The sequence below is a fragment of the Aeromicrobium sp. genome, from assembly GCF_014378035.1.
Classification (GTDB): Bacteria; Actinomycetota; Actinomycetes; order Propionibacteriales; family Nocardioidaceae; genus Aeromicrobium.
The window spans coordinates 1-45616 of sequence record NZ_JACMOM010000247.1 but is presented as its reverse complement, the minus strand read 5'-3'; the positions used below and the strand labels follow the sequence as shown (position 1 = coordinate 45616).

Sequence of the window (45616 nt, the reverse complement as noted above, 5' to 3'; positions counted from 1 at the left end):
TGGTGAGCTCAATACGACTGCTAAGTCTCGACGACGTGCCCGACCTCGTAGATCTCTGTCGCAGCAACCGCGATTTCCTTGCTCCGTGGGAGCCTGATCGAGATGACGACTTCTTTTCGATCGAGGGGCAACTGACAAACGTCCACGATGCGTTGAGACGGCATCAACAACAATCCGCTTACCCTCACGTCATCCTGGACGATTCGGACCAGATCATTGGTCGCATCACCATCGAAAACGTCGTCCGTCGCGCATTCCAGTCCTGCAACGTCGGTTACTGGGTCAGTGAACAGGCCAACGGCAACGGTGTTGCGAGCGCCGCGCTGCAGGAGATCACGAAGCTCGCATTCAACGATCTCGCGTTGCACCGCATTGAAGCGGGCACGTTGACCCACAACATCAGGTCACAACGCGTCCTTGAGAAGAATGGATTCGTCCGATTCGGCCTCGCCCCGGCTTATCTCAGGATCGCAGGCATCTGGCAGGACCACGTCCTCTACCAAGCGCTGAACCCATTGCAGCCTGGCTGACGCAGCAACGTCATCTTGTTTCGTGGGACGTCAGCACGAGGTGAATGTCGTGCATCTCTGATTTGGAGAACGTTTGCACGCTCGTGGCATGCCGCTGGCGAGGTCGAGCCAAAAGGACCACGCGATCGCGCGTGAGAGACAGTTGGGTGGGTACGGGCGACTCATGAAATTGCTAAGAGGTGCGGCCGCTCTGAGCGCCGCCAAGATCGTCTACAGCCAGGCCCGTAAACCAGAGAACCAGGCGAAGCTGAAGTCCGCTGTCGCCAGGGCAAAGGAATCTCGGTCGGGTCGACGCAAGTGACCACCGCCGCAACGTCCTGAACAACTCTTCAGCGGCGGCAGACGGTAGTCCGGCGACGCGCTCTCCACGGCTCAGCCGCCCCGACCGTCACCATGCGGTCAACAGTGCCAATGGTGCCAACACCTCGGAAGCGTCTCGGGGCGTTGGCGTCAGCCGCGGCCCTGGGAGCTCAGCCCCTCAGACGGGCAAAGAGGCTGTGAGCAGCCTCGAGCACGAGCCGGCGATCGTGGGTCAGAACGAATTCGAACTGCAGCTGGGACGTGTTCCGCATCTCGCGTGCGGCCAGTAGCGCTGCGAAGTCGGTCGAGATGACTGCCACGGCCCACTCCCCGGTCAGGGGCTCGTCTTCAGCAAGGTCGACCGCGTGCATGTCCGACAGCGGGTCGATGGCTGAGATTCCCTTCGCCAACACGATGACCAACGCGCCCAACGACGCGAGCTCCCGATAGCGGCGCACCGTGGCAGGCGTCAGGTTGTCGGCATGCTGGATCGCCGACACGATGACCGCAGAGTCCGCGTCGCGCTGGGCCCTCGACTCCAGGAACGTGCTCAGCTCGAGCAACAGCAACTTGTCGGCTATCTTCGGCGCGCGCGCCCTCACGGCGATCTCGTACGGCGTCGCAGATGGTCGTCGCGGAATCGGCGGCGTGCTGAGTGACAACCCGGGCACCGTCGCTATGACTGTGTCCGCCTCGGCCGGAGGTCCGAACAACCAGCCCTGTCCGAGGTCGGCCCCCAGTGCCCTCGCCCGGACTATGTGTTCGGCCGTCTCGATGCCCTCAGCCAGGATCAACGCTCCGGTGGCCTCGGAGTGCGCTGCCACGGCACTCATGATCGTTGCGGCATGTTGGTCTGGCGCATTCTGCACGATGCTCATGTCCAGCTTGATGATGTCTGGGGCGATGAGTGGCAGCAGCGCGAGAGATCGGGTGTTGACGCCGAGGTCGTCGATCGCGAATGCCCAGCCGAGCTCTCGCAACGCGGCGATCGCCCGGATGAGCAGGGCCGGATCGAGGCTCAGCGCCCGTTCGGTGAGTTCCAGGATCGTCGGCGGATGGGGCAGCAGGTCGTTGTTGTCCACCAAGTGGTGCAGTGAATCGGGCTCCACGTTGACGAACAGGCTGTGCGGGGCGACGAGGCCGGCGCGGCGACCTGCTTCGATCGCCCGCACCCGGCAGAGCCGATCCACCTCGTCCAGACGCCCAGCCGCTCGCGCTTTCGCGAGGAGCCGGTCGGGACGCTCCAGTGGACTGCCGTGCGGACCTCGCGCCAGGGCCTCGTACGCAACCGTGTCCCCCGACGAGAGATCAACGATGGGCTGCAGGAGGGACCGGACATCTCCACTGCGGACAATATCGTCAAGCAGCGCGTCTCCCTCATCTACCAGCGGCATGTTTAAATCACACATCCCTCATCCGGCGCAGCCGCCACCAGATCATGATAGCCCGCGCGCGGGTCGTGCACTTGAAACAGTAATCGAACGTTCATCCACGTCTATCAGACTCCCGCTTCTGTCGGCATTGCCAGGGGGCCGGCGACGAAGTCGCCGAATGACATGGGTTTGCCCACCAGATAGCCCTGGGCGAAATCGACTCCCTCGTCACGAACCACCTCGAGGATCTCAGAGCTCGCGACGTATTCCGCCACGGTCTTCTTGCCGAGATCATGGGCGATGCCGACGATCGACCGCAGAATCGTCCTGTCAACTGTGCTGCGATGACAGTTGGCGACGAACTCCCCATCGATCTTCACGTAGTCGAACAACAGGTGTTTGAGGTAGTAGAACGAGCCGAAACCAGCGCCAAAATCGTCAAGCGCGAACCGGCAACCCAGTGCCGACATCCGCTCCGCGAACTGGTGAGCCGACTCGACATCCGCCACGGCAGCAGTCTCGGTAATCTCCAAGATCAGTGCGGATGGGTCGACTTCATGCTCGCGCAGGCACGTGAGGATGAGCTTCTCGATACGCGGGTTTCCGATCGACAACCCTGACACGTTGACCTCGAGGCAGAAGTCCGGCACATACGTTCGAAGTTGTGCAAGGACCGCGATGCTGTTCTCGATGACCCACGCGTCCAACCTGGGCATCAGCCCGGCACGCTCCGCGATGTGGACGAAGCGCTCTGGATGAACAAGCTCGTCGGAGTCGCCCAATCGAAGCAGAACCTCAGCAGAACGGATTCTGCCGGTTGCCAGATCGAGGATCGGCTGCAGGTGAAGGACCATCGCATCGTTCTCGATGGCGCTCTCAAGCCGAGCCTTCCACTCCCAAGGTGCACCTGTGCGTGGTCTACGACGGTCGGTGTCGTCGAACGCGACGCAACAGTCGCGACCAGCGTCCTTGGCGTCGTACATGGTCATGTCTGCCAGGGCGAGGAGGTCCGCGGCCTGTCCGCTGTCGACGCCGATCCCGACGACGCCAATGCTCACCGTCACGTGCCGGCGATGACCTTGGAGAACCGCCGTGTGCTCGCGCACCCGATCAACGATCTTGTGCGCCACTACCTCTGCGCCGGCGAGGTCTGCATCGGTCAGCAGGATCGCGAACTCGTCACCGCCGAGCCGTGCCACCACGTCGGTGTCACGGACACCGCTCCCCAATAGCGCTGCCACTGACACGATCAGCTCATCCCCAGCACCGTGGCCGAGCGCGTCGTTGACATCCTTGAAGTGGTCGAGGACGAGAAGAAGGAGTGCGCCTTTGTAGCCGTATCGCTTCCCATGCGCGAGATGGCGGGTCAGTTCTTCGTCAAACCTGCGACGGTTGACGAGCCCGGTCAGGGCGTCATGGTCTGCAAGGTGGGCGAGCCGTTGCTCAAACCGGTGGCGTTCGGAGACATCCACGACATTGACCAACACGGTGTCGTCGGCCGTGTCGGACTCAGCGAGCACGCGGCTGCTGAGGGCAACATGCACGTCGTGGCCATCGCCGTGACGCAAGGTCCAGTCTGTCTCAGCCCGCTCGTCCCGGTTGGCGAGAACCTCGGCGAGATGGCGATCGAGCCGATCGTCGCCCGGGCTGGCAAGCTCTGACAGCGTGTGTCCCTCGATGCCTCCGGGGATCGGCCCGATGATCGAAGCCATAGCCCCGTTCACGTGCGTGACGACCCCTGATGTCGTGAGGACAGCCACCCCGTGCGGCGCATCGGCGAAGAGCCGCTCCGCCCGCTCCTTCGCCTTCAGCGTCTCGCGGGCTTGGGCACGGTCGCGGCTCACGTCGCGGGCAATCAGCAGGACCCGTCTGCCTTCCGCGTCCGTCGGAAGTGCCGTCACGACGATCTCGTGCTCCGCGCCGGTCGTCGATGCGAGAAGCTCGACCGCCGACTCCTGCCCCTCGAACGCTTTGGCGATCAAGGGGCGACACACCGCCATGTTGCCCACGTTCGACACCGACGACAGCGATCGCCCCTCGACTCCCGCCAAACCCTGCTGCACGGCTCCTGCTCCGGAAACCACCCGGATGACAAGGTCTTCGTCGACCACCATCAACGTGATGTCGGGAAGGTGATCCGCCAGCACCCGCCAGCGCGCCTCAGACAAGGCGAGCGAATGTTCGGCCTCGATTCCGGCAGTGGCATCGATCGCCACGGCCAGGTATCCGGTCAGCACATCGTCCACATCGTGCAACTCAGTCACGACAAGTTGAGCGAAGATTCGACCGCCGTCTGCCCGTACCAAGGTCCAGATCCGACTTGGAGACCCGCGACGCGCCAACTCCTTGAAAACGGCAAATCCAGGTTGCACACCCAGCTCGGCAGCGATCGCTTCTACTTCAGCCGGATCGTGGAACAGGACCAGCCCCTGCTGGCCCACCATGTCGTCAGCCTGGTAATGAAGAAGCTCTGCAGACCCAACTCCGAACGATCGGATGATTCCGCCGGTGTCAGTCGTGATCATGCTGCTGAGGCGAGCGCCACGCATGATCCCGTCAAGCTCGGCGCGAACGGCATGCTCCTTTTGTGACTCCAAAGCGAGTCGGCGGACAATTCGATGGACCGCGGGCCCGATGAAGGCAGCGAACGCCGACCAGAGCAACGCACGACGCCATTCCGTGGGCGGGTACTCCGGCGCGCCAACTGTCAAGATCGGCACGACGAACACCGCCGCCGCGAGCCCCACGCTCACGAACACGTCACGTCGGGTGCCGATGATCGCCAGCCACAGGATGGGTAGCGCGACCAGTGGCCCAAGCCCGGTACCCGCACCGCCGGTGAGGTCGCGAGCGAGAGCGACCGCCAAGAAGACCAGAAAAGGTGAGGCGGGATCGACCCATGATCTGTGGTCACGGCGGATGCTCACGGCGAGAAGCCCTAACGCCACGGCGAACACCGCGACCATGACGAGGGGCTCCAACCCTCCGTCGCGATAAGGCGGAAGGAATACGCTCAGGAGCCCACCAGTGGCAAGGGCGACGAACGGGAACGCCGCCTCCATCGTGGGTCGCGGAGACGAAATGTCACCGCGATCCAACCGCCGTATCGCCATGCTCAGGTTCTCCGTTTCAACATCAGTCTAGGAGTCGCCCCCTCCCCGCGCCCGGATGAGGGCCTCGCGTGAGGCAGCGATGCCGTCAACTGGCTCCATGCTTCTTGGGCGCGGCCCGCACGTGCGCGCGTTCACCCTGTTTGCCGATCAGGCTGAGGAACTCCACCGGTCCTGAGCTGGTCGCTCCGAACCAGTGCGGGGTGCGGGTGTCGAACTCCGCGGCCTCCCCAGGTTCGAGGATGAGGTCGTGCTCGCCGAGGACGAGTCGGAGTCTGCCGTTGAGGACGAAGACCCAGTCGTAGCCTTCGTGGGTGCGAAGGTCGGGTTCAGTGTCGTCGCGTCCGACGGAGAGAACGAACTTGTAGGCCTGGATGCCTCCGGGCCTGCGGGTCAGCGGCAGGATGGTGGAGCCGTCACTGGAGTGGATCGGACGCAGGTTGATGCGTGGGTCGCCGGTCGGCGGTGCGTCGACGAGCTCGTCCAGGGTGACACCGTGCGCACGTGCGAGTGGCAGCAACTGTTCCAGTGTGGGGCGCCGGAGACCGGCCTCGAGCCTGGACAGGGTGCTGATCGAGATGCCGGTCTCATCCGCGAGATCGCTCAAGGTGATGTCGCGGCGCTGTCGCAGGTGCTTGAGTCGCGGCCCCACCGCGTTGATCGTGTGATCCAGGGATTGATCCATGTCGAAAGTTTGCCATTCAGCAAATATCTTTGCAATCAAGCCTGCCGGCGGCCACCATCGAGAGACGCGGGTGTCGAACGGTGACCGGGGTGGACGCGGGCGATATCAACAAAGGAGACATCCGATGACGCATTCGTTCGACAAGGAGTACTGGGACCAGATCTGGCAAGGCGATCGGGCCGTGTCCATGACCACCAGTCAGCCCAACCCGCACCTCATTCGTGAAGTCAGCGATCTGGCGCCCGGGACGGCCCTCGACGCGGGCTGCGGTGCCGGAGCCGAAGCGATCTGGCTCGCCCAGCGAGGTTGGCAGGTCACCGCAGCGGACATCTCCCTCGACGCTCTTGCCCACGCGTCCGAGCGCGCCGCCGACTGCGGCATCGCCGAGCGGCTTCACTGGGTCCAGGCGGACCTGTCCACGTGGGAGCCGGGCGCACAGTACGACCTGGTCACCACGCACTATGCACACCCCGCGATGCCACAGCTGCAGTTCTACGACCGCATCGCGCCGTGGGTAGCCCTCGGTGGCACCCTGTTGATCGTCGGCCATCTCCCCCACAACGACCGCGGGCCGACCGCCGATCACGCGCACGGCGGGGGCGGCGATGGGCCGCCCGCGTCGGCATCGGCGACCGTGGCCGCGATCACGGCGCGCCTCGACCCGGCCGTGTGGGAGATCGCCACCGCCCAGGAGTCGGACCGGACCATGTCCGGTCACGGCGAACACGAAGTCACGCTCCACGACGTTGTCGTCAGGGCCACCCGCCGGTTCTGAGATCAGCCAACCGCCACCATCGCCAGCCCTGAACCTGCCCGCGCCACGTGGAGACACGCTCAGCCAGAGACCCATGGAAACGCAAGAGCCGCCTCGCGTCCGGGGAGGCGAGGCGGCTTTTGGTGGTCTGGGATGTTCAGCGTCCGGCTGCCCGGTCCACCCTGTCGTGGTATCGGTGACCCACCTTGCCGCCCAGGACCGCAGCGACGAGCGTCAACAGCACCACAGCGACCGCGGTGATGCCTGCGCCCATGCCCAACTGCGAACCTGACAACGGAATGTTGGGCAGGTTGACCCGGTCGAGGATGTTGTACTGCGACCCGAAGATTGCTCCGAGCACCAGCGCGACAACCGCGACGACCAAGCCGATGACCCACACCCCTGCGCCTTGACGACCGCCGTCGAAGCGCGACATACGACCGGCGACGTAACCACCGAGGTAGTAGCCCACCAGCAGCACAACCAGCAGGATGATGGCGGACGTGACGCCGATCGTTCCCGCGTCCCTCTGTGCTTGCGATTGAGTCACCTGGGTCGACGCGCTGACAGCGGCCAGGACCGCGCCGACAACGCTGGTCAGGAGTATTGCCACGGCAATGGCGACCAGCCAACCGAAGAATGCACTGCCCCAGTTCAGTCCGCCGAACTTGTCGCGGGCCTCGTCTACCTGCAAGTCGTGATCGACGCGCGCGTCGCGATCGACGCGCGAGTCGCGATCGAGCCGCGAGTCGTGGCGGACAGCTGTCTCGGTCTCCGCATTGTCGCCATCGCGGTGGTGCCTACGCAGCGCCATGTCAGATCCGCCCTGCGGTGGTCGGGGCTTTTGCAGCACTGTGACGGCTGTTGTTGGCATTCATTTCGGTGACTCCTCCGGGTGGTGCGTCAGATCCGGTTTTCCCGTACCCACTACGTCATGACATAAACCTTACGGAACGCGTCACCGGGCTAGCCGCTGGTCTGCGACGCAGACCACGAAGCGACGATTCAGCCGCCACTCCAGAAGCTCCGTTGACGACTCCCGGGTTGCGTGCGACACCACTAAGGTGAGCCATCATGGCGAGCTCTTCTCATACCTTTCAGGCACCTGCCGCACCTGGTCTCGAGCTCGCAACGATTGTCGGTGCCCTTCGCTTCACGTTCGTTGTCGATGTGGGGACCACACGTGTCGTCCGCCGCAATCGGCTCGACACGTTCGACCGTCGGCTGCACGCGGCTGGCCTTGCGCTTGAGCACCGAGCCACTGCCTCGGGGGAACAGCTGGTGCTCAGTCGCCTTGACGGAGCCCTGATCGTGGCTGCCCCCGTGACGAACATGCGCTGGCCATCGCTCGTTGACGCACTGCCGGCCGGCTCGGTCCGCGATGTGATCGCCCCCATCATCGACATTCGTGCACTGACGATGATCGAAGGCGAGACACGGAATGTTCGGGTCCTGAGTCTGCGCAACTCCGACAGGAAGATCGTCGCCCGGCTGGATCTTGACGAACCCGACGAGCGTGACACGGGCCCCGCGACAGCCCGGGTCACGATGCACGTGTTGCGCGGGTACGACCAGCAGGGGGGCTCCGCCATCGGTCTCCTGACCAAGCTCGGTCTTGTACAGATCGAGCGCCCGGAGCCTGAGCTCAGAACTGCCAGAGCAACCGTCCGAACTCGCCGATCGACACCGGCAAGGGAACTTCTGATCACCACGCTGCGCAACCACCTCGCGACGATGAGCAACAACGTTCCCGGCGTGATCGATGACATCGACACCGAGTTCCTGCACGATCTTCGTGTCGCAGTGCGAAGGACCAGAGCGGTGCTCACGCTGGGACGACCCAGCCTTCCCGCGGTAATGCGTGACCGCTGGGAACCGGTGTTCAAAGAGCTGGGCGATCGGACCACGCCGGTGCGGGACCTCGACGTCTACGAGTTGAACCTGCCGATGATGGGAGGCTGGCTGGTGGCGGCGGGACCGGATGACCTGGAGCCGCTGGCGAGGCATCTTCGCCAGCACCGCACAGCCGAGCGTCGCGGCCTGGTTCGCTACCTGAAGTCCGCCACGTTTCAGCAGCTGCTGTCCGAATGGGGCGAGGTGCTGGCTCAGCTGGCGGACCCCCGAGGCGATCAGGAACATCTGACCGCTGGGAACCTGGCAGATCGCAGCATTCGGCGCGCATTTCGGCGGGTGTCACGAGGCGGTGCGGCGATCACCGAGGACTCCCCCGCCCAAGACCTGCACGCCCTCCGGAAGGACTGCAAGAGCCTGCGCTACGCGCTCGAGGCGTTCTCCCCTGTGCTCGCCACGAGTCGGCGCAAACGTGGTGTGAGCGACCTCAAGGGCTTGCAGGACGTTCTGGGCCGCTTCCAGGACTGCGAGGTCGAGCGTCGGGCACTACACGGATTCGCCGAGGACATGATGGCCGCCGGCGCTCCCGCAGGGGCGATACTTGCCATGGGCGAGCTGATCGGTCATCTTGACGGCGAGCAGGACGTGGCTCGCCGTGAGTTCGATGAGGTGTTCACCCATTTCGCGCGACCGTCCAACCAACGGATGATGCGCCGACTCGGAGGCCTGGAATGACGGTATTTGCGACCTACAACATCAAGGGCGGTGTGGGGAAGACCTCCACGGCGGTCAACCTGGCGTATCTCGCCGCCCGCGAGGGCCGACGGACGCTGTTGTGGGACCTCGACCCTCAGGGTGCCGCGTCGTACATGTTTCGTGTGCGACCGCGTGTCAAGGGCGGCGGCCATGCCCTGGTGACCCGCAAACGCCCCATCGAAACGGCCCTGAAGGCCACTGACTTCGACAACCTCGACCTGCTGCCCGCTGACTTCAGCTACCGCAACATGGATCTGGAGCTGGACGACACGAAGAAGCGGACCACCAGGCTGGGTCAGCTGTTGAAAAGCGTCGACGATGACTACGACGTCATCTTCCTCGACTGCCCGCCCAGCATCTCGCTGGTGTCCGAGAATGTCATGCACGCCGCCGACACCCTGCTCGTGCCACTGATCCCCGCGACCCTGTCGTTGCGCACCTTCGACCAGCTGGTCCAGTTCGTGGCCGAATCAAAAGGGAGCCGACCCGAGCTCGTCGCCTTCTTCTCGATGGCCGACCGTCGCAAACGCCTTCATCGCGACGTGATCGAGGCGATCCCCCGCGACGGCACACGCGTGGCCGACACCGTGATCCCGGCGCTCTCGATCATCGAGCAGATGGCCGAGCGCCAGGCACCGGTACCCGCATTCGCTCCCACCAGTCGGGCGGCGCTGTGCTATGAGGAGCTCTGGGCCGAGGTTCGCCCGTCATGAGCTGCTCCACGGCGTTGCCCCGGACGCGGTCGTTCCAGATCGCCTCCTCGACGGGGCTGGTCTCGTTCGCTCACGACGTCGACAGAGATGTCAGCGCCGACTTCTCGGCTGAGTCAGGTGGCCTCAGTCGAGATTCAGCTCGCTGGCCAACGCGTCCTCCATCTGCTGCCGCTTCTCTACGGGTACAGGTTCGTCGCCCTCGGCTGCCTTGTCGACCAGGACCGGGCAGTGCGCGTGGCGCACGACCTGCTCGCTGACCGAACCGAGCCTCAGACCGGCGAATCCCCCGTGCCCACGGCTTCCAACGACGACGAGGTCGACAGAGCCCGACGCATCGATCAGCTTCTCGGCCGGTGCCCCATGGACCACGGCGGTGACGATCTCAACATCCGGGCTCTCGATCCGGACCTTCTGCACGTCAGCGTCCAGCGCCACCAGAGTCGCCGCCTCGAAGTCCTCGAACGGCGGCATGAAGTTGGGTTCCCAGCTGTCGGGACGCGGGGCGGTGCTGACGCTCCACGCACGCACAACAGACACGTGGACTCCGAGCGCCGCCGCCAGCCGAACCGCTGTCCGCAAGGCTCTGTCAGCATCGGCCGACCCGTCATGTGCGACGAGCATGCCGCCTCGCGCTTCGATGGTCCTCGACACAGGCATGCTCCCGACTGTAGCCGGGGTGCTGGGCCTGTCCCCCGCATCGTCGACTCGGCAGCCGCGCACCCACCTTGTCGGTGGTGATCCGACGCACGCACGCACGGCCCGGTACACGTCGCGCACCTCATTCATCCGACGTCCTCAGGATGTGGAGGTGGTTCTAGGATCGTCACGACATGGGACACGACGAGCACGATCACCAGCCCGACCGCGATGGCATGGATGCCGCCGCCTGGGACGCGACGTACGAGGAGAATGCCGCGATGTGGAGCGGCAGGCCCAACGCCCAGCTGGTCGCTGAGGTCGACGGCCTCTCACCCGGTTCGGCGCTCGACATCGGTTGCGGCGAGGGTGCCGATGCGGTCTGGTTGGCCCAGCGTGGCTGGACGGTGACCGCCGTCGACATCTCCGAGGTCGCTCTCGATCGGGCCCGTGGACGTGCGGCGGAGGCTGAGGTCGAGGTGACCTTCGAGCAGCGCGACGTGGTGACCGATCCCCCGTCACCGGCCACGTACGACCTCGTGTCCGCGCAGTTCTTCCACCTTCCTGATCCCCCGCGCAACAGCGCCTTACGCGGTCTCGGCGAGGCTGTCGCCGCCGGCGGGACGCTCCTGGTCGTCGGTCATCAACCCGGAACCCACGGGGGTCCCGGCCACGCAGATCGGCTCTTCGCTCCGCAGGAAATCACCGCCCTCTTCTCCCCCGCCGACTGGGAGGTCATCGTCGCGGAAACCCGCTCGAGAAGGGCCGTGCACCATGGCGAGATGACCGACCTCGTCGATGCGGTGGCGGTGCTGCGACGCCTCGGTACGCTGGAGAGCACGACCTGAAGGGGTGATCGCGATCAGCGGGCGCGACGGCAAGGAGGATGAGTACCGCCTCCGTCTGGAGGCCGAGGCGGAATCTGATGACGATGCCCGCGACGACCCAGCTGGTCCCGCGCAGCGGAGCGAGCAGCAGTCGCTGTGGGTCGACATCCAGCTCCGCCAGGCCATGCGTCGCGGTGACTTCGACAACCTCCCCGGTGCGGGAAAGCCGATCCCGGGCATCGACGGTCCCCACGACCCCGACTGGTGGCTCAAGAGCCTGATCGAGCGCGAACGCATCACCGGCGTGCTGCCACCGGCCCTCGCCCTGCGCACCGAGGACGCCCAGCTCGACGACCTGCTCGACAGGGAGACGACGCCGAACGGGGTACGCCGGATCGTCGACGACTTCAACGCGCGCATCGTCGAAGCGCGGCGCCAGCTGCAGGGCGGGCCACCGGTCATCACTCCGCTGCGCGACGCGGAACGTGAGATCGGCGAGTGGGAGATCCGCCGCCGCACACACGTCGCGCGGCAGAAGGCGCTGCTCGAACAGCTTCGCCGCGAGCAGGAGCCTGCCGTTTCGCCGTCGTGGTGGCGCCGGGTGCTTGGTCGCCTCCTCGACCGCATGGTCCCGTCCCGTCGTCGGCTCATCTGAGGGCTGTCGGTGCGGGCGGGCAGACTGACGGAATGACTCCTTCGTGCGAGACAGCGCTCTCGCGCGAGGTGCGCCTCGAGGTGGCTGTCAACATGCCATTGACACTGGCCCTCATGCGACGTGGTGTCGGCGATCCGACGACCAGAAGAGATGGTCGGCTGCTGTGGCGCACGAGCCGCATGCAGACGGGCCCCGTCACCTACCTTCTCGAGCAACGCACCCCCACCGTCGTGGCCGGAACCGCGTGGGGGCCCGGTGCGGCCGAGCTGCTCGACTCGTTGCCCCGCCTCATCGGCGCCGATGACGACCCCTCCGGCTTCGTGCCGAGGCATCCGGTGCTCACCGATGCATTCCGCCGGTTCCCGGGGCTGCGGGTCCCCCACACCGGCCGGGTCCTCGAGGCGCTGATCGCCGCGGTCATCGAGCAGAAGGTCGTAGGGCTCGATGCCTTCGCCGCCTGGCGGCGCCTGCATCTCACGTTCGGCGAACCGGCACCCGGCCCTGCTCCCGACGGCATGCGGGTGTTCCCCAGTGCTGAGCAGTGGGCCTCCATCCCGTCCTGGGAGTGGCACCTCGCGGGTGTCGACCCGCAGCGAGCGCGAACGGCCCAGGCCTGCGCCCGCGTCGCCGTGCAGGTCGAGCGCCTCGGTGCAGCCATCCCTCTTGATCGGGCCGCGGCATACCGGGGGCTCCGCAGCATCCCGGGGGTCGGCGTGTGGACGGCTGCCGAGGTCGGCTCGCGCGCCCTCGGCGACGCCGATGCCGTGCCTTTCGGCGACTACCACGTGGGCAACGACGTCGGCAGCGCCCTTGTCGGACGCAGGCTCGACGATGATGAGCTCGCCGAGGTGCTCGAGCCGTGGCACGGCCATCGCTTCCGGGTCATACGCTTGATCCACCTCAGCCCTCACACCCGCACCGAGCGACGTGGGCCACGGATGCCGAGGGTCGACCACCGCCATCTCTGAGCCCGCGCGACCCGATCTCGACGGGTTGAATGTCTTGTCGGGATGAAATCCGCGCAGTGGAGGCTTGAACCAGTCATGACGACGACGGTGCAGACCCTCACCCGCAAGCAGATCAGCAACCACGTGCGCGAGGCGCTCGGGCAGGTCTACCTCGCCGCCTACGGCGACGCCTCGCTGCCGGAAAGTCATCTTGATGCCACCAACTTCGCCGAGTCGACACTGACCCGCCACGCGAAGAGGACCGGGTTCCGGCTCGTCGTCTCCACCACGGACGACGTGGTCTCGGGCTATGGCTACGGCTTCACGGGCGGGCATGGTCAGTTCTGGAGCGACTGGTTGGCCGGTGCAGCACCATCGGACATCGTCGAGACCTGGGTGGGCGACCACTTCGAGCTGGTCGACCTCGTCGTCGACCCCGCACACCGCGGGCAGGGCATCGCCGGACAGCTGCACGACCACCTCGTCGTCGATCTGCCACAGGAGCGGGCGCTGCTCGCCACTGCTCCCGACGATGGCGCAGCGGCCCGCCTCTACGAAGGTCGCGGCTGGACAGTGCTGGTGCCGGCGATCGATGGAGCCAAGGCTCTCTACGGGCTCGATCTCACGGCACGATGACCCCGCAGAACTACCATCGATCGTCTCTGTCAGCTGTCGTCACGACGATGTCGTGGGCGACATCTACTGTGTCCACGTGGCAGCGATGAGCAAGTCGGCGTTGATGACTCGGCTCCCGCCCTGGCTCCGGGTCGCGGCAGCGATGTTCGCCGTCGGCTGGGGTGCCAACCAGTTCGCCGCGATGCTGCTGGTCTATCGCCAGGAGGACGGCGCCTCCAGCGAGGCGGTCACAGCCCTCTTCGGGGCGTACGCCCTCGGGCTCATCCCCGCTCTGCTCATCGTCGCACCGATCTCCGACCGCATCGGGCGACGCAGGGTCATGCGCCCGGTGCTGGTGATCTCCGTCGTGGCGACGCTGGTGCTGGTGCTGGGCAGCGACAACCTCACCCTCCTGCTACTTGGCCGGCTCGCTGCCGGCATCGCCTCAGGTGCCGCCTTCGCGCCGGGGACCGCGTGGATCAAGGAGCTCTCGAGCGACGGTCCTGCCGGCACAGGCGCCCGCCGTGCCGCACTGGCGTTGTCGGCCGGGTTCGGGTCCGGTCCCCTCGTCGCCGGCATCTTCGCCCAATGGCTGCCGGCGCCGGCCGTGCTGCCCTACATCCCCCACCTTCTCCTGATGGTGGCTGTCACCGCGATCGCCTGGAATGCACCCGAGCCCTTCACCCAAAGAAGCCACGACGAGTCGTTAAGACGCTCGGAGGTGTGGCAGGCCATCCGCTCCCGCCCGTTCGTGCTGGGCGTGGCACTCACCGCTCCGTGGGTGTTCGGCGTCGCGACGATGAGCTTCGCGACCATCCCCACGTTCGTCGACATCCATGTCGCTCCCATCGCGGTCATCGGTTCGCTGGCCGGGCTGACCCTGTGGACCGGCGTCGCGGTGCAACCCCTCGGCCAGCGGCTGGGCGAGCCCAGCCGCATCATCGTCATCGGGCTGCTCGCCGCGACGGCCGGCCTCCTGGTCGGGCTGCTGCTGGCAGCATCCGGCATCGCCTGGCTCGTCCTCCCGGTCGCAGTGTTGCTCGGAACCGCGTACGGGCTCATCCTCGTCGGCGGGCTCATGACCGTGGAGTCGCTCGCCCACCCCGACGACCTCGGGTCGCTCAACGCGGTGTTCTACAGCCTCACCTACATCGGTTTCGCTGCACCGTTGCTCTGCACGTTGGTGCTGAGGGCGCTGAGCCCCGAGCACCTGATGCTCGCTGGCTCGGCGGTCCTGGTGATGACCATCCCGATAGTCCTCGCCTCCGTCAGCGAGAGGTCCCGCCCCCCGGTCGAGCAATGACCGAGAAGTCCTCGTCGCCCAGACCTGCCTGCACCGCCTCGTGCAGTGAGGAGAGTGCAGCCCTGGTGGCCGGAAGGTCGACGTCCGACGTCCGACGCAGCGAGCATCAGCGCTGCGTCCTTGGCCAGGAGTCCGGCCGAGAACTGCGTGTCGGAGTAGTCGTCCGCGCGCACGAAGTCGGCCTTCAGCCCGCTGATCGTTCCGAGCGCGGTCTTGTCGAGGGCAGCCAGCACGCCATCGGCGTCGATACCCTCGCTCGCACCGAGTCGCAGAGCCTCCACCAGACCTTGCATCGACACAGCAAGCCCGAGGTTCGCGATGAGCTTGGCCGTGGCGGCCTGCGCCGGCGTGTCGAACGTGCGGAGGCGACCGGGATCGGCCCACGCCTCCACGAAGGTGCGCGCCTCAGCGACGTCGCCTGCGGCCCCGCCGAGCAACACACCCAGCGCCCGGTTGCGAGCGGGCAGCAGTGTTCCAACCACGGGCGAGTGGACATATCGGACACCAGCACGTTCGGCCCACTGCGCCACCGAACGGGCATCATCAGGACCAACTGTCGTGATGTCGATCCACAGCGCTCCGCGTGACCACGGAAGGTCCGCCTCGACCAACGTCTCACGCACCGCATCCGGACCGAAGAAGGCGCTGATGACAACCGGCGCCTCAGTGACTGCCTCTGCGACATCGGAGGCGACCCGCACTCCTTCCCTGACGAAGTCGTCGGCAACCGACGAGGTGCGGTTCCAGACCAGCAGTTCGCGCCCGTCGTCGACCAGATGGCCGGCGAGGATGCGGCCCATGCGGCCGAGTCCAAGGAAGGTGACAGTCATGTGTCCATCGTGGCGCAGCGAGTGCCCCGGGTCGACACGGCGTCGCCGATGGCGATCAGCAGACTGCCTCCCGGACGTCGAGTGTGGCCGACAACGCGAGCATGCGCTCACGTGACATCTACTCGAAAGGGGCAGGATCTCCCGCGCCGACCCGCACGATCTCCGCGAATCCGTCGGAGAAGTCGACGACGGTGGTCGGTTCGGCCACGACGTCCGCTCCGGACTCGATCACCGCGTCGACCTGACCGTCGAGCTCCTCGGCGATCTCCCACGCCGTCGTCATGGCCTCGGTACTGTCCGGCAGGATCAGCGTCGTGGAGAGAAGCGGCTCACCGATTGCTGTCAGCAGCGCACTGACGATCTTGCTGTCGGGAATACGTACCCCCACGGTCTTCTTCTTGGCGTGCAACAGGCGGCGAGGCACTTCCCTGGTGGCGGGAAGGATGAACGTGTAGGCGCCGGGTGTCGCTGCCTTGACCGCACGGAAGATCGCGTTGTCGACGTGCACGAACTGCCCGAGCTGCGCAAAGTCCTTGCACACCAGCGTGAAGTGATGCTTGTCATTGAGCTTGCGGATCGTCTTGATGCGCTCGAGTGCGTCCTTGTTGCCCAGCTGTGCCCCGAGAGCGTAGCCCGAGTCGGTCGGGTAGGCGATCAGCCCGCCGTCACGGATCACAGCTGCCGCCTGGTCGACCGCGCGCTGCTGCGGGTTGTCCGGATGGATGTCGATGATTCGCGCCATACCGACGATCGTACGACGCCAGTGCGGACATGACGAAGGGCCGCGCAGCGTGTGCGCAGCCCTTCATCACAGGTTACTGGAAGATGCTGTATCCACCGGGTCCAACGACTGCCGCGACAACCAACAGAACAATGCCAATCAGGATGTCGCCGCGCACGATGCGCAGGATTCCGTAGATCGCAATGGCGGCCGCGATGATGAACAGGATGAAAGCCATGATTGTCCCTCTCTCTTGTCGGTGACTCTGGCCACCGACTAGCCATTACCCCCCTCCGACGACTTCACACACTTCGACGTTTCGCACGCTCAGCGCCGTGTACCACCATGTGGACGGCGCGGCCACATGCTGAAACCGCCTCGTATCGTTGTCGAACAGACGATGTGTCAGAACGTGTGTGGAGGAGGTGGGGGCTCATGAATGCAGAAGCGTTGACGCTGGCTGAGCGCCGCGAGAAACAGCTCGACCATGACCGGGGTCGTACGGCGCACCTCGCTGAGCGCGAGTCGCTGCTGGCCCCCCGCCGCAGCAATGACGAGCTGCGCTCGATCGCAGACGCCGCACAACACCGATTCGCCGAGGCGGACACCACCGAGGTTCTGGACTGGGTCGCCAAGGAGTTCGGCTACCGCACCGCCGTCGCCTGCTCGATGGCCGACGCGGTACTCCCCCACGTCGTCGCAGCACATCTGCCCTGGGTCGACACGCTCTTCCTCGAGACCGGCTACCACTTTGCCGAGACAATCGGCACGCGTGATGCCGTCGAGTCATCGATGCAGCTCAACATCGTCGACGTGAAGCCGCGTCGCAGCGTCGCCGAGCAGGACGCAGAGTTCGGCGAAAAGCTCTACGAGCGCGACCCAGCCCAGTGCTGCGAGATGCGCAAGGTGGAGCCCCTGCACGCAACGCTTCAGGGCTACGAGGCGTGGATCACCGGGGTCCGCCGCGACGAGGCACCCACGCGTGCCAACACGCCGTTCGTCACGTGGGACGACAAGAACGGGCTCGTCAAGATCAACCCGATGGCTGCATGGACGTTCGAGGGACTGCTCGACTACGCCACCGACAACGACGTCATCGTCAATCCCTTGGTCAACGACGGCTACCCCTCGATCGGCTGCGCAACCTGCACGCGGCGCGTCGCCCCGGGCGAGGACCCGCGCGCCGGACGATGGGCCGGTCTCGACAAGACCGAGTGCGGCCTGCACTCCTGAACCCCCTGACCTGACCACACGCAAACCCCCGCACCTGACAAGGCAGCAATGACCCTGACCGAAGAACGACGACCGACCCAGCTCCAGTGGCTGGAGTCCGAAGCGATTCACATCATCCGCGAGGTCGTGGCCGAGTTCGAGAAGCCTGTCCTGCTGTTCTCCGGCGGCAAGGACTCCGTCGTCATGCTGCACCTCGCGGTCAAGGCGTTCTGGCCCTCCCCCGTGCCGTTTCCGGTGCTGCACGTCGACACGGGCCACAACTTCCCGGAGGTGCTGGCCTACCGCGATGCCACCGTCGACAAGCTGGGCCTCCGGCTCGAGGTCGCCAGCGTGCAGGACTACATCGACGACGGGCGGCTGCGCGAACGCAGCGACGGGACGCGCAACCCGCTGCAGACCCAGCCACTTCTCGATGCCATCAGCGATCACACGTTCGACGCCGTCTTCGGCGGCGGACGGCGCGACGAGGAGAAGGCTCGGGCCAAGGAGCGGGTCTTCTCGCTGCGCGACGAGTTCGGTCAGTGGGACCCGCGCAACCAGCGTCCCGAGCTGTGGAACCTCTACAACGGACGACACCGTCCCGGCGAGCACGTGCGCATCATCCCCCTGAGTAACTGGACCGAGCTCGACGTGTGGCAGTACATCGGTCACGAAGACATCGTGCTGCCGGGGCTCTACTACGCCCATCAACGCGAGGTGTTCGAGCGTGATGGCATGCTCCTCTCGGTCGGTGAGTTCGCGCAGCCCCGCGGCGACGAGACCGTCCAGGAGCGGCAGGTGCGCTACCGCACCGTCGGCGACATGTCGTGCACCGGCGCGGTGCTGAGCGACGCAATCACGGTCGACGAGGTCATTGCCGAGGTGGCCGCCACACGGGTCACCGAGCGTGGCGCCACGCGCGCCGACGACCGAATGTCTGAGGCCGCCATGGAGGATCGCAAGAAGGAAGGCTACTTCTGATGACTACTCTGCTCAGGCTTGCCACCGCCGGCTCCGTCGACGACGGCAAGTCGACGCTTGTCGGGCGGCTCCTCTACGACTCCAAGTCGGTGCTCGCCGACCAGTTCGACGCCGTCGAGCGCGTGTCGCTCGACCGTGGTCTCGAGTCGGCCGACCTCGCGCTGCTCACCGACGGGCTCCGTTCCGAGCGCGAGCAGGGCATCACGATCGACGTCGCCTACCGCTACTTCGCGACGGCCAGACGATCGTTCATCCTCGCCGACTGTCCCGGGCACGTGCAGTACACCCGCAACACCGTCACCGGTGCCAGCACCGCCGACGTCGTCGTGCTTCTGGTGGACGTGCGGCACGGCGTGCAGGAGCAGACCCGGCGTCACCTCGCGGTGGCGTCGCTCCTTCGAGTCCCGCACGTCATTGTTGTCGTCAACAAGATCGATCTTGTCGACTTCGACGAGGCCACCTACGTCCAGGTGTCCGGATCGGTGCTCGAGGCGGCCCGCGCGCTGGGTCTGCATGACGTGGCCACCATCCCCGTGTCGGCGCTGGACGGCGACAACGTCGTCGACCCGTCGACGCGCACGCCCTGGTACGACGGCCCGACCCTGCTCGACCATCTCGAACAGCTCTCGCCCGTCGGCGACCCGATCAACGAACCCCTGCGCTTCCCAGTGCAGCTCGTCATCCGTCCGCAGAGCGCCGCGGGACCAGAGTTCCGCGACTACCGCGGCTACGCCGGTCAGATCGCGTCCGGAGTCGTCACCGTCGGTGACCACGTCACGGTGCAGCCGGCCGGCCGGACCACCACCGTCGTTGGCATCGACTTCGCCGGCGAAAAGCTCACCGAAGCCTTCGCCCCTTTGTCGGTCACTCTGCGACTGGCCGACGACCTCGACATCGCTCGCGGAGACCTGATCGTGGCGGCATCGCACGCCCCGAACCTGACCCAGGACATCGACGGCACCGTTGCCTGGCTGGCAGATGCTCCCCTCGTCCCAGGGATCAGGGTGCTGGTGAAGCACGGCACTCGCACCGTGCGGGCGATGGTGCGTTCCATCGGTGGCAAGCTCGACCTTGAGTCCGCAGAGCTCCAGCCAGCCGAGCGGCTCGAGCTGAACGACATCGGTCACGTGACTCTCAGGCTCGCGGCCCCCATACCGGCGGAGCAGTACCTCAGCTCACGCAGCACCGGGGCGTTCCTGGTGGTCGATGCCCAGGATGGCGGCACCCTCGCTGCCGGCATGGTCGGCGATGCCCTGCTCGACACGCGACCGGTCCTCAGCAACTCGACTGCGGCTACAGTTCCCGCATGATTTCGATGGCCCGATGAGCGACTCGGGCAGCTTCCCCCTCACCTTGCGCATGAACGGCCGCAAGGTGGTCGTGATCGGCGGAGGTCTGGTGGCCACCCGCCGCAGCCTGTCGTTGCTCGACTCCGGGGCACGGGTGACGGTCGTCTCACCAACCGTCTCGGAGTCGCTCGGATCGTCGATCGGGCGCGGTGACGTCGACTGGGTGCCTCGCCGCTACCAAGCGGGCGATCTGGACGGTGCCTGGCTCGTGCAGCCCGCCACTGACGACCCCGAGGTCGACGGACAGGTCTGCGACGACGCCACGGCCTCGCAGATCTGGTGCCTCAAGGGCGGCGACCCCGACCACGCCTCCGCCTGGACCCCGGCAGTAGCCCGCGTCGACGACGTCACGATCGCCGTGAGTGGCGGCGGCGACGCACGACGCGCCTCCACCCTGCGCGACGGGGTGGCCGCCGCGTTGCAGGCGGGTGACCTGCCGCTGCGCCACCGCACACATCACCCCGACGGGCTCGTCGCTCTGGTGGGCGGCGGCCCGGGCGACCCGGGGCTCCTCACGACCCGCGGGCGACGCCTGCTCGCCGAGGCAGACGTCGTCGTCATCGACCGGCTCGCTCCACACGGGGTGCTCGCCGAGCTGGCAGGCGACGTCGAGGTCATCGATGTCGGCAAGATGCCTGACCACCACCCGATCCCGCAGGACGAGATCAACGCGATCCTCATCGACCGGGCCAAGCAGGGCAAGATCGTGGTCCGGCTCAAGGGCGGCGACCCCTACGTGTTCGGGCGCGGCGGCGAAGAGCTCATCGCGTGCGAAGGGGCGGGCATCCCCGTCGAGGTGGTGCCCGGGGTGACCAGCGCCATTGCCGTCGCGTCGTCTGCCGGGATACCCGTCACCCACCGCGGCGTCGCCCGGGGTTTCAGCGTGCTCACGGGCCATGCCTCGCTTGCCGAGATGCCCCGCGACCGCGGACACACACTCGTCCTGCTCATGGGTGCCGGCCGGTTGCGCACCCTCACCACGGATCTTGTCGCGGCAGGCCACGACCCCCAGACACCTGTCGCCGTGGTCGAGAACGGCTGCAGCGACGATCAGCGCGTCACGGTCGGCACTCTCGCCACGATCGCCAGCCGGGCCGAGGCCGTCGGAGCGAAGCCACCAGCGGTGACCATCATCGGCGACGTGGTGACGCTCTCCTCCCACTGGCGGAATTGAACCACCGGTCGTCAGCAGGACCTGTTCCGACATTCTCCGTGTCGCTACCCGGGTCGGGTGCCGTACCGCGATTCAATGGTGACGGCCCTACGCGGTATGAGTGCGTAGGGCCTCAGCTTTGCCCCGACGCGGAGGTCCGGCGAAGCCACCACAGCCCCACGAGCGGCAGGACGAGCGGGATGAATCCGTAGCCCTCGCCGAACCCCGACCACACCGTCTGGTCACGAAACAGGCTGTGGTCGATCTGCGAGAGCACACCGGTGGTCACCACGCCGATCAGCTCGATGCTGATCGTGACGAGTGCGAGACGCCGACGACTCTGTGCAAGAGCGACGGTCGCCACGACGTAGACCACCCCCGCCACGGCGGAGAGCGTGTAGGCGAACGGGGCGTCCCCCGCCTTCGTGGCGAGCTGAAAGATCGATCGGGCCGCTGCGGCGAAGGCGAACACGGCATACACGGCGACAAGGACGCGCCCGAAGCCTCGTGAGGTGTCAGACATACGTGCCCTTCCAGATGCCGAGGAGTCGGACACACAGTACGGCCACCGTGATCATGGCGATCACCACCACGCCTGTGCCCCACCGCGACTTCTCGGCGATGCCCCACAGCACGGCGGCCGGCGGGATGACCACGACCGTGACCAGGTAGGACACGAACAACACGCTGTCGACGTCACGCGACGTCGAGCCGAGGGCCACCGATCCACCGATCAGAAGCGCGATCAGCAGGATCTCAAGGATCCCGACCGCGTAGAAGAGCGGGTTCCCGAACGGGAGGCGGCGCACCGTGTGCCAGGCGGCGAAGATCCCGATCGCCATCGCGACGAGAGCGATGCCATAGGCCACGGGGTCAGTCACGCACTGCCTTTGTTCGGGGCCTCCTCGTGCGAGGTGGCAAGGTCGAGGATGTCCTCGAGCGAGTCTTCCACGAAGCGCCGCCACGTCGACACGCGGCGGAGCATGAAGTGTCCGGCGCCCGGCAGCGAGGTCCACGACGCGCTGGCAGCGATGGGCACGCTCCGCTCGACGTACTCCTTGCTGGCTGACGGGGATGTCCACTTGTCGGCGGAGCCGTGAATCACGTGAAGATGCCGGTTGCGAATGGCAAGGTTGGGCTCCCCGGAGGGCAGCCACGGTGCCAGTCCGACAACACCCACCACGGCAGGGTGATCGGCCGCGTGGCACGCTGTCCGGCCCCCCATCGAGTGACCGACCAGGACGACCGGGACGTCAGGATGCTCCGCGGTGATCTGATCGAGCGCCCAACGAGCGTCTCGCACAGGAGCCGGGTCGGTCGGGGAGTTCCAGCCGCGCTGGCGGTACTGCAAGAGCGTCAGGGCAAAGTCGTTGCTCTCGGCAAACGGACGGAGCGAGCGAGACATCGCCGCCATCCGCCACCAGCTGGCGTTCTTGTCCTGCACAGGCTCGGTGCTCTGCTGCTGGCCACCATGCAGCATCAGCACGAGCGCACGGGGCATGGCGGGCGTCGTGTAGCTGTCGAGGCGAGGTCCTGGCACGACATCGATGCTGACACGAGGCCGAGGCGCCCGCACGCCGAAGTCATGCGTCACTCGTCACGCCGCGGGCTCAGCGACCGCCGAACGCGTTCTGTCCGGTGAGCGCTTGGCCGAGCACGAGCGTGTGCATCTCGACAGTGCCCTCGTAGGTCAGCACGGACTCGAGGTTGTTCATGTGCCGGATCACCGGGTACTCCAACGAGATACCGTTCGCACCGAGGATCGTGCGAGCGTTGCGGCAGATGTCGAGCGCCTCCCGGACGTTGTTGAGCTTGCCGAAGCTGACCTGTTCGGCCGACAGCCCGACGGAGTCCTTGCGACGTCCGAGGTGCAGCGCGAGCAGGAGCCCCTTGTGCAGCTCGAGGCACATGTCGGCCAGCTTGGCCTGGGTCAGCTGGAAGCCACCGATCGGACGACCGAACTGCTCACGGGTCATCGAGTACTCGAGCGCCGACTCGAACGAGGATCGCGCGGCTCCCATGCATCCCCAGATGATGCCGTAGCGAGCTTCATTGAGGCACGAGAGCGGGCCACGGAGCCCGCGTACGTCGGGGAACACCGCATCGGCCGGCAGCCGCACGCCCTCGAGGATCAGCTCGGCCGTCGCCGATGCCCGCAACGACATCTTGTGCTCGATGAGCCGTGCCGTGAAACCCGGGGTGTCGGTGGGCACGGCGAACCCGCGGATGCCATCGTCTGTCTGTGCCCAGATCACGGCGACGTCGGCGAAGGTGCCGTTGCTGATCCACATCTTCGTGCCGTCGATGATCCAGTCGTCGCCGTCCCTGCGGGCCCGCGTACGCATGCTTGCTGGGTCAGATCCGTGGTCGGCCTCGGTCAAGCCGAAACAGCCGACAGCCTCACCAGTGCCCATCGCCGGGAGCCAGCGCTGCTTGTGCTCCTCGGAGCCCCACTTCCAGATCGCGTACATCGCGAGTGAGCCCTGCACCGAGACCATCGACCGGATACCGGAGTCGCACGCCTCGAGCTCGACGCACGCCAGCCCGTAGTCGACCGATGACATGCCGGGAAGGCCGTAGCCATCGAGATGCATGCCCAACAGGCCCAGGGCACCGAACTCACGGAAGAGCGCGCGGGGCTCGTGGACCTTGCCGGCCTCGAACCATTCTGCGATGTGTGGCTGAATCTGCTTCGCGAGCATCGTACGGACGCTCTCGCGCACGGCGATCTCGTCGGACGACAGCAGATCGTCGAGGGAGAGTGGATCTGCGGGGTCGAAAATGTGCTTCGGCATGCCCTCACGCTATCTCCCCCGCCGACTGGCCGCCGCTCTAGGATGGAAGCGGGACACACCGCACATTCCTGCCCATGTGACCCATCCCCGACAGAGGTGGCGCCGAATGAATCGTAGGAAGCTTCTAGGAAAGGAGAGCGACGTGGCGCAGTCATCTGCACGTCTCAGGCTCGCGGGCGCACCAGCGCCCGACGCGCCGCCGGAGCTCAGCGACTTGTTGATTCGCGTCGCTCGCGGCGACGAGGCCGCTTTCGGAGCCATTTACGACGCTCTCGGCTCCTCGGTCTATGGTCTGGCCCGACGCGTGATCCGCGACCCGTCCCGTGCCGAGGAGGTCTCCCAGGAGGTCTTCATGCAGGTGTGGCAGTCAGCCTCCCGCTTCGACCCCAACCGGGGCAGCGCCAAGAGCTGGGTGCTCACTCTCGCCCACCGCCGCGCTGTCGACGCCGTTCGTCACGATCAGGCCGCGACCAACCGCGAGAACAAGTACGACTGGTCGAACGGGCCCGACTTCGACGAGGTCGAGGAAACCGTCACGATCAGCCTCGAGCACGAGCAGGTCCGTCGCTGCATGGAAGGGCTTACCGAGCTCCAGCGCGAAGCCGTCAACCTAGCCTTCTTCAAGGGCTACACCTACGCCGAGGTAGCCGAGTCCCTCGGCGCCAACCCGGCCACCGTCAAGACCCGAATGCGAGACGGAATCGTTCGTCTCCGCGATTGCATGGGAGTACAAGCATGAGCATCGACCTTCACTCCCTCATGGCGCCGTACGCGCTCCACGCACTCGAATCGCATGAGCGCGCACGCTTTGAGACCCACCTCGACCAATGTGTCGACTGTCAGGACGAGCTGTCCGGCTTCGTGGCCACCGCTGCGCGGCTCGGGGAGTCCGAGGCGCACATGCCTCCGGCCGCACTGCGCGATCGTCTGATGTCCGCCGTGGCGACCACTCCGCAGGAACGCCCAGTCGTCGTCTCCATCGCTGAGCACGGCATGATCCGTCGCACGCTGCCCCGTCTCGCCATGGCTGCCGCGTTCCTCGTGGGCACCGTCGGCATCGGAGGCTTTGTCACCGAGCACAACCAGGCCACGGAGGCCCGGGCCGCGAACGAGTCGATCACCTCGGTGCTGGCTGCGGCCGACGCCGACACGACCTCGAAGAACTTCAACGGCGGCGGCAACATCCGACTCATCTCGTCCTCGTCCAAGGACGCTGCGGTCATCGTCGCCAACAACTTGCCGGCGCTCAATCACGACAAGGTCTACCAGGTCTGGATGATCACCGGCAGCTCACCGAAGTCGCAGGGTGTCTTCACGGTTGCCGGCTCGATGGTCATGAAGGGTGTCACCAACGCCGATCGGGTGGCGATCACGGTCGAGCCCAAGGGCGGCTCCACCCGGCCGACATCTCCCCCGATCGCGACGCTCGCGGTCTGATCCGACCACTGGAATGACCCCACGCCCATTCCTGGGCGCGGGGTCATTCGTCGTGATGCCATCATGTCGCCATGCGTGCGCCCCTTGTTCTCGTCTCCGCGGCCATGGCGGTGCCGTCCGCCTTCTACCGGCCTCTCGTCTCGGCGTTCGAGGCGAGGGGCTGGGAGGCGAGGGCATTGCCGACACGCGGCTTCGAGCGTGACCGACCGGCCGCATCACGGGAGCACGACTGGAGCTACCGCGACGAGATCATGGCGATCGCCGATGCCGTGGCCGAGGCCCGTCAGGACGATCCGACACGGCCCGTGATCCTGCTCGGACACAGCCTCGGTTCTCAGCTCGGCGCCGGCCACGAGCTGCACCACCCTCCGAGCGACGGTTTTGTGACCGTCGGAGCCTCGGTGCCGCACTTCCGGTCGTACCCGTTCGGCGGCCTCCCCGTGCTGTTCATGGGTGTCGCCGTCCCCGTCGTGACCCGGTTGCGCGGCTTCCTGCCCAAGCCATTCTTCGGCGGGCCGGGAGCCCGCACGTTGATGCGCGAGTGGGCCCGATTCGTCCGCACCGGAAGGCCGCCGTTCGCCGTGCCCGGGCTCATCGCGACACCGTCGCTCGTCGTCCAGCTACAGGGCGATGTCTATGCGGTGTCGCGCTCCAACAAGATGTTCATCGAGACGTTCCTCGATCCTGCCGTCGTGACGAGGTGGGTCTACACCAAGGACGCAGTACCCGAGGGCGGCACGACGGACCACGTCGCCTGGGCCAGGACACCCGGTCCGGTGGTCGACAAGATCATCGAGTGGTGGACCGTGCAAGATCTGACAGGCACAACCGCGGACGACGTGGCTTGACCGGCAGGCTCGTGCCTCTGGGCGACGAGTCGGCGCTGGGCAACATGGTGTGGCGGCTCGGCCAGGTTTGCTGGCGCATCGCCTATTCGGCGAAGGCCTCCACAGGAGGGCATGAGCAGGCCAGGTTGCGATCGCCGTAGGCCTGATCGATACGTCCGACCGGCGGCCAGTACTTGTCGTCGGTCGTACCGGCCGGAAATGCGCCCTCGGCGATGCTGTAGGAGTGCTTCCAGTCGACCAGCTCGCGCATGGTGTGGGGCGCGTGCACCAACGGGTTGTCACCGTCGGCGTATTCGCCCGCGACCACCGCGTCGATCTCGGAACGGATGGCAAGCATGGCGTCGCAGAACCGATCGAGCTCGGCAAGGTCTTCCGATTCCGTAGGCTCGACCATCAGCGTGCCAGCGACCGGGAAGCTCATCGTCGGAGCGTGGAAGCCGTAGTCGATCAGCCGCTTGGCGACATCATCGATGCTGAGCCCCGACGCCTTGGTGAGCGGCCGGACGTCGAGGATGCACTCGTGCGCGACAAGCCCGTCGTCACCCGTGTAGAGCACCGGGAACGCCCCTTCGAGACGCTTGGCGATGTAGTTGGCCGACAGCACCGCGACGGACGTGGCGTCGGTCAGGCCCTCCGCCCCCATCATGGCGATGTACGCGAACGGAATGGGCAGGATGCCGGCGGAACCGTACGGAGCCGCACTGATGGCGCCGATACCCACGCGCTTGCTCTCAACTGGGTGCATCGGGTGCGTCGGCAGGAACGGCACCAGGTGCTCGGCGACGCCGACGGGGCCCACACCAGGTCCGCCTCCACCGTGCGGGATGCAGAAGGTCTTGTGCAGGTTCAGGTGCGACACGTCGCCGCCGAACTTGCCGGGCTGGGCGTGGCCGAGAAGTGCGTTGAGGTTGGCACCGTCGACGTAGACCTGCCCGCCGTGGGAGTGGACGATCTCGCACAGCTCGGTGATGCCGTGCTCGTAGACCCCGTGGGTCGACGGGTAGGTCACCATGATCGCGGCAAGGTCATCGGCGTGTGCGTCGCACTGTGCTCGAAGGTCGTCGAGGTCGACCTCGCCCTGATCGGTCGACTTCACCAGCATGACCCGCATGCCAGCCATGACGGCCGAGGCCGCGTTGGTGCCGTGCGCCGAGCTGGGGATGAGGCACACGTCACGGTGCTCCTCGCCGCGGCTCTGGTGGTAGCCACGTATCGCCAGCAGCCCGGCGAACTCACCCTGCGAGCCGGCATTCGGCTGGATCGACACCGCGGCGTAACCCGTGACCTCGGCGAGCCACGACTCGAGGGTCTCGACGAGCTCGATCATGCCGGCAGCGTCCTCTGCCGGGACGAACGGATGCAGCTCGGCGAAGCCCGGCCAGCTGATCGGCTCCATCTCGGCGGCGGCGTTGAGCTTCATGGTGCACGAACCGAGCGGGATCATGCCGCGGTCGAGCGCGTAGTCGCGGTCGCTGAGCTTCTTGAGGTAGCGCAGCATCTGTGTCTCGCTGTGGTGCTCGTGGAAGACCGGGTGGGTCAGGATCTCCTCGGTGCGCAGAAGTGCATCCGGCAGCGAGCTTGTCGAAGCGAGCCGCCCAGAGTCTGAGGCGACACCGAAGGCGTTCCAGACGATGTCGAGATGGTCAGCAGTGGTGGCCTCGTTGATGCTGATGCCGACGTGGTCCTCGTCCACGATGCGCAGGTGCACTCCGCTCTCGCGGGCCTTGGCGACGATGCCGGCCGCTGCTGACGGCACCTCGGCCACGACAGTGTCGAAGAAGTGGTCGCCAGCGATCGCGATGCCCCCCGCGCGCAAGCCGGCGGCGAGCATCACCGCTTTGCGGTTGACCTCCGAGGCGATCTCACGCAGCCCGTCGGGGCCGTGGTAGACGGCATACATCGACGCCACGACGGCCAACAGCACCTGCGCGGTGCAGATGTTCGACGTCGCCTTCTCACGGCGGATGTGCTGCTCGCGGGTCTGCAAGGCGAGCCGGTACGCCGGTCTGCCGGCGGCGTCGATGGACACCCCGACCAGCCGACCGGGAAGGTGGCGCTCAAGACCCTTGCGGACCGCCATGAATGCAGCGTGCGGCCCGCCGTAGAACATCGGCACACCAAATCGCTGGGTCGAGCCGACAACGACATCGGCACCCAGCGAGCCCGGCGAGGCCAGCAGGACGAGCGCGAGCGGGTCGGCCACGACGACGGCGAGACCACCTGCGACGTGAGCGGCGTCGATGTGTGGCTGCGGGTCGACGATCTGACCGTCTGCGCGCGGGTAGGCGATGATCGTGCCGGCCGCCTCGAGGTCGGGCACGCCCGCGCTGAGGTCAACCTCAACCAGGTCGATGCCCAGTGCCTCAGCCCGCGTATGAGTGACGGCGAGGGTCTGGGGCAGCAGCCCGGAGTCGATGATGATCGGGAGCGCGTCCTTGCCCTTCGTGGCGCGCCTGATCAGCGTCATCGCTTCAGCGACGGCGGTGCCTTCGTCGAGCAACGAGGAGTTGGCCGTCGTCAGCCCCGTGAGGTCCGCGATCAAGGTCTGGAAGTTGATCAGGGCCTCCAGACGTCCCTGCGAGATCTCGGGCTGGTATGGCGTGTAGGCGGTGTACCAGGACGGGTCCTCCAGAACATTGCGCCTGATCACGGCGGGCGTGATCGTGGGGTGGTAACCCAGCCCGATCATCGCGACACCGGGGTTGTTGCGTTCCGCCAACCCCCGCAGGGTCGCCAACGCCTCGGTCTCTGACTGCGCCGGCGGGAGCCCCAAGGCTTCAGCGCTACGGATACCGGCGGGGACGGCAGCCGCCATGAGAGCGTCGAGGGAGTCGTAGCCGACCCGGCGAACCATCGCGTCCTGGTCGGACGGGCTCGGACCGATGTGGCGGCTGGCGAAGGACTGTGACACGCGGAGGCTCCCGGGGTAGAGGCGTCGTCAGATAACGCCTCCCCTTCTGTCACGTCGACCGCATGCGGCTGAAGCTCCAGAATTGCCTAGGTCGCGTGGTCCTTGGTGCCTGAGAGGTTCCGGGGAGGAATTGCCCCTTCGGCGCCGCCTGGGCGATCTCTCCCACGCGCGATGAACAGCATCATGAGTCTACCAAGGCGGTCCGACGTCGGTGAGGTGGACACGTCGCGTGGCCTCTATGAGACGCACCACAGGGGCACGACAAACCAGGTTGGTCGGGGCTACGACGTCAGTCGCGCACGGCGACGGGCCGACAGCTCGTCGTCGGTGGCGGCCACCTCGACTGCGCGTTCGCTCGGCAGCGTGTGCAGCGAGCCCTCGATCTCTTTCCAGACACCGCCGATGGCGATGCCGAACACGCCCTGGCCACCCTGCAGAAGATCGATGACCTCATTGGCCGACCGGCACTCGTAGACGCTGGCGCCGTCGCTCATGAGCGTGACGTTGGTGAGGTCGTCGGTTCCACGCTCACGAAGGTGGTCGATGGCGACGCGAATCTGTTGCAACGAGACGCCTGCGTCAAGCAACCGCTTGATGATCTTGAGGAGCAGGATGTCCTTGAACGAGTAGAGCCGTTGAGTGCCCGAGCCGGTGGCCGAACGAACCGTGGGTTCGACAAGCTTGGTGCGTGCCCAGTAATCGAGCTGGCGATACGTGATGCCTGCGGCGCTGCACGCGGTCGGACCGCGGAACCCTGCGTTCTGAGGCAGCGGAGAGAGGTCGTCGGTGAACAGCAGCCCCTGGTCGCCGGCCTTCGCAACCGCCTCAGTGGCGGACGTGGCGTCTTCGCGTGACTCGATCATCGAGATTGCCTTCCGATGCTGGTATGTGGGAAGACTACCGCCACGAAACTACATCCGTGTACATCCGGCAGCAGTCTCAAGGTAGAGGTGAGGGTTTGCCGGGTCAACGACCCAGCGTGACTCTCGGCGTGTCGCGGCAACAAAACTCTCTACCGGCCGTCGAGGGTTGAGCCGTCAGCCCTCAAAGTCCTCGGGCTGGACGTCGTCGAGGAACTCCCTGAACTTCTCGACCTCCTCGTCCTCGTCAGTCGTCGACTCGATGCCGGCCTCGTCGAGGACGTCCTCCGTGCACACGATCCTCGCGCCCGAGCGGAGGGCCAGCGCGATCGAGTCGGAGGGCCTGGCCTCGACCTCGGCCCCCGAAGCGAAGATCAGGGACGCGAAGAACACTCCGTCGCGCACGTCGATGATGCGCACCTCGGCGAGCTCGTCGCCAAGGGCCTCGATGACATGCTGCATGAGCTCGTGGGTCGGGGGACGAGTGGTCGCGGTGCCCTGCTGGGCGTAGGCGATGGCCGACGCCTCGACGGCACCGATCCAGATCGGCAGGTAGCGTCCGCCGTCGGTCTCCCGCAGGAGCACCAATGGCTGGTTGGTCGGCATCTCGACGCGGACCCCGACGACCTCGACCTCACGCACGACTCAGCCCCGCAATCGACTTCTGACCAGAACCGTGTGAAGGCGGATTGACAGAGCTGCCAGCGCCGCCACCGCCTGCTCCGCCGCGTCCTTGTCGAGCTGGCGCGCACGGGGTGACACCACCTGCTCGAACAACGAGATCTCGCGATCGGCCGCGGCCCGGAAGATGCGCAGGTGCCGAGGCTCAAGCCCAAGATCGGCGAACTCCCCCACGATCGAGGCGATCGACAGTGCCTCGCCGTCGTAGTACGTCTGCGAGGGGCGGCGCGAGATGAGACCGAACTCCTCGATCGCATCGAGCATCTCGGAACCGACACCAGCCGACTGGAGCAGCTCGTCTCGCGACAATCGCACCGTGCTCCGTGGCTCGGCGAACGTCTCACTCGTCGGCAAACCGTCGTCGGCGAGGCTCAGATGGGGCACCCGCGTGGCACCGGCCTGCTGAGTATCGGGGACCACTCCCCTGTCCATGTCGTCGAGCACTTGGCGGATGTGACCGAGGGGCCAGAACTTGTCTCGCTGCTGACGAAGGATGAACCGCAGCCGCTCGACGTCACCGAAGGAGAACTTGCGATAGCCCGACGACGTGCGCTCGGGCTCCAGCAGGCCCTCGGACTCGAGGTACCGGATCTTGGTGATGGTGAGATCGGGAAACTCCGTGCGGAGCTCGTCGAGCACCTTGCCAATGCCAAGCCGCGACAGCTCGGCGAGCGGCTCGGTCACGCGTCGCCCTTCAGCGCTCCGGCGAAGTAGATCAGTCGGTACTTGCCGATCTGCACCTCGTCGCCACCGGACAGGGTCACTTGGTTCTCGATACGGTCGCGGTTGACGTAACTACCGTTGAGGCTGCCGAGGTCGGCGATCACATAGCCGGTGACTTGACGCGCAAACGTCGCGTGACGGCGCGAGACGCTGATGTCGTCGAGGAAGATGTCGCTGTCCGGGTGACGACCGACCGTCACGAGATCGCTGTCGAGCAAAAACCTCGCTCCGGCGTCGGGCCCACGCTGCACCAGAAGCATCGCGCTGCCGGCCGGGAGGTTCTCGACGGCTGCCACGTCGCCCGACGTCATCTCCTCGGTATCAGCGTCGAGGATGGGGATGTGCGTCGTGTCGTCGGACAGGGGCATGGGAGTTGCCTGAGTCTGGCCGGGGGCTCCGGCGGGATCGTCGGGCTCGTGGTCCGGCGTCGACATCGAGATCACTCCTGTGCGAATTGGCGGGTCTTGAATGGTGCTGGAGGCTTCACTCCAAACCTAGCACCAGGCGGGACACCGCCGGGCCAGTTCGACCACCAGATCAGTCGGCGATGAGCGCCGAGTAGGCCTCCGCCTCCAAAAGCGAAGACTTCGGGTCCTCATCGCTCGGGCGCAGCTTGATCAACCAGCCCTCACCGTAGGGATCTGAATTGATGACCTCGGGGCCGCCCTCGAGCGCGTCGTTGCGCGCCACGACCTCACCGGACAGCGGCGAAAAGATGTCGCTGACCGACTTGGTTGACTCGAGCTCGCCGATGACCGCACCGGTCTCGACCTTGTCGCCAACGGCGGGCAGCTCGACATAGACGATGTCTCCGAGCTGATCCTGCGCGAAGTCGGTGATGCCGACCGTGGCGATCTCCTCGTCGAGACGCACCCATTCGTGCTCTTCGCTGTAGTACAGATCCTCAGGAATCACCGGTTCTCCTTGCAGGTCATGATGTGGGTCGGAGCAGGTCAGGACGTGGGTTGAGCGTACTCCGGGCTCTTGACGTCAGCCAGAGCCGTGATGGTGATCTTTTTCTGCTTCGTCACAGTGGCAATCCCACCGAGATTGTCGACCCGATCGATGAGTCCGCCCGGGAAGCGTACCGCCTCCGACAGCGTGTTCGTGTTGCCGATGGCCTCAATGACGTAGGGCCGTTTGATCTCGCGCCCGCCGACCCGGACCTCCGGGCCCACGTCGAGGAAATAGGTCTGCGCGACGACCCGCGCGACGCCATTGACGGCAATCGCCTCGGCACCAGCATCTCGCAGCTCTTCTATGGCATCCAGGAGTGAAGACGCACCGATTCTCTGGTCCGGATCGCCGATCACCACCTCGATGCCCGGCCCGGTGGCACCCGAGGTGCCAGCCAGGATGCTGAGCTGCTCGGCGCGCTGCTTGGCCTGCTTCTCCGCCCTGTCGGACAGCTTGGTGCTGCTCAACAGCCCGTTGCGCGTGATCGTCAGCTCGTCGATCTGGGTCCCGAGCCGCTCGTTGGCGGAGTCCAGAGATTTCAGGAGCTCGACGAGCTCGTCGCCCCTGACACCTGAGTACTTGTCGCTGTCGTCCTGTCGGATCTGCAGAGTGACGGCAAAGGCGAGCCCGCCGATCAGCACCGCGACGGCGAGCTGCGACACGCTTGGCCGCAGGAGAGATCGCCAGCCTTTCCTGGCATCAGGCATGGAAGATCCGGCGGCGGATGGCGGCGGCATTGGCGAAGATGCGAATGCCGAGGACCACCACGACGCCGGTCGAGAGCTGCGACCCGACACCCAGCTGGTCGCCGAGGTAGACCATGAACGCCGCGATCACGACGTTGGAGATGAACGACACGACGAACACCCTGTCGTTGAACCGGCGCTCGCCGAGCGCCCGCAGAGCGCCGATCACGGCGTCGAGCGCGGCCACGATCGCGATCGGGAGGTACGGCTGCAGACTCGTGGGAACCGACGGCTGCAGCAGCAGGCCGGCGACGATGCCGACCACGAGCCCGATGACCGGTATCACGATTCCCCCTTGATGGCCCGCGCGTGCCTGAGAGTCAGTCGCGCCCTGGGCGCAGCCGCCACACGCAGCTCGGTTGATGGTGTCACGTCGAACCTCACACCGGAATCCTTCTTCCGCGAAGCCCAGTAGCGACCCGCAGGGTTGTCGACGAAGCGCGTCTGCATCGTCTCCGAGTCGCCGAGGGCGACCACGGTGTAGGGGGGACCGATCGACGTGAAGTTGACGGTGATCGCCGACCCGGCCGAGCGGATCGCCGTCAGCGTCCCGATGCGTTGCCCGTTGATCGAGACCGCCTCGGCCCCCGCGTACCAGAGTCCGTTGACCAACAAGTGCATGTCGCTGTCAGTGATGAGGCCGTCATCGTTGCCAGGGGAGCTTGGGCTGACGGTGACCTTGATGCCGGGGCCCGACGCGCCTTGGTCGGCGGTCAGCACTCGCAGCGACTCGGCGTTGGGGTCGAATCGATTCACCGAGGCTGAGAGGTCGGTCACCTCTGCGCGAAGCCTGGCGGCGGACGCCTCGCGGCCCGCGAGGACCTTCTTGCGGGCGGCGACGTCGCTGATCAACGTCTTGCGCTCGCGCTCGGTGGCGGGACGGTCGCTGCGAGTCTGCTGCGCGGCCATGACGATGAGCAGCGCAAAGACCGCCAGGACGAGAGCAGTGAGCACCGTGTTGAACTCGCGCGCCTGTTCGTGCGGCCCCGCTCGGACGACGTAGTAGTCGTCGTCGAGCGCGGTGTCGGCGATCTTCTCGAGCAGGCCCTCGGCCTGGGTCTGGGTGTCGTGCTCCGACATCATCAGTCCCGCTGGATCGGGGCCGTCGAGGTCATGAGCCGGCGTACCTGGAACGCGTAGAGCACGCCACCCCACCAATAGAGAGCCACACCCCAGATCGTGAACGCCCACCCGAAGACGTTGGCAAGGTCGGCGACGGTGCCAGTGGCGTCACCGAGCAGCAGCAGCGGGAACGCGTAGAGAAGGCTGGCTGTGGCCGCCTTGCCCAGGAAGTGAACGGGCAGCGAGCTGTAGCCCCGCGTACGCAGGAAAGGCACGAGGCTGAACAAGAACACGTCGCGCAACGGCAGGATCACCGCCAGCCACCATGGAATGATGTCGCGGTAGCCGAGGCCGATCACGACGGCGAGGATGAAGAAACGGTCGGCGACGGGGTCAAGGATCGCGCCGATCTTCGACGTCTGGTTGAACGTGCGGGCCAGCTTGCCGTCCAGGTAGTCGGTGACGCCCGACACCATCAGGACCACCAGGGCGAGCTCGTCCCACTTGGGGCCCAGCACCAGCCACAGGAACACCGGCACGAGAAGCAGACGGACGAAGCTGAGTGCGTTCGGGATCGTCAGGATCCGGTCCTCCACCACAGCCCACCTCCTCGCACACGCAGCCCCCGGGAATGTTCAAAGACAGACTAGGACATGACACCGCACGCGCAGTCGTGGACACGGCCCCGCAGCACACCGGGCGGGCACCGCTCTTGCGTCGGGGGACAGGACTGACAGACTGGCTGTTGAAAACCACCCAACAACAGAACATCATGGGCACGCGGTGCCCACGTCCCGAGGAGGATGCGTGGCTGATTACACACTTCCGGATCTGCCGTACGACTATGGCGCTCTGGATCCGCACATATCGGGCAAGATCATGGAGCTTCACCACTCGAAGCATCATCAGGCCTACGTCACGGGGATCAACCAGGCGCTGCAGCAGCTCGAAGAGGCTCGTGCCACCAGCTCGTTCGGCAACATCAACCTGCTGGAAAAGAACCTCGCATTCCATCTCGGTGGTCACATCAACCACTCGATCTTCTGGAAGAACCTTTCTCCGGAGGGCGGCGACAAGCCCACCGGCGAGCTTGGCGCGGCGATCGACGACAACTTCGGCTCGTACGACGCGTTCCGTGCGCAGTTCGAGGCCACAGCGCTGGGCCTGCAGGGCTCCGGCTGGGCCATCCTGGCTTGGGACACCCTGGGCCAGAGGCTCGTCGTCGTGCAGCTCTTCGACCAGCAGAACAACATTCCGGCGACGCTGATCCCGATCACTCAGCTCGACATGTGGGAGCACGCCTTCTACCTGGACTATCTCAACGTCAAGGGCGACTACGTCAAGGCTTGGTGGAACATCGTCAACTGGGCCGACGCGCAGGAGCGCTTCACCGCGGCCACAGCTGGCGGCCAGATCATCTTCTGATCCACGACACACGAAGACCCACTGCCCCCGGGTGGTGGGTCTTCGTGTGTCCAGGGCACGCGGGGTGCGGGGTTCCCGATGTGCGGCGTGTCGAGCTCTCGGTCTAGGGCTCTCGCCGTTTTCCGTGCTCGGCAAGCGCGCGCAGGCTCGCGTTGTAGGCCTCCAGCTGGGCGTCCTCGTTGCGGGCTTCCGCGCGGTCGAACCGCTTGGCCTCACGCGAGTCGGTGCGGAACCACTGCACGAGGATCGCGCCCATCACCAGAATCAGCGGGATCTCGCCCATCGCCCAGGCCATTCCTCCGCCGAGGTACTGGTCGGCGAGCAGATCGGTGCGGTAGGGGCGTTCGAGCGAGCGCCAGTAGTCGCCGGCGAAGATCGTGTTGGACGACATCACCGCGATGGCGAAGAACGCATGGAACGGCACCGTCACGAGCAGCATCCCGAAACGCACGATCGGCGCGAGAGCCCGAGGTGACGGGTCGATGCCGATCAGCACGTAGTAGTAGAGGGTGCCCACCGCGAGAAAGTGGATCTCCATCGCGGCGTGACCCCAGTGGTTGCCCATCAGCGACTCGAACGCCCCGCTGAAGTACAGGCCGTAGAGGCTGCCGACGAACAGCACCGGCCCCACGAGCGGGTGGGTGAAGAACTGCGACCACCGGGAGTGCAGGAACGTCAACAGCATCGAGCGGGGCGAGACCTCCCCCGGTTGGCGCGGACCGGGAAGCGTCCGCAGGGCCAACGTCATCGGTGCACCGAGCACGAGGAAGATCGGCGCGACCATCGACAACAGCATGTGCGACGCCATGTGGGCGCTGAACAGCACGTGCGAGTAGACGCCGAGCCCGCCGAAGGTTGCCCACGAGACGACCAGCATGCCGATCATCCAGGAGATCAACCGACCGACCGGCCACGCGTCGCCGCGACGCCGCATCGTCAGGACACCCCGCAGGTAGAGCGCCGTACCGAGACCCACGATCGCCAGACCCACTCCGTTGCCGGAGAAGCCCCACAGGAGACGGACCACCGTGGGCGCTGCCGGCAACGGTCCTCCGAGGAGGTCCTCGATCGGGGTCGTCAGCGTGTCGGTACCGACCGGCGTGGGCGTACGGGACAACGCGACCGCCAGTCCGATGGTCGCAGCCATGATGAACAGCTCGGTGAAGGCGAGGCGGGCGAAGCTCGACCCTTGCCGGACGATGCGTCGGCGGTGGCTCCAGCCGAACCAGCCGAGCGTGGCAAGCGCCAAGACCTTGATCATCACGAGCCTGCCGTATGACGAGCCGACCAGCTCATCGAAGGAGCCGAGCCGCACCGCCGCATTGACGGCGCCCGAGGCGCCCACGATGACGAACGCCCAGATGGCCAGCGAGGAGAATCGGGTGGTTGCCGCATCGAGTCGCTTGCTGCCACGCACCGCAACCCAGCCGAGTGCGGCCAACCCGCCTACCCACAGCGTGACACCGACGAGGTGGAGCAGGAGGCTCGTCGTCGCAAGGTCGTGCGAGCCTGATGATGCGGCGTGCCCGGTCAGGGCGATGGGTGCCATGGTCGCGATCGCGAGGCCGAGGATGCCGGCAAGAGCGCGCGTGCCGAGCGTCCAGCGGGTCAGGAGGGCGACGAGCGCCGCTGCGGCGGCCTGCAGCAGGATCGCGCGGCCCGCTGACGTGCCCGCATAGCCCGTGACGAATGCCGATGACAGGTTGCCCAGTGGCTGCGCGAAGACGTCGGACACGTTCAGCACGAACAGCACGATGCTCGAGACGGACCAGACAGCCGCCCACCTCGACGCCACACGGACGGCCTCGACCGAGAGGCCCTGCACGTCCTTCTCCGACGACGGCAGCAGGAACACTGCGCCGACCAGGAAGCCGATCACGAAGACGGCGGACGCATCGGTGATCAGCCGGGTGAGCGGCAGCGCCCAACCCACGACCTGGCCCGGGTCCGGCAGGCCCGGTGCGCCCACGACGGGCGCCCCTCCCCCGATCTCGAGGAAGGCGACGAGCACGAAGCCCGCCAGGACGAAACCAACAGCCACGTCACGCGTTGCTCTTGTCATCACGCCTCCTCAGCGGTGCGAGCAGCAGGGCGATGGCGGCCGCTGCCGCAAGCAGGCCCCAGAAGAAGTGCGCGGTGTGCCGGTGGACGAAGCTCTTGGTGGTCGGGGTGCTGACCTGCTCGACTGCCTGCCCAGACCTCACGGTGTAGCTGAAGGTGCCCTCGACCGGATGGCCGTCGGTCGAGACGACCCGGTAGGAGGCGGAGTAGCGCCCCTTCTTGTCGATGTCGGCCACCGTGGCGGTCACCGTCCTGTCGACTGCCTTGACCTTCGAGGTGCTCACCTTCGTCCCGTCCGGCGCCGTGACCACGACGAAGGCAGGGTCGCCGATGTTCTCGTTGAAGGTCAGGACGATCGTCGATGGTGCTGTTGCTCGGGAGGATCCGTCCGCGGGGTCGGACCCGACGAGCGACGCGTGCGCCGACGCCGGGCCCGACCCCAGTACGAGCAGCGTGAGGCCCAGGACCAGCCCACGGAGAAGAACGTTACCCACGACGTCGATTCTGTCGCAGCGCGACAACAAGTGCAGTCGCTGCGACCACGAGGGCGCCCCCGCCCAGCCAGATACCGGCGTCGTTGCCCGAGTCGTCCTTTGCTGATCCAGTCACCTCCGGGTCGGCATGAGCGCCGCTGGCCGACGCCGTCAGGGCGAGAACGGGCGCCGGGTGCTCCGGCTCCGTGTCGCCCTTCTGGGGCTGGTTCCAAGCGACTACCTCGCCGTCGCTGTACGTCTGTGTCGCGACAAACGAGATGTCCTTGGACTGGGGCATCGGCCCGCCCGATATCGAGAATTCGTCGAACTGCGAGGGTGGGATGCCATCGCCGGTCGTGGTCCAGGTGACCGTCCGGGCCGCCTTGGTGAGCGTGAACTCCCCCACTTTTGTCGGTTTGGCGAGCTTGACCATCGCGATCGCCGCCTTCCACCCCGGCTTGTATCCGGCGGAGACGAACGCGAACGGGGTGTCCTCGGGCAGTGTGACGACGACCTTCTTGGTCGACGCCGTCTCTGACTCGGTCGCCACGCGGAACACGGCCTTGCCGAACCCTCCGCGCAACGCGTCCGGCGTCCAGACCGAGACGTGGGCCGACGCTGGTCCGGCGATCGACACAAGGGCAGTGGTGGTGCTGATGAGCGCGGCTGATCGTAGCCGCGTAGTGAGGCAATTCATACGAATCTTCCTGAGAGTGAAGTGTGCAGAACGGGTCGTCAGGACCCGTTCGGCGGACCTCTCTCGACGCGCACGTAGGTCAGCCGTGTGTCACGCAGCGTGCGGGTGACGAGCAGCGGGCTCGGCAGGCAGCAGACGGCAACACCGTCGGCCTGCACCCACAGCGGCGACGCGGTGAGGCCGAGTCGCCGCGCAACCGCCCACACCAGTGTCTCGCCGCGCGCCAGCAGAGCAGCGCTGGCCGCGGTCGCGGTGAGGTGCATCAGCAGCATCGAGACCGACATCGACATGTCGGTGGTCGAGCAACCCAGGTGCAGGACGACCTGGCACAGCATCAGGAGGCCGACCAGCTGCCCGGAGGTGACACGTCGCGCCGACAGCAGCCAGGCGACAGCCGTGGCGCCGATGAACATGGCCACGAGCGCTGGGCCGGACACGGTGCCGCCACCTGCCATGTGTCCCGAGGTCGCGGTTGCCGTGCAGACCAGCGCTGCAGCCACCGAGCGAGCCACCCGGACGGGGCCGGCCGCCACCCGGGCACGGACGCAGGCAGCGGACGACGGCACGATCGCAGAGTATCTTGCGCCAATCCACCACCCCGAGGCGGTGAGTTGGCGTCCACGCACGACGGTGACTCGGCCCCCCATCCGCCGCTCTCCTGTGGACGCTCACCCACCACCCTCGTTCGCCGATGTGCCTCGGATACCGTGAACACATGGCAACAACTGGGTTCGACACTGCTTCGTACATCACGCTCGACGAGCAGTGGGGTGCGCACAACTATCACCCGCTGCCGGTCGTGATCGCCGAGGCCGAGGGCGCGTGGGTGACCGATGTCGACGGCAACCGCTACCTCGACTTTCTCTCCGGCTACTCGGCTCTCAACTTCGGTCATCGCCACCCCGCGTTGGTCGCCGCCGCTCGCGAGCAGCTCGACCGGCTCACTCTCACGTCCCGCGCGTTCCACAACGACCAGTTCGGCGCCTTCTGCCACGAGCTGGCCGAGCTCACCGGCACCGAGATGGTGCTCACGATGAACAGCGGGGCCGAAGCCGTCGAGTCGGCCATCAAGGTGGCACGCAAGTGGGCTTACGAGGTCAAGGGCGTTGAGTCCGACCGTGCCGAGATCATCGTTGCGGCCGGCAACTTCCACGGACGCACCACGACGATCGTGTCGTTCTCGGACGACCCGGCAGCCCACGACAACTTCGGGCCGTTCACGCCAGGGTTCGTCACCGTGCCCTACGGCGACCTCGACGCCATACGCGCGGCGATAGGCCCCAACACCGCGGCCATCCTGATGGAGCCCATCCAGGGTGAGGCCGGCGTCGTGATGCCCCCGGCGGGGTTCTTCCAGGGCGTCCGAGCCCTCTGCGACGAGAACAACGTGTTGCTGATCGACGATGAGATCCAGTCGGGCCTTGCTCGCACCGGCAAGCTCTTTGCCCTTGACCACGACGACGTGCGGGCCGACCTCTACACGCTCGGCAAGGCACTGGGCGGCGGCATCCTCCCCGTGTCCGCCGTCGTCGGACGAGCCGATGTTCTCGGTGTGCTCAAACCAGGGCAGCACGGTTCGACGTTCGGTGGATACCCGATGGCGTGCGCTGTCGGTCGAGCCGTCGTCGAGCTGCTTGCGACCGGCGAGTTCCAGCAGCGCTCGCTCGACCTTGGGGGGTATCTGCACGGAAGGCTCGACACGCTCGTCGGCAAGGGCGTGTCGGAGGTTCGCGGGCGCGGTCTCTGGGCCGGCGTCGACATCGACCCCGCCGGCCGCACCGGCCGTGAGGTCTCGTTGGCACTGCGTGATCGGGGAGTCCTCTGCAAGGAGACCCACGAACGCACCCTGCGCATGGCCCCTCCTCTTGTCATCACCCGCGAAGAGATCGACCACGCTGTCGACGCCCTCGCCGAAGCACTGCACGCCTGACCCGACCTCGTCACGTCATCAGCATCGAGATCCCCGTCCCTCAGTGTCGAGGACGCGACAGGGTGGGTTGCCCGATACTGGCTGGATGAGTACCCCCGAGCAGCAGGTCGCGCGCCTGTTCGACGAGCTCGCGCCCACGTACGATCACGTCGGTGTCGACTTCTTCGGGCCCATGGCACGGCGTCTCGTCGACCTTCTCGCGCCTCAGCCGGGGGAACGCGCGATCGACCTGGGGTGCGGCAGGGGCGCAGTGACCTTCGCCCTCGCCGACCTGGTCGGTACCACCGGCGAGGTGATCGCCGGCGACCTCTCGCCGGCCATGGTCGAAGCCACTCGTGCCGACACACGCCACCTGCCACAGGTGCGGGTGTTCGAGCTGAACGCGTCCAGCCCACCTCTCGCTCCCGCGACGGCCGACATCGTCGCCTCGGCAGCGGTGATCTTCTTCCTGTCGGATCCCGCCTCCGCGCTGTCCCGCTGGATTGACCTGCTGGTGCCCGGCGGACGACTCGGCCTGACGACCTTCGGCCGGCAGGACTCTGTCTGGGCCGCAGTCGACGAGCTGTTTGTCACCTACCTCCCACCGACGATGCTCGACGCCCGGACCAGCGGCACCCGCGGGCCTTTCGCCAGCGCCGACGGCGTCGATGCCCTGGTCAGCGGTGCAGGTGCCGTGGCCGTCAGCACCCTCGTCGAGCCGATCGACGTGGTGTTCGACGACGTCGACGCATGGCAACGGTGGACGATGAGCGTGGGCCAGCGTCGCATGTGGAGCTGCGTGCCGGACCACGAGAAGCCCCGCCTTGTCGCCGACGCCGCGGCACTGTTGGAGGAGGCCCGTGGGGAGGACGGGCGTCTCCACCTGCGCCAGGACGTTCGCTACACGACCGGTCGCTCCCCCGGCTGACTGCGCGGCTGGTGACGATCAACTGAAGAAAGTCGCCCCACCCGGCGGTGCCGGGGACTGCTCGCTGTCGGCGTCGGTGAACGGAGTGCCGCCGGCGAAGCGGTCGAGGACGTCTCGGTACGGCAGCACACGGTAGGGAAACGGCGAGCTCGCCGCCCGCCGCGCGAGAGCCTCCCACGCAATCGGTGACTGGGACGCGACGACGAGGATGTTGCCAAAACGTCTGCCCTTGAGCGTCGCCGGCTCGGCGCTCATCATGACCTGCGCGAAGCTGCCGAGCACACCCCGCAGGACGCGCCGCACATAAGGGAACGGCGCCCGGTCGGCGAGGTTGAGAAGCAGCAGTCCGCGTTCAGCGACAACACCTGAGGCGACGTCGAAGAACTCTGCGGTGCAGAGATCGGCCGGTATTTGGGCACCGTCGAAGGCGTCGAGCACCACGATGTCGGCGAAGTCGGGTCGCAGGGTCGCCATCCCCGATCGGCCGTCGACGGCTCGGACCTTGATGCCGCTGTTGCGTGGCAGTGGAAGCTCGGCCCGTACCAACGCCGTGACGCGCTCGTCGGGCTCGAGCACGGTCTGTGCCGACCGTGGCCGAGTAGCCGCGACGTAGCGCGGAATTGTCATCGCCGCTCCGCCGATGTGCACCACCCGCAACGGCTCGCCCGTGACGCCGTGCCCGTCGATGACATCAGCGATGCGTTGCATGTAGTCGAACTCGAGTCGCGTCGGATCGGCCAGGTCAACATGTGACTGGTCGGTCCCGTCGATGCGAAGAGTGAACGACGAGGGACGTTCGCGATCGGCGATGATGTCGATCTGACGATCGGCCTCTCGGCCCTGTTGTGCCACGCGCTCACTGTAGGTGCCTGAGCTGTCGAGCGGTCGCGTGTGGACCTGTGCGCCGGTACGTTCAAGTGTCATGGAGGGCAACCGCACGACGTCCAGGACATCGCCGATGCTGAAGCTCGCGGCCATGCTCATCGCGCTCAGCGTCGCCATCTGGGCCGGCACTCTGGTGCGACACCATCTGGAGGGCCCGGGGCCGGTCGACACGGTCAAGACAGCGACGGCCGCCTTCGCCGACGGAAACTGCACAGCACTGCGCAAGGTCTCTGCGCGGCCCAGCAGCATCAAGTGCTCCGAGGTGACGGAGGTGCAGAGGTCATACCGCGACCGAGGGCTCAAGCCGTCGTCGTTCACATATGAGCTCGCGTCCCGGGATGGCAACGTCGCCATGGTGCAAATCAACTACCGGCAGGACGGCAAGAAGCAGCAAGAGCTCATCCCCGTCGAGAAGCGCGGCAACGACTGGTTGGTGTCTGCCGTCTCCGGTGGTCGCGAGTAGCCTGCTCGGTCGGCCAACCAGATCTTCGGGAATCGAAGCGGTTTGTCGTGCATGTCGCCGCCATGCCTGACGGTCAAGAGGTTGACTTTTTGACCGATCAACCGGTTCGCGCGGCCCTCAACCCACTCGTGCGGACAGCGTCCCGGCAGGCATTTGTACCTCGATGAGCATCCCCTTGGCGAGCTGCCGCCCGCGGCGGATCTCTACCTCCCCGTCGACCGTCACGTCGCCACCGACGATCAGGTCGCGCGCCGCCGAGCCGGACTCAGCGAAGTCGGCAAACTTCAGGAACTGGCCCAGGCGGATCATGTCGCCGGTGATCGGGACCGTGGTGACGTCGTCGTTGCCCATGCCCGAAGCATAGGGTCCGCGTGCATAGAGTTGGCTCATGGACACGACCCGCGCCGACGTGTGGACGTCCTCCGTTCGCCTTTACCGCACACGGTCGCTGGCCTCGGCTGCGTGCCGTGCCGGCCATGTGCGCATCAACGGCGCCAAGGCGAAGCCCGCGCAGCCTGTACGCGTCGGCGATCGGGTCGAGGCCCTCACCGACGGGGGCATGCGCACCGTGGTCGTGGCCCGGATCATCGTCAAACGGGTTGGAGCTGGTGTCGCCGTCGAGTGCTACGTCGATCACACCCCGGCGCCCCCACCCAAGGAGGAGGTCGCGTTGATGCCGCGTCGCGACCGTGGTGCGGGTCGCCCCACCAAACGTGATCGACGTGCGCTCGACCGCCTACGTCGACGCTGAGTTGAGCGAGGCCCTACTGATTCAAGATGGGCAGCAGGACGCGGCTGCTGAGTGGAGCCAGCTCGATGTCACCCGGGTCAGCCGGATCGACCCACCGGCACTCGGCGATCTCGGCCGCCGGCACAGGCTCGTCGGCGTCGACCGTCAGGCGGAACACCTCGGCGAGCACCCTGTGCCCTGGCTCGTTGGCGGCGTCCTCCTCGAAGGTGCCCAACCAGGTGAACCGATCGGCTCCCAGCACAAGCCCCAGCTCTTCGACGAGCTCTCGCCGCAGCGCCTCGAGCGGGCTCTCCCCCGGCTCCATTTTGCCTCCGGGCTGCATGAACACTGATGTCCCGTGCTTGCGGACCATGAGCGCGCGGCCTGCGGCGTCGACGGTCAGCGCCGCGGCGACATGGACCACGGGTCGAGCTGCCGTCACGGAACCGGCGTCTCGGTGCCGCCGTCACCCCACTTGTCGGCCCACGACGGTGGTGCCGCGAGGACATCCAGCAGGGCGACGAGATCGTCGGAGAAGGTGACGATGCCCGACTGCTCGGCGCGGACGAATCCGTCGGCCACCATGCGCTCGAGCATCGCGCGCATGGGCATCCAGAAACCGGCCACGTCGAGGAACCCGCTCGGCTTGGCGTGGATCGTCAGCTGGGCCCACGTCCACTGCTCAGCGATCTCCTCGAGGGTGCCCGCGCCGCCGGGCAACGCGATGAAGGCGTCCGACAGCTCTGCCATCAGCGCCTTGCGTTCGTGCATCGACTCGACGACATGCAGCTCGGAAAGCCCATGGTGGGCCAGCTCGCGGTCGTCGAGCTGACGCGGGATGACCCCGATGACCCGGCCCCCGGCTTCGAGCGCGGCGTCGGCCAACGTGCCCATCAGGCCGACGTGGCCACCGCCGTAGACCACGTCGATGCTCTGCTCGGCAAGTGTTCGACCGGTCAGCCGCGCCGCCTCGGCGTAGGCCGGATCGCTGCCCAGGCTGGAGCCGCAGAAGACGGCTATGGCGGAGAGCGTCAACGTCAATCCCATGGTCGCTGGTCAGAACGGAAGGCAGCCAGCGGCGGCCCTCCGACCTCTCACGAAAAGTGCCTCTGACCTGCGTTCACACGGTCGGGCTGAACGAACACCCCTAGTTCACAAGGGATCCGGTGTTCAGCACCACCGACCCTACCCGAGCGGTCGCGGACCTCACGACTGCTTCGGGAGGGTAGGTGTAGGGCGGTCGAGACAGCACGACTAGACGGCGGCGTTATCCGTGGTCCGGCCTGAGATCGTGCTGCGCATGGGTCAACGAGGTTCGACCTTCGAGATTTCCTTGTCATCGTTCTTCGGCTTCAGGAAGCTGAGTCCGACCGAACCCGCGAGGACCACGATGATCACGCCGAGGCTGACCAGCGAGGGAATCTCCGGGATGGAGGTGTCGATGGTCTTGTGAGTGGCCTGCAGGATCAGCTTGACGCCGATGAAAGCGAGGATCAGGGCCAAGCCGGTGCCAAGGTAATGGAACCGGTCGAGCAGGCCCGACAACAGGAAGTAGAGCGCGCGCAGGCCGAGAATGGCAAAGGCGTTGGAGGTGTAGACGATGAACGGGTCATCGCTCACCGCGAGGACCGCGGGCACGCTGTCGACCGCGAACAGCAGGTCGGCCGCCTCGATGGCGACCACGACTGCGAGCATCGGGGTGCCGACGCGCTTGCCGGCCTCCT

Annotated in this window: 50 protein-coding genes, 2 pseudogenes and 1 riboswitch; of the genes and pseudogenes, 21 read left to right on the top strand and 31 right to left on the bottom strand. The window is 66.4% G+C overall.

Translation table 11 applies throughout. The features are described 5' to 3' along the window. Nucleotides 1-530, top strand: a 530-nt coding sequence (locus tag H7290_RS13060) for a GNAT family N-acetyltransferase (RefSeq protein ID WP_366927634.1), incomplete at its 5' end; no start/stop codon positions are given. A 470-nt stretch (nucleotides 531-1000) separates the two neighbouring features. Here the strand turns inward: H7290_RS13060 and H7290_RS13055 are convergent. The 3 genes from H7290_RS13055 to H7290_RS13045 all read right to left on the bottom strand — a co-directional run bounded on the left by H7290_RS13055 (nucleotide 1001) and on the right by H7290_RS13045 (nucleotide 5998). Next, nucleotides 1001-2224: an EAL domain-containing protein gene (locus H7290_RS13055; RefSeq protein ID WP_290514448.1), complete on the bottom strand. Its 1224-nt coding sequence runs from the start codon at nucleotides 2222-2224 to the stop codon at nucleotides 1001-1003. 104 nt (nucleotides 2225-2328) lie between these two features. Then, complete coding sequence (locus H7290_RS13050; RefSeq protein WP_290514447.1) at nucleotides 2329-5316, bottom strand: EAL domain-containing protein; 2988 nt, start codon at nucleotides 5314-5316, stop codon at nucleotides 2329-2331. 85 nt (nucleotides 5317-5401) lie between these two features. Then, nucleotides 5402-5998 (bottom strand): helix-turn-helix domain-containing protein, encoded by a 597-nt coding sequence (locus tag H7290_RS13045; protein WP_290514446.1) that lies wholly within the window; start codon nucleotides 5996-5998, stop codon nucleotides 5402-5404. A 124-nt stretch (nucleotides 5999-6122) separates the two neighbouring features. Between H7290_RS13045 and H7290_RS13040 the strand changes: the two genes are divergently transcribed. Further along, nucleotides 6123-6773: a class I SAM-dependent methyltransferase gene (locus tag H7290_RS13040; RefSeq protein WP_290514445.1), complete on the top strand. Its 651-nt coding sequence runs from the start codon at nucleotides 6123-6125 to the stop codon at nucleotides 6771-6773. Between the two features lie 136 nt (nucleotides 6774-6909). Here H7290_RS13040 and H7290_RS13035 read toward each other — a convergent pair whose 3' ends face one another. Then, the gene (locus tag H7290_RS13035; protein WP_290514444.1) at nucleotides 6910-7566 is read right to left on the bottom strand and encodes a hypothetical protein; all 657 of its coding nucleotides are present in this window, start codon (nucleotides 7564-7566) and stop codon (nucleotides 6910-6912) included. Nucleotides 7567-7826: 260 nt separating this feature from the next. Here H7290_RS13035 and H7290_RS13030 point away from each other — a divergent pair, with 260 nt between their 5' ends. Together H7290_RS13030 and H7290_RS13025 are read left to right on the top strand one after the other, a co-directional pair. Continuing rightward, nucleotides 7827-9338, top strand: coding sequence for a CHAD domain-containing protein (locus H7290_RS13030; protein ID WP_290514443.1), 1512 nt, complete (start codon nucleotides 7827-7829; stop codon nucleotides 9336-9338). After that, nucleotides 9335-10072 carry an AAA family ATPase gene (locus tag H7290_RS13025; RefSeq protein ID WP_290514442.1) on the top strand — a complete coding sequence of 246 codons (738 nt, stop codon included), beginning with the start codon at nucleotides 9335-9337 and terminating at the stop codon, nucleotides 10070-10072. The genes H7290_RS13030 and H7290_RS13025 overlap by 4 nt, the downstream gene beginning before the upstream one ends. Before the next feature lie 123 nt (nucleotides 10073-10195). Here the strand turns inward: H7290_RS13025 and H7290_RS13020 are convergent, their stop codons facing one another. Beyond that, nucleotides 10196-10729 carry a universal stress protein gene (locus H7290_RS13020; RefSeq protein WP_290514441.1) on the bottom strand — a complete coding sequence of 178 codons (534 nt, stop codon included), beginning with the start codon at nucleotides 10727-10729 and terminating at the stop codon, nucleotides 10196-10198. A 173-nt stretch (nucleotides 10730-10902) separates the two neighbouring features. On the opposite strand from H7290_RS13020, the gene H7290_RS13015 reads away from it, so the two are divergent. The 5 genes and pseudogenes from H7290_RS13015 to H7290_RS12995 form a co-directional block, all read left to right on the top strand. After that, nucleotides 10903-11556, top strand: coding sequence for a class I SAM-dependent methyltransferase (locus H7290_RS13015; protein ID WP_290514440.1), 654 nt, complete (start codon nucleotides 10903-10905; stop codon nucleotides 11554-11556). Nucleotides 11557-11560: 4 nt separating this feature from the next. Continuing rightward, entirely contained in the window at nucleotides 11561-12190 is a 630-nt protein-coding gene (locus H7290_RS13010; RefSeq protein WP_290514439.1) for a DUF1992 domain-containing protein, read from the top strand. A gap of 32 nt (nucleotides 12191-12222) precedes the next feature. After that, on the top strand, nucleotides 12223-13158 hold the full coding sequence (locus H7290_RS13005; protein ID WP_290514438.1) for a DNA-3-methyladenine glycosylase 2 family protein: 936 nt from the start codon (nucleotides 12223-12225) through the stop codon (nucleotides 13156-13158). A gap of 75 nt (nucleotides 13159-13233) precedes the next feature. Then, nucleotides 13234-13773: a GNAT family N-acetyltransferase gene (locus tag H7290_RS13000; RefSeq protein ID WP_290514437.1), complete on the top strand. Its 540-nt coding sequence runs from the start codon at nucleotides 13234-13236 to the stop codon at nucleotides 13771-13773. Then, nucleotides 13670-14854 (top strand): annotated as a pseudogene (locus H7290_RS12995) (MFS transporter); the annotation flags it as partial. The gene H7290_RS13000 and the pseudogene H7290_RS12995, both read left to right, overlap by 104 nt. A 44-nt stretch (nucleotides 14855-14898) precedes the next feature. On the opposite strand, the gene H7290_RS12990 reads toward H7290_RS12995, so the two are convergent. The 3 genes from H7290_RS12990 to H7290_RS12980 all read right to left on the bottom strand — a co-directional run bounded on the left by H7290_RS12990 (nucleotide 14899) and on the right by H7290_RS12980 (nucleotide 16844). After that, a complete protein-coding gene (locus H7290_RS12990) occupies nucleotides 14899-15885 on the bottom strand; it encodes an NAD(P)-dependent oxidoreductase (protein WP_290514436.1) in 987 nt (328 codons plus the stop codon). 118 nt (nucleotides 15886-16003) lie between these two features. Then, complete coding sequence (locus tag H7290_RS12985; protein ID WP_290514435.1) at nucleotides 16004-16627, bottom strand: L-threonylcarbamoyladenylate synthase; 624 nt, start codon at nucleotides 16625-16627, stop codon at nucleotides 16004-16006. A 73-nt stretch (nucleotides 16628-16700) separates the two neighbouring features. Then, complete coding sequence (locus H7290_RS12980; protein ID WP_290514434.1) at nucleotides 16701-16844, bottom strand: GPGG-motif small membrane protein; 144 nt, start codon at nucleotides 16842-16844, stop codon at nucleotides 16701-16703. Nucleotides 16845-17041: 197 nt separating this feature from the next. On the opposite strand from H7290_RS12980, the gene H7290_RS12975 reads away from it, so the two are divergent. From H7290_RS12975 to cobA, 4 genes are read left to right on the top strand one after another with little or no spacing between them, the layout of a single operon-like run. Further along, complete coding sequence (locus tag H7290_RS12975) at nucleotides 17042-17839, top strand: phosphoadenylyl-sulfate reductase (RefSeq protein WP_290514433.1); 798 nt, start codon at nucleotides 17042-17044, stop codon at nucleotides 17837-17839. Nucleotides 17840-17887: 48 nt separating this feature from the next. Next, the gene (cysD, locus tag H7290_RS12970; RefSeq protein ID WP_290514432.1) at nucleotides 17888-18799 is read left to right on the top strand and encodes a sulfate adenylyltransferase subunit CysD; all 912 of its coding nucleotides are present in this window, start codon (nucleotides 17888-17890) and stop codon (nucleotides 18797-18799) included. Next, on the top strand, nucleotides 18799-20109 hold the full coding sequence (locus tag H7290_RS12965; RefSeq protein WP_290514431.1) for a GTP-binding protein: 1311 nt from the start codon (nucleotides 18799-18801) through the stop codon (nucleotides 20107-20109). The genes cysD and H7290_RS12965 overlap by 1 nt, the downstream gene beginning before the upstream one ends. A 13-nt stretch (nucleotides 20110-20122) precedes the next feature. Then, on the top strand, nucleotides 20123-21322 hold the full coding sequence (cobA, locus tag H7290_RS12960; RefSeq protein ID WP_290514430.1) for a uroporphyrinogen-III C-methyltransferase: 1200 nt from the start codon (nucleotides 20123-20125) through the stop codon (nucleotides 21320-21322). Nucleotides 21323-21434: 112 nt separating this feature from the next. Here the strand turns inward: cobA and H7290_RS12955 are convergent, their stop codons facing one another. From H7290_RS12955 to H7290_RS12940, 4 genes are all read right to left on the bottom strand, one after another. After that, the gene (locus tag H7290_RS12955; RefSeq protein WP_290514429.1) at nucleotides 21435-21824 is read right to left on the bottom strand and encodes a hypothetical protein; all 390 of its coding nucleotides are present in this window, start codon (nucleotides 21822-21824) and stop codon (nucleotides 21435-21437) included. Beyond that, nucleotides 21817-22182 (bottom strand): hypothetical protein, encoded by a 366-nt coding sequence (locus tag H7290_RS12950; RefSeq protein WP_290514428.1) that lies wholly within the window; start codon nucleotides 22180-22182, stop codon nucleotides 21817-21819. Before H7290_RS12950 ends, H7290_RS12955 begins: the two co-directional genes overlap by 8 nt. Continuing rightward, complete coding sequence (locus tag H7290_RS12945; RefSeq protein WP_290514427.1) at nucleotides 22179-22841, bottom strand: alpha/beta fold hydrolase; 663 nt, start codon at nucleotides 22839-22841, stop codon at nucleotides 22179-22181. The genes H7290_RS12950 and H7290_RS12945 overlap by 4 nt, the downstream gene beginning before the upstream one ends. A gap of 70 nt (nucleotides 22842-22911) precedes the next feature. Then, a complete protein-coding gene (locus tag H7290_RS12940) occupies nucleotides 22912-24096 on the bottom strand; it encodes an acyl-CoA dehydrogenase family protein (RefSeq protein WP_290514426.1) in 1185 nt (394 codons plus the stop codon). 142 nt (nucleotides 24097-24238) lie between these two features. Between H7290_RS12940 and sigK the strand changes: the two genes are divergently transcribed. From sigK to H7290_RS12925, 3 genes are all read left to right on the top strand, one after another. Then, entirely contained in the window at nucleotides 24239-24835 is a 597-nt protein-coding gene (sigK, locus tag H7290_RS12935; protein ID WP_290514425.1) for an ECF RNA polymerase sigma factor SigK, read from the top strand. After that, complete coding sequence (locus tag H7290_RS12930) at nucleotides 24832-25533, top strand: anti-sigma factor (RefSeq protein WP_290514424.1); 702 nt, start codon at nucleotides 24832-24834, stop codon at nucleotides 25531-25533. The genes sigK and H7290_RS12930 overlap by 4 nt, the downstream gene beginning before the upstream one ends. Nucleotides 25534-25604: 71 nt before the next feature. Continuing rightward, the gene (locus H7290_RS12925) at nucleotides 25605-26381 is read left to right on the top strand and encodes an alpha/beta hydrolase (protein ID WP_290514423.1); all 777 of its coding nucleotides are present in this window, start codon (nucleotides 25605-25607) and stop codon (nucleotides 26379-26381) included. Between the two features lie 82 nt (nucleotides 26382-26463). Here H7290_RS12925 and gcvP read toward each other — a convergent pair whose 3' ends face one another. The 10 genes from gcvP to H7290_RS12875 form a co-directional block, all read right to left on the bottom strand. Then, entirely contained in the window at nucleotides 26464-29292 is a 2829-nt protein-coding gene (gcvP, locus tag H7290_RS12920; protein WP_290514422.1) for an aminomethyl-transferring glycine dehydrogenase, read from the bottom strand. Nucleotides 29293-29378: 86 nt separating this feature from the next. Continuing rightward, nucleotides 29379-29467, bottom strand: a riboswitch (glycine riboswitch). A 106-nt stretch (nucleotides 29468-29573) separates the two neighbouring features. Continuing rightward, on the bottom strand, nucleotides 29574-30155 hold the full coding sequence (locus tag H7290_RS12915) for a MerR family transcriptional regulator (protein ID WP_290514421.1): 582 nt from the start codon (nucleotides 30153-30155) through the stop codon (nucleotides 29574-29576). Between the two features lie 174 nt (nucleotides 30156-30329). Beyond that, the gene (locus tag H7290_RS12910) at nucleotides 30330-30794 is read right to left on the bottom strand and encodes a bifunctional nuclease family protein (protein ID WP_290514420.1); all 465 of its coding nucleotides are present in this window, start codon (nucleotides 30792-30794) and stop codon (nucleotides 30330-30332) included. 3 nt (nucleotides 30795-30797) lie between these two features. Further along, nucleotides 30798-31517 carry a MerR family transcriptional regulator gene (locus H7290_RS12905; RefSeq protein WP_290514419.1) on the bottom strand — a complete coding sequence of 240 codons (720 nt, stop codon included), beginning with the start codon at nucleotides 31515-31517 and terminating at the stop codon, nucleotides 30798-30800. Next, entirely contained in the window at nucleotides 31514-31990 is a 477-nt protein-coding gene (locus tag H7290_RS12900) for an FHA domain-containing protein (RefSeq protein WP_290514418.1), read from the bottom strand. The genes H7290_RS12905 and H7290_RS12900 overlap by 4 nt, the downstream gene beginning before the upstream one ends. A 103-nt stretch (nucleotides 31991-32093) precedes the next feature. Further along, complete coding sequence (gene gcvH, locus H7290_RS12895) at nucleotides 32094-32471, bottom strand: glycine cleavage system protein GcvH (protein ID WP_290514417.1); 378 nt, start codon at nucleotides 32469-32471, stop codon at nucleotides 32094-32096. 38 nt (nucleotides 32472-32509) lie between these two features. Further along, complete coding sequence (locus H7290_RS12890) at nucleotides 32510-33175, bottom strand: DUF881 domain-containing protein (RefSeq protein WP_290514416.1); 666 nt, start codon at nucleotides 33173-33175, stop codon at nucleotides 32510-32512. Nucleotides 33176-33212: 37 nt separating this feature from the next. Continuing rightward, the gene (locus H7290_RS12885) at nucleotides 33213-33545 is read right to left on the bottom strand and encodes a small basic family protein (RefSeq protein ID WP_290514415.1); all 333 of its coding nucleotides are present in this window, start codon (nucleotides 33543-33545) and stop codon (nucleotides 33213-33215) included. Beyond that, nucleotides 33542-34339: a DUF881 domain-containing protein gene (locus tag H7290_RS12880; RefSeq protein ID WP_290514414.1), complete on the bottom strand. Its 798-nt coding sequence runs from the start codon at nucleotides 34337-34339 to the stop codon at nucleotides 33542-33544. Before H7290_RS12880 ends, H7290_RS12885 begins: the two co-directional genes overlap by 4 nt. A gap of 2 nt (nucleotides 34340-34341) precedes the next feature. Further along, on the bottom strand, nucleotides 34342-34920 hold the full coding sequence (locus H7290_RS12875; protein ID WP_290514413.1) for a CDP-alcohol phosphatidyltransferase family protein: 579 nt from the start codon (nucleotides 34918-34920) through the stop codon (nucleotides 34342-34344). A 208-nt stretch (nucleotides 34921-35128) separates the two neighbouring features. Here H7290_RS12875 and H7290_RS12870 point away from each other — a divergent pair, with 208 nt between their 5' ends. Beyond that, nucleotides 35129-35746: a superoxide dismutase gene (locus H7290_RS12870; protein WP_290514412.1), complete on the top strand. Its 618-nt coding sequence runs from the start codon at nucleotides 35129-35131 to the stop codon at nucleotides 35744-35746. Between the two features lie 103 nt (nucleotides 35747-35849). Here the strand turns inward: H7290_RS12870 and H7290_RS12865 are convergent, their stop codons facing one another. Genes H7290_RS12865 through H7290_RS12850 form a run of 4 tightly spaced genes read right to left on the bottom strand, consistent with a single transcriptional unit; the run spans nucleotide 35850 to nucleotide 39543 of the window. Continuing rightward, nucleotides 35850-37808 (bottom strand): cytochrome c oxidase assembly protein, encoded by a 1959-nt coding sequence (locus H7290_RS12865; RefSeq protein WP_290514411.1) that lies wholly within the window; start codon nucleotides 37806-37808, stop codon nucleotides 35850-35852. Continuing rightward, the gene (locus tag H7290_RS12860; RefSeq protein WP_290514410.1) at nucleotides 37789-38301 is read right to left on the bottom strand and encodes a copper resistance CopC family protein; all 513 of its coding nucleotides are present in this window, start codon (nucleotides 38299-38301) and stop codon (nucleotides 37789-37791) included. The genes H7290_RS12865 and H7290_RS12860 overlap by 20 nt, the downstream gene beginning before the upstream one ends. Continuing rightward, entirely contained in the window at nucleotides 38294-38977 is a 684-nt protein-coding gene (locus H7290_RS12855) for a YcnI family protein (protein ID WP_290514409.1), read from the bottom strand. The genes H7290_RS12860 and H7290_RS12855 overlap by 8 nt, the downstream gene beginning before the upstream one ends. A 38-nt stretch (nucleotides 38978-39015) precedes the next feature. Then, nucleotides 39016-39543, bottom strand: a complete 528-nt coding sequence (locus tag H7290_RS12850) for a hypothetical protein (protein WP_290514408.1) — start codon at nucleotides 39541-39543, stop codon at nucleotides 39016-39018. A 149-nt stretch (nucleotides 39544-39692) separates the two neighbouring features. On the opposite strand from H7290_RS12850, the gene rocD reads away from it, so the two are divergent. Both rocD and H7290_RS12840 read left to right on the top strand, forming a co-directional pair. Then, nucleotides 39693-40907 carry an ornithine--oxo-acid transaminase gene (gene rocD, locus H7290_RS12845; RefSeq protein ID WP_290514407.1) on the top strand — a complete coding sequence of 405 codons (1215 nt, stop codon included), beginning with the start codon at nucleotides 39693-39695 and terminating at the stop codon, nucleotides 40905-40907. Nucleotides 40908-40992: 85 nt separating this feature from the next. Next, on the top strand, nucleotides 40993-41814 hold the full coding sequence (locus H7290_RS12840) for a methyltransferase domain-containing protein (RefSeq protein ID WP_290514406.1): 822 nt from the start codon (nucleotides 40993-40995) through the stop codon (nucleotides 41812-41814). A gap of 18 nt (nucleotides 41815-41832) precedes the next feature. Here the strand turns inward: H7290_RS12840 and H7290_RS12835 are convergent, their stop codons facing one another. After that, nucleotides 41833-42633, bottom strand: coding sequence for a spermidine synthase (locus H7290_RS12835; RefSeq protein ID WP_290514450.1), 801 nt, complete (start codon nucleotides 42631-42633; stop codon nucleotides 41833-41835). A 139-nt stretch (nucleotides 42634-42772) separates the two neighbouring features. Between H7290_RS12835 and H7290_RS12830 the strand changes: the two genes are divergently transcribed. Further along, nucleotides 42773-43162, top strand: coding sequence for a hypothetical protein (locus H7290_RS12830; protein ID WP_290514405.1), 390 nt, complete (start codon nucleotides 42773-42775; stop codon nucleotides 43160-43162). Between the two features lie 117 nt (nucleotides 43163-43279). On the opposite strand, the gene H7290_RS12825 is transcribed toward H7290_RS12830, so the two are convergent. Continuing rightward, complete coding sequence (locus H7290_RS12825) at nucleotides 43280-43513, bottom strand: RNA-binding S4 domain-containing protein (protein ID WP_290514404.1); 234 nt, start codon at nucleotides 43511-43513, stop codon at nucleotides 43280-43282. Nucleotides 43514-43550: 37 nt separating this feature from the next. On the opposite strand from H7290_RS12825, the gene H7290_RS12820 reads away from it, so the two are divergent. Further along, on the top strand, nucleotides 43551-43913 hold the full coding sequence (locus H7290_RS12820) for an RNA-binding S4 domain-containing protein (protein WP_290514403.1): 363 nt from the start codon (nucleotides 43551-43553) through the stop codon (nucleotides 43911-43913). A 13-nt stretch (nucleotides 43914-43926) separates the two neighbouring features. Here H7290_RS12820 and H7290_RS12815 read toward each other — a convergent pair whose 3' ends face one another. From H7290_RS12815 to H7290_RS12805, 3 genes and pseudogenes are all read right to left on the bottom strand, one after another. Beyond that, entirely contained in the window at nucleotides 43927-44334 is a 408-nt protein-coding gene (locus H7290_RS12815) for an NUDIX domain-containing protein (protein WP_290514402.1), read from the bottom strand. Further along, complete coding sequence (locus H7290_RS12810; protein ID WP_290514401.1) at nucleotides 44331-44939, bottom strand: TIGR00730 family Rossman fold protein; 609 nt, start codon at nucleotides 44937-44939, stop codon at nucleotides 44331-44333. The genes H7290_RS12815 and H7290_RS12810 overlap by 4 nt, the downstream gene beginning before the upstream one ends. Nucleotides 44940-45197: 258 nt before the next feature. Then, nucleotides 45198-45616 (bottom strand): annotated as a pseudogene (locus H7290_RS12805) (TerC family protein); the annotation flags it as partial.

Bases quoted from the DNA above. Each gene is read 5' to 3' on its own strand.
- H7290_RS13030 (WP_290514443.1), top strand. From the start codon at position 7,827: ATGGCGAGCTCTTCTCATACCTTTCAGGCACCTGCCGCACCTGGTCTC.
- H7290_RS13050 (WP_290514447.1), bottom strand. From the start codon at position 5,316: ATGGCGATACGGCGGTTGGATCGCGGTGACATTTCGTCTCCGCGACCC.
- rocD (WP_290514407.1), top strand. From the start codon at position 39,693: ATGGCAACAACTGGGTTCGACACTGCTTCGTACATCACGCTCGACGAG.
- H7290_RS13045 (WP_290514446.1), bottom strand. From the start codon at position 5,998: ATGGATCAATCCCTGGATCACACGATCAACGCGGTGGGGCCGCGACTC.
- H7290_RS12930 (WP_290514424.1), top strand. From the start codon at position 24,832: ATGAGCATCGACCTTCACTCCCTCATGGCGCCGTACGCGCTCCACGCA.
- H7290_RS12855 (WP_290514409.1), bottom strand. From the start codon at position 38,977: ATGAATTGCCTCACTACGCGGCTACGATCAGCCGCGCTCATCAGCACC.
- H7290_RS12980 (WP_290514434.1), bottom strand. From the start codon at position 16,844: ATGGCTTTCATCCTGTTCATCATCGCGGCCGCCATTGCGATCTACGGA.
- H7290_RS12865 (WP_290514411.1), bottom strand. From the start codon at position 37,808: ATGACAAGAGCAACGCGTGACGTGGCTGTTGGTTTCGTCCTGGCGGGC.
- H7290_RS13025 (WP_290514442.1), top strand. From the start codon at position 9,335: ATGACGGTATTTGCGACCTACAACATCAAGGGCGGTGTGGGGAAGACC.
- H7290_RS12975 (WP_290514433.1), top strand. From the start codon at position 17,042: ATGAATGCAGAAGCGTTGACGCTGGCTGAGCGCCGCGAGAAACAGCTC.
- H7290_RS12810 (WP_290514401.1), bottom strand. From the start codon at position 44,939: ATGGGATTGACGTTGACGCTCTCCGCCATAGCCGTCTTCTGCGGCTCC.
- H7290_RS12965 (WP_290514431.1), top strand. From the start codon at position 18,799: ATGACTACTCTGCTCAGGCTTGCCACCGCCGGCTCCGTCGACGACGGC.
- H7290_RS13015 (WP_290514440.1), top strand. From the start codon at position 10,903: ATGGGACACGACGAGCACGATCACCAGCCCGACCGCGATGGCATGGAT.
- H7290_RS12830 (WP_290514405.1), top strand. From the start codon at position 42,773: ATGCTGAAGCTCGCGGCCATGCTCATCGCGCTCAGCGTCGCCATCTGG.
- H7290_RS13035 (WP_290514444.1), bottom strand. From the start codon at position 7,566: ATGGCGCTGCGTAGGCACCACCGCGATGGCGACAATGCGGAGACCGAG.
- H7290_RS12940 (WP_290514426.1), bottom strand. From the start codon at position 24,096: ATGCCGAAGCACATTTTCGACCCCGCAGATCCACTCTCCCTCGACGAT.
- cysD (WP_290514432.1), top strand. From the start codon at position 17,888: ATGACCCTGACCGAAGAACGACGACCGACCCAGCTCCAGTGGCTGGAG.
- H7290_RS12840 (WP_290514406.1), top strand. From the start codon at position 40,993: ATGAGTACCCCCGAGCAGCAGGTCGCGCGCCTGTTCGACGAGCTCGCG.
- H7290_RS12915 (WP_290514421.1), bottom strand. From the start codon at position 30,155: ATGATCGAGTCACGCGAAGACGCCACGTCCGCCACTGAGGCGGTTGCG.
- H7290_RS12900 (WP_290514418.1), bottom strand. From the start codon at position 31,990: ATGTCGACGCCGGACCACGAGCCCGACGATCCCGCCGGAGCCCCCGGC.
- H7290_RS12955 (WP_290514429.1), bottom strand. From the start codon at position 21,824: ATGTCTGACACCTCACGAGGCTTCGGGCGCGTCCTTGTCGCCGTGTAT.
- H7290_RS12820 (WP_290514403.1), top strand. From the start codon at position 43,551: ATGGACACGACCCGCGCCGACGTGTGGACGTCCTCCGTTCGCCTTTAC.
- H7290_RS13040 (WP_290514445.1), top strand. From the start codon at position 6,123: ATGACGCATTCGTTCGACAAGGAGTACTGGGACCAGATCTGGCAAGGC.
- H7290_RS12985 (WP_290514435.1), bottom strand. From the start codon at position 16,627: ATGGCGCGAATCATCGACATCCATCCGGACAACCCGCAGCAGCGCGCG.
- H7290_RS12825 (WP_290514404.1), bottom strand. From the start codon at position 43,513: ATGGGCAACGACGACGTCACCACGGTCCCGATCACCGGCGACATGATC.
- H7290_RS12990 (WP_290514436.1), bottom strand. From the start codon at position 15,885: ATGACTGTCACCTTCCTTGGACTCGGCCGCATGGGCCGCATCCTCGCC.
- H7290_RS12925 (WP_290514423.1), top strand. From the start codon at position 25,605: ATGCGTGCGCCCCTTGTTCTCGTCTCCGCGGCCATGGCGGTGCCGTCC.
- H7290_RS12880 (WP_290514414.1), bottom strand. From the start codon at position 34,339: ATGTCGGAGCACGACACCCAGACCCAGGCCGAGGGCCTGCTCGAGAAG.
- H7290_RS13055 (WP_290514448.1), bottom strand. From the start codon at position 2,224: ATGCCGCTGGTAGATGAGGGAGACGCGCTGCTTGACGATATTGTCCGC.
- cobA (WP_290514430.1), top strand. From the start codon at position 20,123: ATGAGCGACTCGGGCAGCTTCCCCCTCACCTTGCGCATGAACGGCCGC.
- H7290_RS13020 (WP_290514441.1), bottom strand. From the start codon at position 10,729: ATGCCTGTGTCGAGGACCATCGAAGCGCGAGGCGGCATGCTCGTCGCA.
- H7290_RS13005 (WP_290514438.1), top strand. From the start codon at position 12,223: ATGACTCCTTCGTGCGAGACAGCGCTCTCGCGCGAGGTGCGCCTCGAG.
- H7290_RS13000 (WP_290514437.1), top strand. From the start codon at position 13,234: ATGACGACGACGGTGCAGACCCTCACCCGCAAGCAGATCAGCAACCAC.